The organism is Methylobacterium sp. Gmos1, from assembly GCF_053764715.1.
In genome coordinates, this window is record NZ_JBSNCC010000019.1 from 1 (window position 1) to 54,225 (window position 54,225).

52 protein-coding genes, 2 tRNA genes and 1 CRISPR repeat array (1 of these 55 only partly in view) are annotated in these 54,225 nt (G+C 71.2%); of the genes, 24 read left to right on the forward strand and 30 right to left on the reverse strand.

Going from position 1 to position 54,225, the window contains the following annotated elements; all coding sequences use genetic code 11:
- Positions 1–640 precede the first annotated feature (640 nt).
- Positions 641–714, reverse strand: a tRNA-Cys gene (locus ACS5PV_RS26240).
- Between the two features lie 251 nt (positions 715–965).
- Here ACS5PV_RS26240 and ACS5PV_RS26245 point away from each other — a divergent pair.
- Positions 966–1,041: transfer RNA gene (locus ACS5PV_RS26245), tRNA-Asn, on the forward strand.
- A gap of 216 nt (positions 1,042–1,257) precedes the next feature.
- Positions 1,258–1,434 (forward strand): DUF1328 domain-containing protein, encoded by a 177-nt coding sequence (locus ACS5PV_RS26250; RefSeq protein WP_048431004.1) that lies wholly within the window; start codon positions 1,258–1,260, stop codon positions 1,432–1,434.
- A gap of 103 nt (positions 1,435–1,537) precedes the next feature.
- Here the strand turns inward: ACS5PV_RS26250 and ACS5PV_RS26255 are convergent, their stop codons facing one another.
- Positions 1,538–1,756, reverse strand: a complete 219-nt coding sequence (locus ACS5PV_RS26255; protein ID WP_455398281.1) for a hypothetical protein — start codon at positions 1,754–1,756, stop codon at positions 1,538–1,540.
- Between the two features lie 477 nt (positions 1,757–2,233).
- On the opposite strand from ACS5PV_RS26255, the gene sseA reads away from it, so the two are divergent.
- Positions 2,234–3,076 (forward strand): 3-mercaptopyruvate sulfurtransferase, encoded by an 843-nt coding sequence (gene sseA / locus ACS5PV_RS26260; RefSeq protein ID WP_455398282.1) that lies wholly within the window; start codon positions 2,234–2,236, stop codon positions 3,074–3,076.
- Between the two features lie 51 nt (positions 3,077–3,127).
- Here the strand turns inward: sseA and ACS5PV_RS26265 are convergent, their stop codons facing one another.
- From ACS5PV_RS26265 to ACS5PV_RS26280, 4 genes are all read right to left on the reverse strand, one after another.
- Complete coding sequence (locus tag ACS5PV_RS26265; protein WP_455398283.1) at positions 3,128–3,958, reverse strand: amino acid ABC transporter ATP-binding protein; 831 nt, start codon at positions 3,956–3,958, stop codon at positions 3,128–3,130.
- 8 nt (positions 3,959–3,966) lie between these two features.
- The gene (locus ACS5PV_RS26270; RefSeq protein WP_455398284.1) at positions 3,967–5,124 is read right to left on the reverse strand and encodes an amino acid ABC transporter permease; all 1,158 of its coding nucleotides are present in this window, start codon (positions 5,122–5,124) and stop codon (positions 3,967–3,969) included.
- Positions 5,125–5,134: 10 nt separating this feature from the next.
- Positions 5,135–6,346 (reverse strand): amino acid ABC transporter permease, encoded by a 1,212-nt coding sequence (locus ACS5PV_RS26275; RefSeq protein WP_455398285.1) that lies wholly within the window; start codon positions 6,344–6,346, stop codon positions 5,135–5,137.
- A 69-nt stretch (positions 6,347–6,415) separates the two neighbouring features.
- On the reverse strand, positions 6,416–7,438 hold the full coding sequence (locus ACS5PV_RS26280) for an amino acid ABC transporter substrate-binding protein (RefSeq protein WP_455398286.1): 1,023 nt from the start codon (positions 7,436–7,438) through the stop codon (positions 6,416–6,418).
- A gap of 229 nt (positions 7,439–7,667) precedes the next feature.
- Between ACS5PV_RS26280 and metC the strand changes: the two genes are divergently transcribed.
- Entirely contained in the window at positions 7,668–8,855 is a 1,188-nt protein-coding gene (gene metC / locus ACS5PV_RS26285; protein WP_455398287.1) for a cystathionine beta-lyase, read from the forward strand.
- A 277-nt stretch (positions 8,856–9,132) separates the two neighbouring features.
- Here metC and ACS5PV_RS26290 read toward each other — a convergent pair whose 3' ends face one another.
- Complete coding sequence (locus ACS5PV_RS26290; RefSeq protein ID WP_455398288.1) at positions 9,133–9,726, reverse strand: pyridoxamine 5'-phosphate oxidase family protein; 594 nt, start codon at positions 9,724–9,726, stop codon at positions 9,133–9,135.
- A 124-nt stretch (positions 9,727–9,850) separates the two neighbouring features.
- On the opposite strand from ACS5PV_RS26290, the gene ACS5PV_RS26295 reads away from it, so the two are divergent.
- Positions 9,851–10,159, forward strand: a complete 309-nt coding sequence (locus ACS5PV_RS26295) for a hypothetical protein (protein ID WP_455398289.1) — start codon at positions 9,851–9,853, stop codon at positions 10,157–10,159.
- Here ACS5PV_RS26295 and ACS5PV_RS26300 read toward each other — a convergent pair.
- A complete protein-coding gene (locus ACS5PV_RS26300; RefSeq protein ID WP_455398290.1) occupies positions 10,129–10,854 on the reverse strand; it encodes a gamma-glutamylcyclotransferase in 726 nt (241 codons plus the stop codon). The two genes, ACS5PV_RS26295 and ACS5PV_RS26300, sit on opposite strands and share 31 nt — an antisense overlap.
- A gap of 159 nt (positions 10,855–11,013) precedes the next feature.
- Between ACS5PV_RS26300 and ACS5PV_RS26305 the strand changes: the two genes are divergently transcribed.
- Positions 11,014–11,325: a hypothetical protein gene (locus ACS5PV_RS26305; RefSeq protein WP_455398291.1), complete on the forward strand. Its 312-nt coding sequence runs from the start codon at positions 11,014–11,016 to the stop codon at positions 11,323–11,325.
- Between the two features lie 179 nt (positions 11,326–11,504).
- The gene (locus ACS5PV_RS26310; RefSeq protein WP_455398292.1) at positions 11,505–11,789 is read left to right on the forward strand and encodes a hypothetical protein; all 285 of its coding nucleotides are present in this window, start codon (positions 11,505–11,507) and stop codon (positions 11,787–11,789) included.
- 4 nt (positions 11,790–11,793) lie between these two features.
- Here ACS5PV_RS26310 and ACS5PV_RS26315 read toward each other — a convergent pair whose 3' ends face one another.
- On the reverse strand, positions 11,794–12,519 hold the full coding sequence (locus tag ACS5PV_RS26315) for an alpha/beta fold hydrolase (RefSeq protein WP_455398293.1): 726 nt from the start codon (positions 12,517–12,519) through the stop codon (positions 11,794–11,796).
- 106 nt (positions 12,520–12,625) lie between these two features.
- Entirely contained in the window at positions 12,626–13,102 is a 477-nt protein-coding gene (locus tag ACS5PV_RS26320; RefSeq protein WP_455398294.1) for a hypothetical protein, read from the reverse strand.
- 296 nt (positions 13,103–13,398) lie between these two features.
- On the opposite strand from ACS5PV_RS26320, the gene ACS5PV_RS26325 reads away from it, so the two are divergent.
- Positions 13,399–14,778, forward strand: coding sequence for a GDSL-type esterase/lipase family protein (locus ACS5PV_RS26325; protein ID WP_455398295.1), 1,380 nt, complete (start codon positions 13,399–13,401; stop codon positions 14,776–14,778).
- A gap of 156 nt (positions 14,779–14,934) precedes the next feature.
- Here the strand turns inward: ACS5PV_RS26325 and ACS5PV_RS26330 are convergent, their stop codons facing one another.
- The 4 genes from ACS5PV_RS26330 to ACS5PV_RS26345 form a co-directional block, all read right to left on the reverse strand.
- Positions 14,935–16,545: a hypothetical protein gene (locus ACS5PV_RS26330; protein WP_455398296.1), complete on the reverse strand. Its 1,611-nt coding sequence runs from the start codon at positions 16,543–16,545 to the stop codon at positions 14,935–14,937.
- Positions 16,546–16,656: 111 nt separating this feature from the next.
- Complete coding sequence (locus ACS5PV_RS26335) at positions 16,657–17,112, reverse strand: type II toxin-antitoxin system RatA family toxin (protein WP_455398297.1); 456 nt, start codon at positions 17,110–17,112, stop codon at positions 16,657–16,659.
- A gap of 4 nt (positions 17,113–17,116) precedes the next feature.
- Positions 17,117–18,079, reverse strand: a complete 963-nt coding sequence (gene lipA / locus ACS5PV_RS26340) for a lipoyl synthase (protein WP_455398298.1) — start codon at positions 18,077–18,079, stop codon at positions 17,117–17,119.
- A gap of 229 nt (positions 18,080–18,308) precedes the next feature.
- Positions 18,309–18,596 (reverse strand): GlsB/YeaQ/YmgE family stress response membrane protein, encoded by a 288-nt coding sequence (locus tag ACS5PV_RS26345; protein ID WP_455398299.1) that lies wholly within the window; start codon positions 18,594–18,596, stop codon positions 18,309–18,311.
- A 184-nt stretch (positions 18,597–18,780) separates the two neighbouring features.
- On the opposite strand from ACS5PV_RS26345, the gene ACS5PV_RS26350 reads away from it, so the two are divergent.
- Entirely contained in the window at positions 18,781–19,206 is a 426-nt protein-coding gene (locus ACS5PV_RS26350; RefSeq protein WP_455398300.1) for a PRC-barrel domain-containing protein, read from the forward strand.
- Positions 19,207–19,345: 139 nt separating this feature from the next.
- Here the strand turns inward: ACS5PV_RS26350 and ACS5PV_RS26355 are convergent, their stop codons facing one another.
- The 4 genes from ACS5PV_RS26355 to ACS5PV_RS26370 form a co-directional block, all read right to left on the reverse strand.
- Positions 19,346–19,672 carry a lipid-A-disaccharide synthase N-terminal domain-containing protein gene (locus ACS5PV_RS26355; protein ID WP_455398301.1) on the reverse strand — a complete coding sequence of 109 codons (327 nt, stop codon included), beginning with the start codon at positions 19,670–19,672 and terminating at the stop codon, positions 19,346–19,348.
- A gap of 4 nt (positions 19,673–19,676) precedes the next feature.
- On the reverse strand, positions 19,677–20,420 hold the full coding sequence (locus ACS5PV_RS26360) for a glycosyltransferase (protein ID WP_455398373.1): 744 nt from the start codon (positions 20,418–20,420) through the stop codon (positions 19,677–19,679).
- A gap of 29 nt (positions 20,421–20,449) precedes the next feature.
- Positions 20,450–22,168, reverse strand: a complete 1,719-nt coding sequence (locus tag ACS5PV_RS26365) for an ArnT family glycosyltransferase (RefSeq protein WP_455398302.1) — start codon at positions 22,166–22,168, stop codon at positions 20,450–20,452.
- Between the two features lie 136 nt (positions 22,169–22,304).
- Entirely contained in the window at positions 22,305–22,721 is a 417-nt protein-coding gene (locus ACS5PV_RS26370; protein WP_455398303.1) for a hypothetical protein, read from the reverse strand.
- A gap of 337 nt (positions 22,722–23,058) precedes the next feature.
- Between ACS5PV_RS26370 and ACS5PV_RS26375 the strand changes: the two genes are divergently transcribed.
- The 3 genes from ACS5PV_RS26375 (at position 23,059) to ACS5PV_RS26385 (ending at position 27,161) form a co-directional block, all read left to right on the forward strand.
- Positions 23,059–24,129 (forward strand): ABC transporter ATP-binding protein, encoded by a 1,071-nt coding sequence (locus ACS5PV_RS26375; protein WP_455398304.1) that lies wholly within the window; start codon positions 23,059–23,061, stop codon positions 24,127–24,129.
- 104 nt (positions 24,130–24,233) lie between these two features.
- Complete coding sequence (locus ACS5PV_RS26380; protein WP_455398305.1) at positions 24,234–25,271, forward strand: extracellular solute-binding protein; 1,038 nt, start codon at positions 24,234–24,236, stop codon at positions 25,269–25,271.
- A gap of 288 nt (positions 25,272–25,559) precedes the next feature.
- Positions 25,560–27,161 (forward strand): ABC transporter permease, encoded by a 1,602-nt coding sequence (locus ACS5PV_RS26385; protein ID WP_455398374.1) that lies wholly within the window; start codon positions 25,560–25,562, stop codon positions 27,159–27,161.
- A gap of 3 nt (positions 27,162–27,164) precedes the next feature.
- Here ACS5PV_RS26385 and ACS5PV_RS26390 read toward each other — a convergent pair whose 3' ends face one another.
- Both ACS5PV_RS26390 and ACS5PV_RS26395 read right to left on the reverse strand, forming a co-directional pair.
- The gene (locus tag ACS5PV_RS26390; protein WP_455398306.1) at positions 27,165–28,538 is read right to left on the reverse strand and encodes an extracellular catalytic domain type 1 short-chain-length polyhydroxyalkanoate depolymerase; all 1,374 of its coding nucleotides are present in this window, start codon (positions 28,536–28,538) and stop codon (positions 27,165–27,167) included.
- A gap of 27 nt (positions 28,539–28,565) precedes the next feature.
- Entirely contained in the window at positions 28,566–29,000 is a 435-nt protein-coding gene (locus tag ACS5PV_RS26395; RefSeq protein ID WP_455398307.1) for a CopG family transcriptional regulator, read from the reverse strand.
- A 223-nt stretch (positions 29,001–29,223) separates the two neighbouring features.
- Between ACS5PV_RS26395 and ACS5PV_RS26400 the strand changes: the two genes are divergently transcribed.
- From ACS5PV_RS26400 to ACS5PV_RS26410, 3 genes are all read left to right on the forward strand, one after another.
- Positions 29,224–30,498, forward strand: a complete 1,275-nt coding sequence (locus ACS5PV_RS26400; protein WP_455398308.1) for an adenylate/guanylate cyclase domain-containing protein — start codon at positions 29,224–29,226, stop codon at positions 30,496–30,498.
- A gap of 11 nt (positions 30,499–30,509) precedes the next feature.
- Positions 30,510–31,433 carry an amidoligase family protein gene (locus ACS5PV_RS26405; protein ID WP_455398309.1) on the forward strand — a complete coding sequence of 308 codons (924 nt, stop codon included), beginning with the start codon at positions 30,510–30,512 and terminating at the stop codon, positions 31,431–31,433.
- Between the two features lie 319 nt (positions 31,434–31,752).
- The gene (locus ACS5PV_RS26410) at positions 31,753–32,778 is read left to right on the forward strand and encodes an LLM class flavin-dependent oxidoreductase (RefSeq protein WP_455398375.1); all 1,026 of its coding nucleotides are present in this window, start codon (positions 31,753–31,755) and stop codon (positions 32,776–32,778) included.
- Between the two features lie 58 nt (positions 32,779–32,836).
- Here the strand turns inward: ACS5PV_RS26410 and ggt are convergent, their stop codons facing one another.
- Complete coding sequence (gene ggt / locus ACS5PV_RS26415; RefSeq protein ID WP_455398310.1) at positions 32,837–34,573, reverse strand: gamma-glutamyltransferase; 1,737 nt, start codon at positions 34,571–34,573, stop codon at positions 32,837–32,839.
- Between the two features lie 146 nt (positions 34,574–34,719).
- Between ggt and ACS5PV_RS26420 the strand changes: the two genes are divergently transcribed.
- The 4 genes from ACS5PV_RS26420 (at position 34,720) to ACS5PV_RS26435 (ending at position 40,443) form a co-directional block, all read left to right on the forward strand.
- A complete protein-coding gene (locus ACS5PV_RS26420) occupies positions 34,720–35,688 on the forward strand; it encodes an MBL fold metallo-hydrolase (RefSeq protein WP_455398311.1) in 969 nt (322 codons plus the stop codon).
- 135 nt (positions 35,689–35,823) lie between these two features.
- The gene (locus tag ACS5PV_RS26425; protein WP_455398312.1) at positions 35,824–36,594 is read left to right on the forward strand and encodes an NAD kinase; all 771 of its coding nucleotides are present in this window, start codon (positions 35,824–35,826) and stop codon (positions 36,592–36,594) included.
- A gap of 166 nt (positions 36,595–36,760) precedes the next feature.
- Positions 36,761–39,133, forward strand: a complete 2,373-nt coding sequence (locus tag ACS5PV_RS26430) for a response regulator (protein WP_455398313.1) — start codon at positions 36,761–36,763, stop codon at positions 39,131–39,133.
- Positions 39,134–39,528: 395 nt separating this feature from the next.
- Positions 39,529–40,443: a calcium-binding protein gene (locus tag ACS5PV_RS26435; RefSeq protein WP_455398314.1), complete on the forward strand. Its 915-nt coding sequence runs from the start codon at positions 39,529–39,531 to the stop codon at positions 40,441–40,443.
- Positions 40,444–40,623: 180 nt separating this feature from the next.
- Here ACS5PV_RS26435 and ACS5PV_RS26440 read toward each other — a convergent pair whose 3' ends face one another.
- The 3 genes from ACS5PV_RS26440 to ACS5PV_RS26450 form a co-directional block, all read right to left on the reverse strand.
- On the reverse strand, positions 40,624–40,863 hold the full coding sequence (locus ACS5PV_RS26440; RefSeq protein ID WP_455398376.1) for a hypothetical protein: 240 nt from the start codon (positions 40,861–40,863) through the stop codon (positions 40,624–40,626).
- A 79-nt stretch (positions 40,864–40,942) separates the two neighbouring features.
- Positions 40,943–41,497, reverse strand: a complete 555-nt coding sequence (gene speG, locus ACS5PV_RS26445; RefSeq protein WP_455398315.1) for a spermidine N1-acetyltransferase — start codon at positions 41,495–41,497, stop codon at positions 40,943–40,945.
- 34 nt (positions 41,498–41,531) lie between these two features.
- Positions 41,532–41,846, reverse strand: coding sequence for a hypothetical protein (locus ACS5PV_RS26450; protein WP_455398316.1), 315 nt, complete (start codon positions 41,844–41,846; stop codon positions 41,532–41,534).
- Between the two features lie 248 nt (positions 41,847–42,094).
- Between ACS5PV_RS26450 and ACS5PV_RS26455 the strand changes: the two genes are divergently transcribed.
- A complete protein-coding gene (locus ACS5PV_RS26455; RefSeq protein WP_455398317.1) occupies positions 42,095–43,336 on the forward strand; it encodes a L,D-transpeptidase family protein in 1,242 nt (413 codons plus the stop codon).
- A gap of 56 nt (positions 43,337–43,392) precedes the next feature.
- Here the strand turns inward: ACS5PV_RS26455 and ACS5PV_RS26460 are convergent, their stop codons facing one another.
- A complete protein-coding gene (locus ACS5PV_RS26460) occupies positions 43,393–44,679 on the reverse strand; it encodes an OprO/OprP family phosphate-selective porin (protein ID WP_455398318.1) in 1,287 nt (428 codons plus the stop codon).
- 176 nt (positions 44,680–44,855) lie between these two features.
- Between ACS5PV_RS26460 and ACS5PV_RS26465 the strand changes: the two genes are divergently transcribed.
- Positions 44,856–45,884, forward strand: coding sequence for a YncE family protein (locus ACS5PV_RS26465; RefSeq protein WP_455398319.1), 1,029 nt, complete (start codon positions 44,856–44,858; stop codon positions 45,882–45,884).
- A gap of 161 nt (positions 45,885–46,045) precedes the next feature.
- On the opposite strand, the gene ACS5PV_RS26470 is transcribed toward ACS5PV_RS26465, so the two are convergent.
- From ACS5PV_RS26470 to ACS5PV_RS26490, 5 genes are all read right to left on the reverse strand, one after another.
- Complete coding sequence (locus ACS5PV_RS26470) at positions 46,046–47,101, reverse strand: hypothetical protein (protein WP_455398320.1); 1,056 nt, start codon at positions 47,099–47,101, stop codon at positions 46,046–46,048.
- A 137-nt stretch (positions 47,102–47,238) separates the two neighbouring features.
- Positions 47,239–48,492, reverse strand: coding sequence for a DUF3095 domain-containing protein (locus ACS5PV_RS26475; RefSeq protein ID WP_455398321.1), 1,254 nt, complete (start codon positions 48,490–48,492; stop codon positions 47,239–47,241).
- 199 nt (positions 48,493–48,691) lie between these two features.
- Positions 48,692–48,949: a DUF2312 domain-containing protein gene (locus ACS5PV_RS26480; protein WP_455398377.1), complete on the reverse strand. Its 258-nt coding sequence runs from the start codon at positions 48,947–48,949 to the stop codon at positions 48,692–48,694.
- A 229-nt stretch (positions 48,950–49,178) separates the two neighbouring features.
- Entirely contained in the window at positions 49,179–49,484 is a 306-nt protein-coding gene (locus tag ACS5PV_RS26485) for a DUF1244 domain-containing protein (RefSeq protein ID WP_455398322.1), read from the reverse strand.
- 159 nt (positions 49,485–49,643) lie between these two features.
- Positions 49,644–50,405, reverse strand: coding sequence for an N-formylglutamate amidohydrolase (locus tag ACS5PV_RS26490; RefSeq protein WP_455398323.1), 762 nt, complete (start codon positions 50,403–50,405; stop codon positions 49,644–49,646).
- A 139-nt stretch (positions 50,406–50,544) separates the two neighbouring features.
- Here ACS5PV_RS26490 and ACS5PV_RS26495 point away from each other — a divergent pair, with 139 nt between their 5' ends.
- From ACS5PV_RS26495 to ACS5PV_RS26505, 3 genes are all read left to right on the forward strand, one after another.
- Positions 50,545–51,501 (forward strand): DMT family transporter, encoded by a 957-nt coding sequence (locus ACS5PV_RS26495; protein WP_455398324.1) that lies wholly within the window; start codon positions 50,545–50,547, stop codon positions 51,499–51,501.
- A 67-nt stretch (positions 51,502–51,568) separates the two neighbouring features.
- Positions 51,569–52,879, forward strand: coding sequence for a glycerate kinase type-2 family protein (locus tag ACS5PV_RS26500; RefSeq protein WP_455398325.1), 1,311 nt, complete (start codon positions 51,569–51,571; stop codon positions 52,877–52,879).
- Complete coding sequence (locus ACS5PV_RS26505; RefSeq protein WP_455398326.1) at positions 52,851–53,309, forward strand: DUF1036 domain-containing protein; 459 nt, start codon at positions 52,851–52,853, stop codon at positions 53,307–53,309. Before ACS5PV_RS26500 ends, ACS5PV_RS26505 begins: the two co-directional genes overlap by 29 nt.
- 115 nt (positions 53,310–53,424) lie before the next feature.
- Positions 53,425–54,225: a CRISPR direct-repeat array (repeat unit 29 nt; unit sequence GTGTTCCCCGCAGGCGCGGGGATGAACCG); it runs 143 nt beyond the window's last position.

Here is a 54,225-nt window from a genome sequence, read left to right on the forward strand (position 1 = left end):
CCAGGTACGGCGCCACCAGCGCCCATTCTTCATCGGACACGTCGGACGGGTAGGCGGGGCGATCGGCGCTCATACCCCTCAACGCCCACGCTACGTCATAAGTTCATAACACGCTCTAGCTCTCTGTAGGTAACAAACAGTTCGGGGTCTTTCAGTCAAGTTCGTGCTTCGCGCCTATGCGGAGCGGGATGGCAGTAACAAGGGATCGTGATGGGCATGCGAACGACATTCGCGATGCGGACGTTCGAGATCCACCGGAAGCGGCTACAGCCAGGCAACTGGGATGTAATACCTCGTTCCAGCCGGTAGATCCGGAACGCAGAAGTCAGTCTGCGCCCTGAACCGAGACATGCTGCACTGCTGCTCTCCTTCGCGCTCGTCGCCTTCGATGGCGGTGAAGGCACCGCCGATAGGGCGGAGCGAGCCCGATTCCGAGCACAAGTCGCTGCAGGAGGTGGAGCGCTACACGAAGGCGACCAGCCAGATCCGGCCGCGGCTCTCGGGCATCGCCAAGCTATCGCCGGGCTGCAGCCGGAGACCTTGAGTGGGCAGCTGCCATGTCCCTATCGGCTTCGAAATCCGAAAATCCGGGACATTTCGGACTGAAACCACATGATTTCAGTCGCTTGGGAGAGAAGGGTGGAGGCCTCGCCCGGAATCGAACCGGGGTGCAAGGATTTGCAGTCCTCTGCGTAACCACTCCGCCACGAGGCCATCCGGGCCGGCGCTGGAAGCCGGCGATCGGGCGCGTCGGGCTCGTGAGCACCGGCTGCGCCGCCTCCCCGGCGTCGGGCGGACGACCCGGGGACGAGGGGTCATTAGCAGAGCCCGGCCCGGCTCCGCAACAGGGATCCGGCGGCAAAACCGCGGTCGGGGCCGCGAAATGAGCCGGCTCCCGAAAATCTCCCGGCCATCCAGAAATGCCTTGCGCGCCCTGCCCGCCTTGGGTAGAGGTCCCGCCGCGATCCCCGATAGCTCAGTTGGTAGAGCAGGCGACTGTTAATCGCCTTGTCGCAGGTTCGAGTCCTGCTCGGGGAGCCATCCGCTCCCGCCCGTCGCGAGACCGCCGCTGCGCCCGTCACGACCGGCGCGGCAAGCCCTGCACGGTCGTCCGCCGGCTTTCATCCGAAAAAACCGCATCCGAAAAAATCGGCGGAACCTGTCGCCCGGTCCGATGGTTTCTCGTTCAACTTGCTGCAACGCTTCTCTGCACGGCGCCGCGAAGCAATCCAGCAGCCTTCGATACGGGAGTTACCAATGATCGGCTGGGCTATCACCTTCCTCGTCGTCGCCCTCGTCGCGGCTCTGCTGGGCTTCGGCGGCATCGCCGGCACCGCCATGGAGGCGGCCAAGATCGTGTTCTTCGTGGCGATCGTGCTGTTCGCCGTCTCGGCGATCTTCGGCCTGATGCGCGGCCGTTCGCCCAGGATCTGACGCGTACCGGCGAGCGGGCCCAGGCAGGCCCGCCTCCCCGGACCAGGGCGGCCCCGCGGGGCCGCCTTTTTTGTTGGCCGGGGGCCGCACACGTGCCGTCGCTTCAGCCCTCGGCGGCGCGCCGCAGCCCGTCGGACGGCGCCGGGCGGGTCCGCCGGCGCGGCACCAGCCGGTGCACCGTCGCCGAGGGCAGCGGTCGCGCCGCCGCCGCACGGGCGGCGCGCAGGTCGGCGCAGAGGATCGCGGCGGCGAGATAGCCGCGGGCGGAGACCTCGATCCTGTCGGGACGGATCGGCCATTCGAAGCGGGCCGTGGCCTTCATCGCAACCCTCCCTGTCGCAGATCTTGTCGCGTCACAACGCTCGAGGCCCGCACGCGCCGGGCGCGGCCCCGTTCGATCTCCCGCCGCGGACGGGCGGGCCAGGCAGCCCTCGGAGTCTCGCTGCCTGGCCCGTCGACCACGCCCGGCCGTGCAAGGGAGAGTGGACACGGCGGGTGCAGTGCGGTGAGCGCAGCAAGCGTCGTGCCAGATGCGGCTCGGGTTGCCGGAAACGCGACGGGGCATCGGCCGGGCCTCTCGCGGGAGAGCGGATGCCCTCGTTCTAGGCAGGCCGTGCCGCCCCCTCGCTAACATTCGATAGGGAATCTCCCCGGTCCGGTCCGGGCCCGCGCAGGAAACGCCGCTTTCGCGCCCGGACGGGTGGCGGCCCCGCCCGGAATTCGGGCACAATGCGCCCGACGGGCCGTCACGGCCCCCCTTTTTTTCGGGCCGTCACGGCCCGCTCGGAGACACACAGGCATGTCGATCGGCCCCTTCGTCACGGCGGACTGGCTCGCAGAGCGGCTCGCGGCCCCCGACATCGTCGTGGTCGACGGCTCCTGGTACCTGCCGGCGATGGGCCGGGACGCCGAGGCCGAGTTCCGCGAGGGCCACATCCCGGGGGCGATCCGCTTCGACATCGACGCGGTGCGCGACGAGGGCAGCGCCCTGCCCCACATGCTGCCCTCGCCGGAGGTCTTCGCCTCGCGGATGCGCCAGATGGGCATCGGCGACGGCATGACGGTGGTGGTCTATGACGGGATGGGCCTGTTCTCGGCCCCGCGGGTGCGCTGGACCCTGAAGGCGTTCGGCGCCCGCGACGTCGCGATCCTGGAGGGCGGCTTCCCGGCCTGGGTCGCGGGCGGGCACCCGGTCGAGGGGGGCGAGGCGCGGCCCCGCGACCGGCGCCACTTCACCGCCCGCCTCGACCACTCGGCGGTGGCGAATGTCGGCGACGTGCAGCGCGCGCTCGCCGGCCAGGCGCAGGTGGTCGATGCCCGCTCGCCGGCGCGCTTCGCCGGCGAGGAGCCCGAGCCGCGGCCCGGCGTGCGCCCCGGCCACATGCCCGGCGCCCTGAACCTGCACTACGCGGCGCTCCAGGAGAACGGCCGGCTCAAGGACGCGGCCGCCTTGCGGGCGGCGGTGGCGCAGGCCGGCATCGACCTCGACCGCCCGGTCGTCACCACCTGCGGCTCCGGCGTCACCGCGGCGATCGTCGCGGTCGCCCTCGAGACCCTCGGTCGTCCGCCGCGTGCCCTCTACGACGGCTCGTGGTCGGAATGGGGCGGCCGGGCGGACCTGCCGGTCGCGACGGGGCGATAGGATTCGGGCCTACGGCCTTTTCGCCCGGCCGCGAGGCCGGGCGGCATCCCCTCAATGCAGGATCTGGCTCAGGAACAGCCGGGTCCGCTCGTGCTCCGGCGCGCGGAAGAACGCCTCGGGGGTGTTCGACTCGACGATCTGGCCCTCGTCCATGAAGATCACCCGGTCGGCGACCTGGCGGGCAAAGCCCATCTCGTGGGTGACGCAGAGCATGGTCATGCCCTCGTCGGCGAGCCCCACCATCGTGTCGAGCACCTCCTTGACCATCTCGGGGTCGAGCGCCGAGGTCGGCTCGTCGAACAGCATGATCTTGGGCGCCATGCACAGGGAGCGGGCGATCGCCACGCGCTGCTGCTGGCCGCCGGAGAGCTGGCCCGGATACTTGTGCGCTTGGTTCGGGATCTTCACCCGGGTCAGGTACTTCATCGCGACCGCCTCGGCCTCTGCCTTCGGCATCTTCTTCACCCAGATCGGCGCGAGGGTGCAGTTCTCGAGCACGGTCAGGTGCGGAAAAAGGTTGAAGTGCTGGAACACCATGCCGACCTCGCGGCGGATCTCGTCGATCCGCTTGAGGTCGTTGGTGAGCTCGATCCCGTCGACGACGATGCGCCCGGCCTGGTGCTCCTCCAGGCGGTTGATGCAGCGGATCAGCGTCGACTTGCCGGAACCCGAAGGGCCGCAGATCACGATCCGCTCGCCCCTGCGCACGCTGAGGTCGACGTCGCGCAGGACGTGGAAGGCGCCGTACCACTTGTTGACGCGGTCGAGCGACACCGCCGTCGGCGCGCTGGCGAGCCGCGCCGCCGAGGTGTTGCGGGGCGCGAGGTCTGGATCGGTCTCGGGCAGGAGGACGGGAGAGGTGGGAGCGGGGGAGGAAGCCATCGGGAATCTCACCGTGTCTGGCCGGCCGCGAGCCGCCGCTCGACGAAGCGGGCGTAGCGCGACATGCCGAAGCAGAAGACGAAGTAGAACAAAGCCGCGAAGGCGTAGCCGGTCATCACCACCGTCGGCGCCGCCCAGGCGGGATCGACCCGGGCCGACTCGATCGTGCGGATGAAGTCGAAGATGCCGACGATCGAGACGAGGCTCGTATCCTTGAACAGCGCGATGAAGCTGTTGACGATGCCCGGGATCACGATGCGCAAAGCCTGGGGCAGGATGACGAGGCGCATCCGGTGCCAGGGGCTCAGGCCCAAGGACATCGCGCCCTCGGTCTGGCCGCGCGGGATCGCCTGCAACCCGCCGCGCACCGTCTCGGCCATGTAGGCGGCGGAGAACAGCGCGATGCCGACGAGCGGCCGCGCCAGCCGGTCGACCGTGACGTCGCCGGGCAGGAACAGCGGCAGCATCACGTTGGCCATGAACAGCACGGTGATCAGCGGCACGCCGCGCCAGAACTCGATGAAGATGACGCAGAACAGCCGCACGATCGGCAGGCGCGAGCGCCGCCCGAGCGCCAGGAGGATCCCGAGCGGCAACGAGGCGACGATGCCGACGAGCGACACGATCAAGGTCACCAGCATGCCGCCCCAGAGCGCCGTCGGCACGGCGGGCAGCCCTAAGCTCGGCACCCCGGTGAGCAGCAGGTAGGAGGCGACCGGGAACACGACGAAGAAGTAGAGCGCGCCCCACGCGCGCTTGGGCGCGTCGAGCCACAGCATCCAGCCCACGCCGACCGCCATCAGGGCGAAGAAAACGTTCGGCCGCCAGCGCTCCTCGATCGGGTAGGAGCCGTAGATGAAGTAGTTGATCTTGGCTCCGACGAAGGCCCAGCAGGCGCCGACCGGGCGGCCGATCACCTCGGCCCGGCAGGCGTCGCGGTTCTCGCCGGTCCAGACCGCGTCGAAGACGAGGAAGCGCAGGAGCGGCGGCAGGGCGAGCGCGATGACGGCGAGCGCCGCCAGCGTCATCACGGCGTTGGCGGGGCTGGAAAAGAGGTTCTGGCGCAGCCAGGCCAGCGGCCCGGCGACCATCGAGGGCGGGGCCGAGGCGGGCACCGCCTCGCGGCGGACGAAGGTGAGCGGCAGGGGCTGGGAGCCGGCAGTCATTCTCTGGGCCTCACCGCTCGATCAGCGCGACGCGCCGGTTGTAGAGGTTCATCGCGAAGGCCGTGACGAGGCTGATCGTCAGGTAGACCGCCATGGTGATCGCCACCACCTCGACCGCCTGGCCGGTCTGGTTCAAGACGGTGCCCATGAAGACCTGGACGAGGTCCGGGTAGCCGATGGCGACGGCCAGCGACGAGTTCTTGGTGAGATTGAGGAACTGGCTCGTCAGCGGCGGGACGATCACCCGCATCGCCTGCGGGATCACCACCAGCCGCATCGTCGGGCCGGGCTGGAGGCCGAGCGCGCGCGCCGCCTCGGTCTGGCCGCGGTTGACCGCCTGGATGCCCGCCCGCACCACCTCGGCGATGAAGGCGGCGGTGTAGACCGTGAGCCCGAGGACCAGGGCGACGAATTCCGGGTAGAGCTGCATCCCGCCGCGCAGGTTGAACGTGCCCTTGACCGGAAAGTCGAGCGCCACCGGGGCGATCCCGACGAGCGCCAGCACCCCGTAGGCGAGGAGCGGCAGGCCGAGGATGAGGGCGGCGCCCACCGCCATGACCGGCAGGCGCCGGCCGGTCCGCGCCTGCTCGCGCTTCGCGTGGGCGCGGAACGCCAGGGTCCCGACGATGCCGAGGGCGAGGGCGAGGGGCAGCGCCCAGGCATCCGCCGCGAGCAGGGGCTTCGGCAGGTAGAGGCCGCGCTGGTTGAGGAAGACGGAGGTGCCGAGCGCGTAGGAATCGCGCGCCGCCGGCAGGCTCGCCAGCACCGCGACGTACCAGAACAGGAGTTGCAGCAGCAGCGGGATGTTGCGCAGGACCTCGACGTACACGGTCGCCAGCGTGCGCACGATCCAGTTCGGCGACAGCCGCGCCACGCCGACCGTGAAGCCCAGCAGCGTCGAGAGCACGATGCCGATGCCCGCGACGATCAGGGTGTTGGTGAGCCCGACGAGGAAGGCGGTGCCGTAGGTCGAGGTCGCGGCGGTGAAGGGGATCACCGTCTGGTTGACGTCGAAGCCCGCGGTGTTGCCGAGGAAGCCGAAGCCCGAGGCGACGCGGGCGTTGCGCAGGTTCTCGGCGGCGTTGCCGATCGCGATCCACGCCACCACGCCCACCGCCAGGAGCAGCAGGATCTGGTAGGCCGCCCCGCGGATGCGGGGATCGTAGAGGGGCGAGACCCGGGGCGGACCGGGCGGCGCATCGGCCGGGAGCTGCGTCGGCAAGGCGGTGTGCTCTGTTCTCGTGGCTCACGGGGGGAGCGGCGCCCGGGGGATCCGGGCGCCGCTGCGTCTTCAGCGGATCGGCGGGCCGTATTGCAGGCCGCCCTTCGACCACAGGGCGTTGAGGCCGCGCTGGATCTTCAAGGGCGAGCCCTGGCCGACGTTCTTCTCGAACACCTCGCCGTAATTGCCCACCAGCTTGATGATCCGGTAGGCCCAGTCGTTGGTGAGCCCGAGATCGGTGCCGTACTTGCCCTCGGTGCCGAGGATGCGCTTGACGTCCGGGTTGTCGGACGACTTCACCATCTGGTCGACGTTGGCTTGCGTGATGCCGGCCTCTTCCGAGTTGATCATCGCGTAGTGGGTCCAGCGGACGATGTCGGCCCACTGGGCGTCGCCCTGGCGCACCGCCGGTCCGAGCGGCTCCTTCGAGATGATCTCCGGCAGGACGATGTTGTCGTCCGGCGCCGAGGCGCGCAGGCGCTCGGCGTAGAGGCCCGAGGCGTCGGTGGTGAAGGCGTCGCAGCGGCCGGAATCGTAGGCCTTGAAGGTCTCGTCGGCGCTGGCGAAGGCCACGACCTCGTACTTGAGCTTGTTGGCCCGGAAGTAGTCGGCCAGGTTCAGCTCGGTCGTGGTGCCCTGCTGGGTGCAGACCGAGGCACCGTCGAGCTGCTTGGCCGACGTCACGCCGAGCTTCTTCTTCACCATGAAGCCCTGGCCGTCGTAGAAGTTGACGGCCGGGAAGTCGAGCCCGAGGGTCGTGTCGCGCGACATCGACCAGGTGGTGTTGCGCGACAGGATGTCGACCTCGCCCGACTGGAGCGCGGTGAAGCGGTCCTTGGCCGAGAGCGGGATGAAGCGGACCTTGGTGACGTCGTTGAAGATCGCCGCGGCGAGCGCGCGGCAGAAATCGACGTCGAGCCCGGTCCAGCGGCCCTGCGCGTCCGGCACGCCGAAGCCGGCCAGCCCCGGATTCGAGCCGCAGGAGAGGTAGCCCTTCTGCTTGATGCTGTTCAGCGTCCCCTGAGCCTGGGCGGCGCCCGCCAGCAGGGTGGCACCGAGCCCGAAGGCCAGGGCCGCAACGATTCTCTTCATGCGGTGTGCGTCTCCCGTTCCGGTCGCGGCCCCTGTCGGCCGCCGCCCGTTTGCCCAAGCACGATCGCTGCCTAAGCAAGAGGCATTCCAAGCGAAGCGGATTGCCCGGTCAAGGGGTTGGCCCGTGCGACGAACAGCCTAGACGTAGGCCAGGCTCTCACGGCCCGGCTTGACGGGAGCGCCCGGCCCGGGATGTGCTCCGGCGCGACAGTCACGCACCAGGGTTCCGATGAGCATTACCCCGCCCCGCGACAAGAGCCGCCTCGGCACCCGCACCCGCCTGGTCCATGCCGGCCGCGACCCGTCGCAGCAGCACGGCTTCGTCAACACTCCGATTTATCGCGGCTCGACGGTGCTCTACGAGAGCTACGACGCGCTCAAGCACCGGCGCTCGGAATACACCTACGGCACGGTCGGCACGCCGACGATCCGGTCGCTCGAGACCGCCTGGACCGAGCTCGCGGGGGCGGCCGGCACGGTGCTGACGCCGTCGGGCCTCGCCGCCGTCACGGTCGGGCTGCTCTCCTGCCTCAAGGCCGGCGACCACCTGCTGGTGACCGATTCCGCCTACCGCCCGACCCGGATCTTCTGCGACGGGTTCCTCGCCCGCTTCGGGGTCGAGACCACCTACTACGACCCGATCGTCGGCGCCGGCATCGCCGCGCTGATGCGCGAGAACACGAAAGCCGTGCTCACCGAGGCGCCGGGCTCGCAGAGCTTCGAGATGCAGGACATCCCGGCGATCGCCGAGGTGGCGCATGCCCGCGGCGCCTGCGTGCTGATGGACAACACCTGGGCGACGCCGCTGCTGTTTCCCCCGCACGAGCGCGGCGTCGACATCGCGATCGAGGCCGGCACCAAGTACCTGTCGGGCGGCTCCGACCTGCTGCTCGGCCTCACCTCGGCCAACGCCCGATACTGGCCGGCCCTGCGGCGCACCTTCGACGAGCTCGCGATCTGCGCAGGCGCCGAGGACGTGTTCCTGGCGCTGCGGGGCCTGCGCACCCTGCCCCTGCGCCTGCGCGAGCACGGCGAGCAGGCGCTCGCGCTCGCGCGCTGGTTCCAGGGCCGGCCGGAGGTCGCCCGGGTGCTGCACCCGGCCCTGCCGGAGGATCCCGGCCACGCGATCTGGTCGCGCGACTTCCTGGGCTCCTCGGGCCTGTTCTCGATCATCCTCAAGCCCTGCCCCGAGGCGGCGGTGGCGGCGATGCTCGACGGGCTCGAGCTGTTCGGGATGGGCTTCTCCTGGGGCGGGTTCGAGAGCCTGGTGATCCCGTTCGACTGCGCCCCCTACCGCACCGCCAATCCGTGGGCGCCCGGTGGGCCGGGCCTGCGGTTCCAGGTGGGATTGGAGGACATGGAGGATTTGACGCGGGACCTGGACGCGGGGTTCGCGCGGTTGCGGGCGGCGTCGTAAGTCCCTGTCGGGACATGAGATCCGGCGCTCAGGGACCAGCCTTGCCGCATCCTTTCGGGGCTCGCGGCAAGGCGAGGACTCGAGATGACGGCGGGCGTTGTCGATCTGCCGGTGCAATACCAACGGTCGTTGAAAACGACCTTTGGTTCCGTTCTCGAATTTTCGCCAAGCCTTTGGCTTGGTGTCGAAAACTCGAGATGGATCAATGGCCCGATGCGTCAGCATCTTGGGCCATTGGTATAAGCCTGCCTCTGAACTTCGATGGGCGCCGGATCGTCTACGGCGCCAGCCACGTCGCCGCCGGCTCCGTCCCGTCGAAGGTGAACAGCGCCCGCCGGTGCCCCGCCCGGGCGAGATATAGGAACTCGAGCCGGGCCGCCGTGAGCACCACCACGCGGAACTCCGAAAAACCCGCCTCCACCGCGGCGTCGTCCCGCGGCTGCAGGTAGGCGCCGCCCTCTCGCAGGGGCGTGCCGGGGCCGGGATCGGTGCCGTAGCAGACCCGGCTCATCGGCCGCGACGCCGCCCAGGCGGCCCGGGCCACCTCGTCCTCACCGTGAAGGCGGGCGGTGCCCTCGATCCGGACCTGGATCTTGGCCTTGGCGTCGTAGGCGTGGAGCGCCGCCCGGGGATCGGCGGCGATCTCGGCCGCCTTGGCGGAGCGGGCGTCGCAATGGATGCGCAAGGCGCGGGAGGCCCGGTCGACCCCGCGCAGGACCACCGTGCGCAGGCGCGGCGCGCCGTCGCGACCGAGCGTGGCGAGAGCCGGCGCGTGGAAGCCGCTCTGATGCGCCGCCCCCTCCTCCAGCCGGCGCCAGGCCTCGGCGAGGCAGGCCGCGAGGTCGTCGTAGAAGGGGGGCAGCTCGGTCATGCGGGGCTCGCACCCTCCGGTTCGTTCACCAATCTAGGGCACGATCCGGGGAACCGGGATGCCCCGGTAAAGCTTGTCTCAGCAAAGCTTGTCCGTACGATCGCTCGTCCCGAGGTTGCCCACCATGACGCTCCGCACGACGCTGGCCTGGCTGCCCTTGACGGCCGCGCTCACGGCCCTGCCGGCGATGGCGGCCGACATGCCCGCCGGCTATGCGGCGCGCGGCGGGGCCGAATTCTCCGCCGGCTGGCGGGCGCCGCCGCCCCCGCCGCCCGCCGTCGCGCTCGAGGCGGACGTGGTCGTGGCCGTCCCCCCGCCCCGCCGGCTCCTCGGCTTCGGCTACGCGCCGGTCCTGCCCTATTACGGCGTCTCGACCGGGCCCTACGGCTACCCGCCGCGGCCTCAGCCCGGCGTCGGGGTCGGGCTGTTCTGAGGCTCGCAGGCGGCGAGCCACTCGGCCACCAGCGCCTGCATGGCGAAGAGGTGGCGGTCGCGGATGCCCATCGCCTCGCAGGCCGCCACCGTGTTGAGCAGGTACTCGGCGCTCGGGCCGATCGGGCCGCAGGCCGCGGCGATGTGCGCGGCGATTGCGTCGTCGGTGAGCCGGCCGGCGTAGCGCTCCCCGGTCCGGTCGGCCACGAAGGCCAGTGCCGGCACCGGGCCGTCCGCGGTCTCGGCGGCGACCCAGCGCGCCGCATAGCCGCGCCCGCGCATCTCCCGGCGCCAGACCGGCCGCACGGATTGCCGCAGGTCGTCTCCGGCGATCCGGTAGGCGAGGCCGCGGCACTGCCCGCCCCGGTCGAGGGCGAGCATCACCCCGGGCCGCTCCGGCGTGCCGCGAAAGCCCCGCTGCCACAGGCAGAACCGGCGGTGCCAGCCCCGCACCCGCGCCTCGCGCGCCTCCGTGAACGGGAATTCCGGCCGCCACATCAGGGCGCCGTAGGCGAACAGCCACAGGGTGTTCGCATCGCCGGGCTTGGCGGCGAGCGTCGCGTCGAGGCGCGCATCGGCCTCCGCCTCGCCCATCAGCGCCATGCCGTAGCCGGGGCCGCGCCCGTCCTCGGCCACCGGGTGGGGATGGGCCCGGGCGATCAGCGCGGCGTCGAGCGCGAGGGAGCGTTTCAGCATCGTGGCCGTTAGTCGTGGAGGGTGCGGCAGCGCGGCTGTGGGCCAAATCGTGCCGATCGGCTTTTCCGCCAAGCGTGGCCGCCCCATGTTAGTGCCGTGCTAAACAGCACGGGTCCAGGGTGTTCGGGACCGGGTCGTCCCGGAAATGGAGGACGCGTCATGGCCATCACGGGTCGCTTCAATTTCCGCAAGACCCTCACCGGCAAGCTCGTCCTGCAGGTCGAGACCGAGCGTCGCTCCTGGTGGCCCTTCGCCCGCAAGGCCTCGCCGGGCCACGTCTGGCGCGACGCCGCGCCGAAGGACCTGACCGCGGTGGAATTGCAGCAGCTGCTCAACCTGCGCCGCAACCCCGGCTACATGCCGCGCAACCCGGTGATCTTCATGATGGGCCAGGGCCAGAAGGACGCCCCCTCCGCCGAGGTGGTGACCCTGGCCGCCCACCGCGCCGCCGGCCAGCAGCAGGCGGTGTGATACGGCTCTACAGGCTTGAGCGAAGCCGACTTCCGCATTGCGAAAGCGACCCGGCCGGATCGCCTGAAGCAATCGGTCGGGGGTCGTAGGATCGCGGCACCGCTCGCGCCCGGCCGCGTTGTCCCGGTCCAAGAGGCCGGGTCGACGAATGACGGCCCTCGCGAACGGGAGAGCGCAGCATGGGCATGACCTCCGTGAACCAGGCCGTGATCGAGGCCCTGTCGGAGCAGATCGTCACGACCTATTGCGACGCCGCCGGATCCGCCGAGGCGCCGGCCCGCGCCCGGCTGATGGGCGAGATCATGCACGCCATCGAGGAGCCGGTGGGCACCCGCACCCTGGCCGAGCAGGGGCCTGAGCGGGTCAACGCCGTGCTCGCCGACTGGGAGGCGCAGGAGGGCCGCAGCTTCGGCCTGAGGCTGATCGAGATCGATCCCGGCCGCACCCTGGTGACGATGGGCTGACGGATCAGCCCCTGCCGAGCGCGACCAGGAGCTCAGCCAGCGGCCCGGGGGCGCTCACCATCGCGTCGTGGCCGGTGGCCAGATCCCGCCAGCCCCAGCCGGGCTGGCGCCGGACCCAGTCCTTGACCCGGTCGAGGGTGGCGTAGGACGGCGCGGTGCAATCGACGTAGGTGCGCGGCAACCCGTTGCCGACCGGGCCGCGGATCGGCAGCGGGCTCTCGTAGGTGCTCAAGGGATGCGGGGTCAGGCGCCGCTCCACCCAGGCGGCGTCCGCGGGGTCGAGCACCCCGAAGGCGGCGGCCGGGGGCGGCGGCAGGCTCAGGCCCCCGCTCGACTCGTCCGCCGCGCGGCGGCGGGCGGCCACCACCTCGGGCGGCAGCCCGTCGAAGGGGGCGCGGCCGGCTTCCGCGATGAGCGCGTCGAGGTAGACGAGGTGGCGCAGCCGCTCGGGCATCGCCTCGGCGACGCCGCTGATCGCCAGTCCCCCGAAGGAATGCCCGACCAGCACGACGTCGTCGAGCTCCTCGGCCGCGATCACGCCGGCGACGTCGCGCACGAAGGTGTCGAGGGTGATGTCCTTCGCGAGGAGGTGCGCGCGCTCGCCGAGGCCGGTGCAGGTCGGGGTGAAGACCCGGTGGCCTTGCGCCCGCAAGGCATCGGCGACGCGCACCCAGCACCAGCCGCCGTGCCAGGCGCCGTGCACCAGCACGAAGGTCAGACCATCCGGCATCCCGCCCCTCCCGTCGTCATGTTTCGGGAGAGCCAAGCGCGAACGGCGGCGGCGCGCAAGGTCCTCAGCGCAAGGTCCTCAGCGCAAGCCCCTCAGCGAACGTCCGTCACTCGTCCGCCTCGTCCCGGTCCTGCCGGTTCGCGTCGAAGCCGGCGATCATCCGCTCCAGCGACTGGAAGCTGCGCACCGCCTCCTGGGTGCGGCCGGCGGCACACTTGCCCTCCGCCGAGCGGTACCACAGCAGCATGCTGTTGAAGGCGTGCTGGTGGGGCGCCTCGGCGACGCGGGCGCGCCGGGCGGTCTCGGCGTCGAACCAGATCCGCACGGCGTGGCCGGCATTGGTGCAGACGTCGGCCGAGGGCGGCAGGGCGGCGCGGGAGACGGTGGGATCGCACAGCATGGCGAACCAGATCGCCCCGGCGGCGAGGCCGGAGGCGCCGACCATGCCGGCGGCGCCGCGCAGGCGCCGGCGCCAGTCGGGCCGTGTCGGCTCGGAGGCCGGCAGGGCCTCCACGGCCTCGGGCCAGCAATGGGTGTAGTGCACCGAACCGTCGGTGTGATGGTGGGGCCACGGATGGGTCATCGAGCACCCCCTTCGGGCAGGGTGGGACTCCGGAGCCTCGCGTGGGCGATCAAGGTGGCCGGGTCGCAGAAGGTCGGCAGGAGGGTCGCGGCAGACCGAAAAGCCGCGGCCGATCGCCGGACGATCTTGCGGCGGCATCGGGACCTCGCGAGGTGAACGGATCTTAAGCCTTGGACCCCCCGGCCCGGCGTGTTCCAGCGCACATTCCGCGCGCAGGGGTGGATGATTTTCCGGTCTCCCTGCCGTTCCTGTCGGCAGAGGGGCGCGGCGACAGCGCCCGCGACAGGGAGGACGACATGCATCGGTACCCGGCGGCCGTGACGGCCGCGGTGTTTCTCAGACATGCAGCGGCCGCGATGGCCGCGATCTGCCTCGGGACCCTGTGGGCCGCCCCGGCGAGGGCGCAGGACGGGCCGACCTCCGGGGTCCGGACCTGGGCGACCGCCTGGGCCGGCTCGGTCCAGGGTCCCTACCCGGTCGGCAACCCCTCGGCCCAGCCCGACCTGTCCTTCGCCTTCCCCGACCCGGCCGAGGGCGCCCGCGACCAGACCCTGCGCCTGGTGCTGCGGCCGGACGTCTGGGGCCGCGAGGCGCGCCTGCGGATCTCCAACGCCTTCGGCACCCGTCCCCTCACCCTCGACGGCGTCCATGCCGGGTTGCAGCTCGGCGGAGCGGCCCTGGTGCCGGGCACCAACCGCCCGGTGCGGTTCTCCGGCCAGGACCGGGTGACGGTTCCGCCCGGGGGCGAGGCGTGGTCCGATCCGGTCGCCCTGCCCTTCGCGGCCGATCCCGACGCCCCGCTGCTCGCCGGGCGCAAGCTCGCGGTCTCGCTCCACGTCGTGGGCTCGAGCGGGCCGATGACCTGGCACGCCAAGGCGCTCCAGACCTCCTACGCCACCGCGCCGGGTGCCGGGGCGCACGGCACCGAGGAGGGCGAGGCCGCCTTCCCCTACTCCACCGCGTCGTGGTTCTTCGTCGACGCCGTCGACATGGCGGTGAGCGCGCCGATTCCGGTGGTGGTCGCCTTCGGCGATTCGATCACCGACGGCACCGCCTCGACGATGAACGGCGACGATCGCTGGCCCGACGTGCTGTCGCGCCGCCTGCACGCGCAGCTCGGCAACCGGGTCGCGGTGGTCAATGCCGGCATCGGCGGCAACCAGGTGGTCGGGCCGGCAGAGTACAGCGCGCAAAAACCCTTTCCGGGCGGTCCCTCTTCCCTGTCCCGGCTCGACCGCGACGTGATCGGGCTCTCGGGCGTCGCCAGCGTGATCTGGCTCGAGGGCATCAACGACTTCAGCCGCAACGGCGAGGCCTCGCTTCCCGCCGTCGAGGCCGGGATGCGCGAGGGTGTCGCGCGCCTGCGCGCCCGCATTCCCGGCGTTCGGGTGATCGGCGCCACCCTGACCTCGGCCAAGGGCAGCTCCAGCCCCGCCCATCCCGAGCAGGACGAGAAGCGCCGCGGCCTCAACGCCTTCATCCGGGATTCCGGCGTGTTCGACGGGGTGGTCGATTTCGACGCGGCCACCCTCGATCCCGCGACGGGGGCTTTACGCCCCGAGATGGTCCCGGAGAGCACCACCGGCGGCAAGGGCGACCGGCTGCATCCGAACCGGGCGGGCTACGTCGCGATGGGCAGCGGGATCGATCCCGGAGTGGTGCTGTCGAGACAGTAACTATAATGATCTACTGTAGATTGTAGTATCCGCAGACGGACCATATTTCTGGTGATTTAACAAGGGCTCACCTCGATACTTGATTAATTTATAATATCTGAAGTGCTGTCAGTCATTTATTGAACAGATAGCACTACAATATTTTTCAATATATATTTAGTTAGTCAGATTATTATCGAGGTGAGTTGGCATATGTCCTATTATGACGACCTCATCGGTAGTGTGCCAATGAAAATAAATTCGGAACATCGAGCGTGGATCAGTGCCGCCACCACGTTTCAGGTGCATATCACACCAAATCTTCTCCCCTTTGTATATAACGGAATAGGCGGGAAATCGTTTAATGTCGTCCTGATTGGAAAAACAGCTTGAAATCAACATGCCTAATATTTCAAGCCTTTCATTCATTTTTTCGTGTATGCCTACTTCGCTATCAACTTTCATACGAGCATAAAGCTCATCTAATAAATACAGAGCGTCACCAATCTCGGCATGATTCCTGTATTGTGTATTTTTCTCTGCTTCTTTGATTGCTTTCGGCGCAATCCACACGCGATCACTCGAATTTGCATCAGCCCATTCTTGAATATTCTCAAGAGTATCAAGCGAAATCTTAGTCACCGCAGTACTATTTTCGGCTATATTTTTTCTGAGAGCCTCATTTTGGAGTTTATATTTGTAAGCATCTGATTTCAATTCTTCAATTTTTCTTTCAAGATCGGCTCTTACAACTTCACTATCTGCAAGCCATTGATTTTGCTCATCCCTCAAGGATTCAAGTTGCTTCCTAAGAGCGTCGTTTTCCTGTTCGTATAAAATTAGCATTTCAGCATCATTGCTACCCGCACGCTTGATGCTCAATGCTTCCGCAGCTGCAGCTTGCCTAACCGCTTGAAAGCGCGGATAATCTGTTGTGCCTTTGCTAACACTTAAGGCGAGTACCCGCGAAATAATCGCATTTTGCGACTGGATAGATGTTTGCTTTGGCGTGGGAATCCACAGGGGGTGAGAATATCTATCCGCCTCTTCTATGTTAAAACCACTATTAAAGATCCGTACTGAGCCATCGAAAACGGCAAAATCTCTACCCGTATATTTTCGGAAATTCGTTTGCTGATTTGACCCAATGCCAACAACGTGTGCCGTTCCGCACACCCTTTTGCTAAGCTCCTCGAGATGAAGCAATGGAGGTCTTTTTACGGCTTCAGCCATCGCAATGATCGGTAATCTGCGCGATGGATTTCCCAGTAGTGCAATCAACCAGTCAAGATCATTGTCGTCATTAATATAGGTCGGCCTTGAAAATAGTCTAACTCCACCTTTTGTGCAGTTTAAACTGTTTATTATGGTTCGTACGATATTCGGAACGCTTGGAACAAATACTTCATCAATCTTTCTTGTTAGATTAAGTAAACGTGCGCCAAAATGGGTTCCTGATTGATGGTTTGCAATTGTTATTTCTGTAATCCAAGTTCTTCCGATCGTGTGATTATCTGGATTGTCGATTGTTGCAGACCATACCTTTCCCTCTGGATAATCAAGAGTTACCGCTCTCGCAGGGTGATCGCCTCCTCCCCCAACTTCGAATTCAACCCCCTTTAAAGCCTCTCGTGGAATAACAGAATTTACTCTACGCATCCACCGGGCAGAAAAAGAAACCGCTTTTTCGAACGCATCGTCACCGTTTATCGAGAACTCAACACTGGAAACCGATCTTATTCTATTCTTATTTTCCATCTGAGGGGCAAGTATATTTACCGAGCTCATCCCTCAAGTCCTCCAAATGATTTTCGATGGCGCGGATAGCTTTGCTATCCTGGGTTGGGCAGAGTATTTCCTTGGATAAAATAAAAATATGTTAATCAGTAAAAATTATTTTCAAGTTCGCGCGTACAACCGGTCCGCCCGGCTTTCGAACGCGTCGGTGAACTTTCGGAAGGCGCGATCGAACATCTTGCCCATGAGGAGGCCCAGCGCCAGGCTCTTGAACTCGTAGGTGATGAAGAACTCGACGGTGCAGCCGCCGTTCGGGGCCTCCCGAAACGTCCAGCGGTTCTCGAGGTGCCGGAACGGGCCGTCGATGTACTCGGCCAGGATCTTGTGGTTCGGCCGATCGAGGCGGACGCGGGTGGTGAAGTGCTCGGAGATCGCCTTGTAGCCGACGCCCATGTCGGCGACCAGCGTCTCGGTGCCGTCCTCGCCCTCCTGCCGGCGCAGCACCCGCAGGGACTCGCAGAGCGGCAGGAACTCGGGGTAGCGCTCGACGTCGGCGACGAGGTCGAACATCTCCGTCGGGCTGTGGCGGACGGTGCGGGTGGTGCGGAAGCTCGGCATCGGGTCAGACGGTCCCCAGCCGGTCGAGCCGGGCCTGCTTGAGCCGGGCGAAATCCTCGCCGGCATGGTGGGAGGAGCGGGTGAGCGGCGTCGCCGAGACGAGCAGGAAGCCCTTGGCGTAGGCCGTGGTCTCGTAGGCCTTGAACGCGTCCGGCGTCACGAAGGACAGGACCGGGTGGTGCTTCTTCGTCGGCTGGAGGTATTGCCCGATCGTCAGGAAGTCGACCTCGGCCGAGCGCAGGTCGTCCATCAGCTGGAGCACCTCGTTGCGCTCTTCCCCTAAGCCCACCATGATCCCGGACTTGGTGAAGATGGTCGGATCGAGTTCCTTGACCTGCTGCAGCAGGCGGATCGAGTGGAAGTAGCGGGCGCCCGGGCGCACCGTCAGGTACTTCGACGGCACAGTCTCGAGGTTGTGGTTGAACACGTCGGGGCGGGCCGCCACCACGATCTCCAGGGCGCCGTCCTTGCGCAGGAAGTCGGGGGTCAGGATCTCGACCGTCGTGGCGGGGCTGAGCCGCCGGATCGCGCCGATCACTGCGGCGAAGTGGGCCGCTCCCCCGTCCTTCAGGTCGTCGCGGTCGACCGAGGTGATGACGACGTGGTGCAGGCCGAGCTTGGCCACGGCCTCCGCCACCCGCTCGGGCTCGGCGGCGTCGAGGGCGTCCGGCATGCCGGTGCGCACGTTGCAGAACGCGCAGGCCCGGGTGCAGGTGTCCCCCATGATCATGAAGGTGGCGTGCTTCTTCTCCCAGCACTCGCCGATGTTGGGGCAGCCCGCCTCCTCGCACACCGTCACGAGCTTGTTCTCGCGCACGATGGCGTTGGTCTCGGCCCATTTCGGCGAGCCCGGCGCCTTGACGCGGATCCAGTCCGGCTTGCGCAGGATCGGCTGGTCGGGCCGGTGCGCCTTCTCCGGGTGACGGGGGCGCTGGTCGTTGCGCAGGAGATCGAGGACGACGGCCATGGGATCCGGGACGGCAAGGGGTTTCGAGACGGGGAGGCGCCCGCGAACCCCTCGCGGCGCGGTCCTGACTTAAGATGTCCGGAGCCCCGGGGCAAATGGGGCGTGACGCGCCGCCGCGCGGTGCGTCCTCCTTCGGGCGCCTTCGCCTGTCCGCGAAGGCGCCCGGCACAGGCGTGCCGGCGCCCGTTCGGGCTTGGCCGTCGCGCAGGCGCGCGACGGGTTCTGCGGGTCAGTAGCGCCGCTCGCCCCGGACCGCCCGCACCACCGCGATGACGATGACCGCGCCGATCGTGGCCGAGAACAGGTTGCGCCAGAACCCGAAGATCGGGATGTGGAGCTGCGCCGCCAGGAAGTTGCCGACCACGCCGCCGATGATGCCGAGCACGATGTTGCCGAGCAGGCCCATGTTGGAATTCATGAACCGCTCGGCGAGCCAGCCCGCCAGCGCCCCGATGACGATGGCCATCAGGAAGCCGACGCCCGGCTGACCGAGCGCTCCGTACACGTGACCGTCCATGGTGTTCCCCTGTCTCGCCGCCTCGCGGCCGGAAAGCCCTAGATGGGGCCGGCGTGGCCGTGTTGCACCGGGTGCCTGCGCCGATCGCCGCGAAACCTGACGATGCGGAACCCGGCCGGCGCGGAGCCGTTCTGCGCATGGCCCGCGCCACCCCACGCGCGGGCCTCCCCGGAGAGTTTGTCCCATGACGCTGAAGACCGCCCTCGCGACGGCCGCCCTCCTGCTCGCCTGCGGGCCTGCGCTCGCCCAGACCGCGACGCAGCCGGAGACCGGCGCGATGACGACCCAGCAGGTCAAGACCGCGACGGTGCAGTTCATCACCCTCGAGCCCGCCGCGGCGGTGACCTCGCGCATCCTCGGCACCAAGGTCACCAACGCCCAGAACGAGTCCATCGGCGACATCGCCGACCTCGTGATCGTCGACGGCAAGACCGTGCAGGCGGTGATCCTCGGCGTCGGCGGCTTCCTCGGCATCGGCGAGCGCTACGTCGCGGTCAGCCCCGACAGCGTGACGCTCGTCCGCGACGGCGACGGCTGGAAGGCGAGCGTCGCCGCCACCAAGGACGAGCTGAACAAGGCCCCGGCCTTCGAGTACAAGAAGAAGGGCTGACAGAGCATTTTCCGACGAAGTGGGTACCGGTTCGTCGCAGAAAATGCGGCACAATCAAAGACCAAGAGAGCTTCGCGATCGCAGCGCGATCGTGAAGTGCTCTGGTAGCCCGCGGCGCCCCGGCCCGCCGGGGCGCCCCTCACACGCGCGCGTTGCGCCGCTCGCGGAACACCAGGGCGAGGTTGCGCAGGTAGATCACCGTGCCGAGGCTCTGGCCGAGGATGAAGACCGGGTCGCGCCGGTAGAGCGCGTAGCCGAGCAGCACCGCCGAGCCGCCGAGCGACAGGAACCAGAACGAGAGCGGGATCACGCTGCGCCCCGCCTTCTCGCTGGCGATCCACTGCACGAGGAAGCGGGCGGTGAACAGCCCCTGCCCCACGAGGCCGACCATCAGCACGAGGTCGATCGGTCCGGTGAACAGCGACCAGAAATAGGCGCTGAGCCCGTGCATGATGTCGGCGACCATCGGGCTACTCCGTCTCCGCCGCGACGACCTCGGGCGTCCGGCGCCGGCGGCGGATCAGCCACCACACCCCGGCGAGGTCGAGGATGCCGACCCAGAGCCGGTCGAACAGGCCGTAATTCGAGTGCCCGGTGAGCCGCGGCCGGTCGACCACGTCGGCGTGGACGACCGAGAAACCCTCGCGGGCGACGAGGGCCGGCATGAAGCGGTGGAGCGCGTCGAAGTACGGCAGGCGCAGGTACACCGCCCGGCGAAAGACCTTGAGGCCGCAGCCGGTGTCCCGCGTCGCGTCCTTGAGGATGCGGCCGCGCACCCCGTTGGCGATGCGCGACTGGATCGTCTTCAGCCGCCCGTCCTTGCGGCCGACCCGCTGGCCCTGGGCGAGCCCCGCCGCCGGCCCGGCCGCGGTGAGCGCGCCGGCGAGCGCCGGGATGAAGGCCGGGTCGTTCTGGCCGTCGCCGTCGAGGGTCGCGATGAGCTCGCCGCGCGCCGCCAGTACCCCGGTGCGCACCGCCGCGCTCTGGCCGCAGCTCGCGCGGTGGCGCAGCACCCGCAGTTCCGGATGGCGCGCCCGCGCCTCGGCCAGCATCGCCGGCGTGGCGTCGGTCGAGCCGTCGTCGACGTAGAGGATCTCGAACGGGCTCAAGGGTGCGCAGGCCGCCGCGATCTCGGCGAGAAGGGGCGCGATGTTGCCGGCCTCGTTCTTCACCGGCACCACGACGCTGAGGCGGATCGCCTCCCGATCCGGCATGGCGTTCGGGCTTTCCTGTTGGGGCTGGATCACGGCGTCACCGCATAGGCCGACAGGCCGACCGGCTTGCCGCCGTTGATGTTGAAGCCCGTCACGCGGCCGACCGGCCGGGACGGAGCGTCCGTCGCCTGCGCCGCCGCGAACGCCCTGGCGAAGCGGTCCTCGACGTAGACGAGGCGGCAGCCGCCCTTCGCCAGGAAGGCGGCGGCCTCCTCGGCGGAATCGAGCATCGCGAGGTCGGTGCCGATGAGGAAGACCAGGCTCGGCTCGCGGTAGCCGAGCGTGCCGACCTTCGGGTTCGGGCAGGGCAGCGCGTCGCGCAACGCGGCGAGGCGCGGCGAGACCTTGAGGGCGGGCAGAGCCGGCTGGATGAGCCCGAACACCGCAGGACCCAGCAGCGCGCCGGCGAGCACCGCGACGGCGAGCGCGCGCTCGGGGTAACCGTCGACGAAGGCACGCCAGGCGAGGAACGCCACCGCGCTCGCGGCGAGCAGGAGCGGCAGCCCCGCCCATGGGATCGTCCCGTCGAGGCGCCAGGCGGCGACGCACAGGCCCAGGGTCAGGCCGGCGGGGATGAACGGCACCAGGAGCGCCACGAGCCGCGCCCCCGGCCGGTCGCGGTGGACCGCCCCGCGGGCCACCGCCGTCACCGCCAGGATCGCGAGCGCGGTGCAGAGCGGCAGCACGTAGTGCGGCAGCTTGGTCGGCACCGCCTCGAACACCAGCCAGGACGGCAGCACCCAGGCGATCAGGAAGGCGATCCCGTCCTCGCGGCGTCGCGCCCAGGCGAAGGGGAGCGCCATCGCCGCGAAGGCCGCCGCGGGCCAGAAGGTGGCGAAGATCACCAGCAGGTAGGTGCCGGGCGGGGCCCAGTGCTGGGTCTGCGCGGTGCCGACCTTGCCGAGCATGTCGTGGCCCACCGCCTCGCCGTAGAAGGCGCCGCCGCTCTTCAGCGTGATCGCGACGAACCACGGGGCGACGAGGACCAGCACCAGGGCGAGGCCGAGGCCGGGCCGGAGGCGTTTGAGCCAGGCGCCGGAGCGCGCGAAGACCGAGAGGCCGAGCGCCGCGAGGCCGGCGAACATCGGCACCATCGGCCCCTTGACCAGGATGCCGAGGGCGACCGCGAGCCAGAAGGTCAGGACCGTGGCGTTCGGGAGCCGGACGGTCGTCGCGCGGGTGAGCCAGGCCCGGGCGAGCGCCCCCATGGCGGCGACCGCGCAGGCGGTGAGCAGCGCGTCGGTCTTGGCGAGCCGCGCCTCGGCCGAGAGCATGACCGAGGTGCCGACGAGGGCGGCGGCCAGGAAGGCCCCGCGCCGCGGCAGGAAGGCGAGCGCGGCCCAGTAGCTGAGGAGCACGGTCGCGATCGCGCCGATCAGCGAGGGGATGCGGTAGAGCCAGATGGCGGTACGGGCGCCCGGCACGCCGAGCGCCTCGCCGGCGGCGACGACCGCGCTCTGGGCCCAGTAGATGCCGACCGGCTTCTTGTGCCGGGCCTCGCCCTGGAAGCGGATGTCGACGAGGTCGCCCGATTCGAGCATCTGCTTCGAGGCCTGCGCGAAGCGCGGCTCGTCCCGGTCCATCGGCTGGAGCGAGGCAAAGCCCGGCAGGAAGCAGATCAGCGACAGCACGACGAGCAGCGCGCAGGCCGCCCCGTGGCTGCGCGCCCCGAGAGCGAGGAGGCGCTCCGCGAGGAGGCCCGCGGAGGCGGCGCGGCCGGGGCGGCGCCCGGCGGCAAGGCTCGTCAATGCACTGCTCCGAACCAAGGAACCCGACGCAAGCGGCCTTGGCCGGGCCGCCCGACCGGCGCCGGTCGCGGCGGGCGCCCGTGTCGGTGATCCGGTTCGGAATGTCAATTTTTGCGGGCGGGGCGGCCCGGCGCCCTCACGCCCGCTCGAACAGGAACCCGTCGAGCGCCGGGATCGGCACCGACAGGCTCACCCCGCGCGAGGCGCGCGACAGGCGCCAGGGGCGCTCGCGGCCGGCGCGGACCGCCTCGGAGGGGCGCAAGCGGCGGGTGGCGCCGTCCTCGCCGACCTCGTCGATGGTGAGGAAGCCGTAGACGAGCAGGCGCGAGGCCACCAGCTTGGTCTCCCGGTCGCCCGCCGCCACCGGCAGGGTGCCGGCCTCGTAGACCGTGTCCATCAGGCTGCGCTGGTCGCGCCGCGCCGCGGCGACCCGGGGGCTGGGGGCGAGCTCGTGGTCCAGGCCGTGATCCGTGCGGGCCGGCCGCTCCTTGCGCCGGAACGCCACCACGGTGCCGCCCTCGACGGCGCTCCTCTCGCCCGACAGGTTACGCATACGCCCGATACCCTTCGCGGCCAAGCAGATCTCGCAAAAGTGGTTGCCGGTTTTGCGACGAAAATCTGCGACATAACAAAAGCTTGAGCGGATCGGCGTTGGCGAGCCAACGGCAATCCGCTGAGCCGCCGGCTTCGGTCGATGCCGCGGCGATGCGGAGGATTCGACGAATCGGCTTAACGCCCGATTGACCCTCCGGCGGCGCGGCGCGTGCCGGATCGGTGCATCTCCCTCTCTCGCCCTCACCCTCACCCTCGCCCTCACCCTTGCCCTCGCCCGTCCCGGCCGGCCCGTGTATGAGCGCGACGCCCCGACACGCCCGCCGAGGAAACCCGCGATGACCGAACCGGCCCCGTCCCGCCCGGCGCCCGCCCTCGCGGTGGAGGACCTGGCCTGCCGCTTCGGCCGGGTGCAGGCCCTGGCGGGGGTCTCGCTCACCGTGCGCCCGGGCGAGGTGATGGCGCTGCTCGGCGATTCGGGCTGCGGCAAGAGCACGCTCCTGCGGGTGGTGGCCGGGCTCGAGGCGCCGGATGCCGGCACGGTGCGGCTCGACGGGCGCCTCGTCGCCGGCGACGGCGCGGCGGTGCCGCCGGAGGCGCGCGGCGTCGGCCTGATGTTCCAGGACTACGCCCTGTTTCCCCATCTGACCGTGCGGGAGAACATCCGCTTCGGCCTCAAGGGCCAGCCGGCCGCCACCCGCGAGGCTGCCGACGAGCTTCTGGAGCAGGTCGGCCTCGCCGGCCATGCCGGCGCCTATCCCCAGACCCTGTCGGGGGGCGAGCAGCAGCGCGTGGCGCTGGTGCGGGCGCTGGCGCCGGGCCCGCGGCTGCTGCTCCTCGACGAGCCGTTCTCCAACCTCGACCGGCGCATGCGCGACCGGGTACGGGAGGACACGGTCGCGCTCCTGCGCCGCACCGGCACCACCGCCCTGATGGTGACGCACGATCCCGAGGAGGCGCTGGCGGTGGCGAGCCGCATCGCCCTGATGCGCCGCGGCCGCATCGTCCAGGTCGCCACCGGCGAGGCCCTGTACCGCCGGCCCGAGAGCCTGTTCGCCGCCCGCTTCCTCGCCGACGCCGTCGAGATCCCGGCCCGGGTCGAGGCCGGCCGGGCCGGGACGCCGCTCGGATCGGTGCCCGCCCCCCACCTGCCCGACGGCGTGGCGGTGCGGGTCTGCCTGCGGCCCGAGGCCCTGCGGGTCGGGAGCCCCGGCGAGGGCACGCCCGCGCAGGTGACGCGCCGCACCTTCCTGGGGGCGGGCAGCGTGCTGCATCTCGGGGTGGCGGGCGTCGAGGGAGCGCTGCGGGCCCGCCTGCCGGGTCCCGGTCCCTACGGCCCGGGCGACGCCGTCGGGGTGACGCTGGTGCCGGACGCGGTGCTGGTGCTGCCCGAGGAGGACGCGGCGTGACCGACAGATCTGGTCCGCTTTACATTGAAACAACTAAAATCTAACACGCTTGCTTTTGTTTCGGGTTTGCTTCTCAAGAGGGCGCCATTCCCGGGAGACGCCCCTTGTCCCTGTCACGCACCGCGCTCGCCTTCCTCGGTCTCGCCGCCCTCGCGGCCCCGGCCCATGCCCAAGGCGCCCCGGAGGGCGCCCGCGAGGTGAACCTCTACACCACCCGCGAGCCCGGCCTGATCCGTCCGCTCCTCGACGCCTTCACCGCGGCGAGCGGCGTGAAGGTCAACACGGTGTTCGTCGACAAGGGCCTGGCCGAGCGCGTCGCCGCCGAGGGCGCCCGCTCCGCCGCCGACGTGGTGATGACGGTCGATATCGGCAACCTGATCGAGCTCGTCGACCGCGACCTCGCCCAGCCGGTGCGCTCCCCCGCCCTCGAGGCGGCGATCCCGGCGAACCTGCGCGATGCGGAAGGCCGCTGGTTCGCCCTCTCGACCCGCGCCCGGGTGGCCTATGCCGACCCCGACCTGCGCGACCTCGCCGGGCTGACCTACGAGGACCTCGCCGACCCGAAGTGGAAGGGCAAGGTCTGCCTGCGCTCGGGCCAGCACCCCTACAACACGGCGCTGATCGCCGCCTACCTCGTCAAGCACGGCGAAGCGAAGACCGAGGCCTGGCTGCGCGGGGTGAAGGACAACCTCGCCCGCAAGGCCGGCGGCGGCGACCGGGATGTGGCCCGCGACATCGTCGCCGACCTCTGCGACATCGGCCTGGGCAATTCCTACTACGTCGGCCTGATGCGCAGCGGCCGGGGCGGCCCGGATCAGAAGAAGTGGGGCGAGGGCATCCAGGTGGTGCTCCCGACCTTCCAGGGCGGCGGCACCCACGTCAACGTCTCGGGCGCGGTGGTGGCGAAGTCCGCCCCGAACCGCGACAACGCCGTCAAGCTGCTCGAATACCTCGCCTCGGACGAGGCGCAGGCGCTCTACGCCAAGGCCGATTACGAGTACCCGGTGAAGCCCGGCGTCGCGGTCGACCCGCTGCTCTCAGGCCTGGGCCCGCTCAAGGTCGACACCACCTCGCTCGTCGAGATCGCCCGCAACCGCAAGGCGGCGAGCCTGCTCGTCGACAAGGTCGGGTTCGACCGCTGAGCCCGAAATCCGCGTGCTCCGGCCCGATAGAGAGAAGTAGCGCGGGTCTGCCCCTCTCCCCGCCCCGCGGGGAGAGGGGAAAGCTCGCGCTTCAGCCCGACATGACGGATCGGGCAGAAAGCCCATCGATCACCACGCAGCCGACCGGAGCGAACGACCACCGTGGAGGGAAGAGCCTTCGTGCCGTCGGGCCCGCCCGCGGCCGTGCGCCAGACGACGCGGCCTCCCCGGCCGCGTCCCGCCGCGGCCGGGCGGTCGCACGGCCCCTGGCCCCGGGCCTGGACGCTGGTGGCCGGCCTCACCGCCCTCCTGGTCCTCGCCCCGGTCGCGGCCCTCGGCGTCGAGGCGCTGCAGGGCTCCGGCGGGCTCTGGCCCCACCTCCTCGCCCACGTCCTGCCCCCCGCCCTCGCCGAGACCGGGCTTCTGCTCGCCGGCGTCGGGATCGTCGTCGTGACGGTCGGCACCGGGGCGGCCTGGCTCGTCGCGGCCTACGAGTTTCCGGGAAGGCGCCTGCTCGACTGGGCGCTGCTGCTGCCGCTGGCCGTGCCGACCTACATCGCGGCTTACGCCTATCTCGACCTCTTGCACCCGGTCGGCCCGGTGCAGACCGCGATCCGCGCCCTCCTCGGCTATGCCCGCCCGCGCGACCTGATCCTGCCGGACCTGCGCTCGCTGCCGGGCTGCATCCTGTTGCTGGGCTTCGTGCTCTACCCCTACGTCTACCTGCCGACCCGGGCGCTGTTCCTGATGCAGTCGGCGACCCTGGTCGAGGCCGGGCGCAGCCTCGGGGCCGGGCCGGCCTCGGTGTTTCTCCGGGTCGCCCTGCCGCTGGCCCGCCCCGCCATCGCGCTGGGCGCCAGCCTCGCCCTGCTCGAGGCGCTCAACGACATCGGGGCAGCGGAATTCCTGGGCGTTCGCACCCTCACGGTCTCGATCTACGACACCTGGGTCAACCGCTCCGACCTGCCCGGCGCCGCGGGCCTCGCGCTCGTGATGCTCGCCGCCTGCCTCGGCCTGATCGCGGTCGAGCGCCGGGCCCGGCGCGGGCGCGGCTATGCCGGAGCGGCGCAGCGCCCGCGGCGGATGGCGCGCAAATGGCTCGCCGGCCCGGCGGCGCTGACGGCCCTCGCCCTCGGCCTCGTGCCGGTCGCCCTCGGCTTCCTGGCGCCGGCGGGCTACCTCGCCGTCGAGGCGGCCAGGCGCCTGCATTTCGCCGGCCTGTCCGGGGCGATCCTGTCGGAGAGCCTGAACACCCTGCTCTATGCCGGGCTCGCAACACTCATCGCCACCGGCCTCGGCCTCGTGGTCGCGGCGGGCCCGCGGCTGCTGGGCGGGCGCTGGCGCGAAGCGCTGCTGCGCTGCGCCACCTTCGGCTACGCGGTGCCGGGCGCGATCCTGGCGATCGGCCTCCTGCCGCCGCTCGCCGCCCTCGACGGCCTGCTCGATACCGTGAGCCGGGCGCTCGTCGGGGCTCCGCTCGCCGCGATGGGCCTCGGCACCGGGGCGGCCCTCGTCTACGCCTACGTCGTGCGCTTCCTCGCGGTCACCGCCGGCAGCAGCGAGGCGGGCCTCGCCCGCGTGCCGCGCTCGCTGGGCGACGCCGCCCGGGTGCTCGGCCGCAATCCCGCTGGCGCCCTGGCGCAGGTCCACCTGCCGCTGACCTGGCCGGCGATCCTGGGCGGCGCCCTCCTGGTCTTCGTCGACTGCGTCAAGGAGCTGCCCGCGACCCTGATCCTGCGCCCGCTCAACGTCGAGACCCTGGCGACCCACCTCTACGGCGAGGCGGCGAGAGGCACCTACGAGGACGGCGCGGTCGCCGCCCTCCTGATCGTCGCGGTCGGGCTCCTGCCGGTCGCGCTGCTGCTGCGGGTCTCGACCCCGAAGGCGTGAGGCTCAAGCGGGCGCGGTGCGGCGGTGCTCCAGGAAGAACCGCAGCATCTCGGCGCTGGCATCGGGCCCGCGCGGCTCGGTGTAGGAGCCGTCCGGGCTGCCGCCGGACCAGGCGTGGCCGGCCCCGTGCAGCACCCACGATTCGACGGCTCCTCGCCCCTCGGCGTCCGTGTGGACCCGTCGCGTATAGGCGATCCCGCCGGGTGAACGTCCTTTCGTCACCGTCTCCCGCAGCGGCGCCCCCGGCAGCGCCTGAGCCACGACCCGCTCGCCGTTGATCGGGTTCACGGTCCGGTCGCCGTCGCCGTGGAAGACGATGGTCGGCACGAATGATCCCTGCCGCGGCGGGGCGCCGCCGCCCTGCCCCATCGCCGCGAAGGCCGAGGGCATGTCGCGGGCCGCGCCGCAGGCCAGGCCCGAATGGATGCCGGCCGCCGCGAACACGTCCGGATAGGTCGCGGCCAGGATCGCCGCCGCCGCGCCGCCGGCCGACAGCCCGGCGACGTAGACCCGGGCCGGATCGGCTCCGAACTCCTCGACCACGGCCTTCGCGATCCCGGCGATCAGCGCCGGCTCGCCAGCGCCGCGGCCCTGGTCGCCGGGCTGGAACCAGTTCCAGCATTTCTGCGCGTTGGCCGAGCGCTCCTGGCGCGGATAGACGGCGATGACCCCTTGCGCCTCCGCGAGATCGTTCATCCGGGTGCCGAGGGCGAAGTCGTCCGGGTCCTGGGTGCAGCCGTGCAGCATCACCACGACCGGCAAGCTTTGCCCCTCCCGGCCGCTCGGCACGTAGACCTTGTAGGTCCGGTTGCCCGCGGGGCTGGAGAAGCTGCGCTCCTCGAACCGCGCGCCCTCCGGCACCGGCACCGGCCGGCGCGGCTTCAGGCCCTCGCCGAGGCCGTTCGCCAGATTGCCAGCCAGACTGCCGCTCAACCCGTCGAGGGCACCCTCGCGCAGCAGGCCGCCCAGCCCGGCCGGCGGGCGGAAGGTCCTCAGGGCCTCCGGCAGGTCCCGCAGGGCCTCGGACATGCCCCGCAAGGTCTCCGACACGTCCCGCAGGGCCTCGGGCCTGGCCCGCGGCGGATCGGACGGCTCTCCCGCGCCGGCCTCGCCCGCGACCGTCCAGGCGCCGCCCGGCTCGGCCGGGGCCACGAGGTCGATGGCGGGCTCCGTGCCCCGGGGGGCAGGCGCGCGGGCGGGCTCCGCCGCCTTGGGCTCGGCCGCCGTCTTCTCCTGGACGTGCCGGCCCTGGATCAGCGCCACGGCCTCGGTCAGCCGGCCGGCGCGGGTAAGGCGGGTCACCTCGGCCATGTCGACGCTCGCGCCGAGGCCGCCCGCGAAGGGTCCGCCCGGGGGAAAATTCCTGAATTCGCTCATCATCGTGGTCCTGTGCGGAATGGGGGGTCAGGCGATGCGGTCGGCGAGCGCCGCCTTGACGGCGGCGCTGGCGTGGAAGGCGCCGAGCACGTGGATCGCCGCGATCGCCGCGCGGGCGAGCTCCGGCGTCACGTCGTCGGCGATGCTGGCGAGCCCGAGGACCTGGATGCTGAGCGGGGTGCCCGCATCCCGCGCCGCCTCCAGCTCGGCCTTCGTGATGTGCGTGAGCCCGAGGCTGAGCTGGCGGCGCGCCACCGACTGGCGCAGCGCCTCGTCCTGCCGGTCGAGCTGGTTGCGCACCGCCGTGCGGATGAAGTCGGCCCGGTTGGCGTAGAACCCGTCCCGCACCATCAGGTCGATGCGGCCGAGATCGACGAAGCCGAGATTGACCGTCAGCTTCTCGCTGTCGGGCAGCTTCGGCGCCGACCCCCTGGGCCGCAGCTCGCGCACGTTCTCGGTCATCGCCATCTCCTGACCATCCAAATGGATGGTCAGGAGATGGCGTGCGACGCTAGTCACCGCAAGGGGCACCGTCCACGCGGAACGATGGGCCGTTCGGCCCGTTCGGCCCCGGGCAGCGGCGGCGTCCCCCGATCCGGGACCTCGCCGGAGGCGGGCCCGTCCCTTCCGGCCTCGACGCGTCCGCCTGCCGCGCGTAAGGCTTGGACCCGATGATGGCCCCCGCATGAGCAGACCACCTCCGAGCCCGCCGCACCGGGGCGCGGCGCCCCGCCCCGCCGGGGACGAGAGCGGCTTGGCCGCCGGTCTCGCGGCGGGCACGGCCACCCGCGTCCTGGCGATGCGGCTGGTGATGCTGGGGGTGCTGGCGATCTCGGCCTATCTCAGCGACGGCGTGCTGCATGCCGGCAGCCACTGGTTCATCCTTGCCGGCTACGCCGCGTCCTCGCTCTGGCTCGCCTTCACCGCGGGTCGGCGCTACAGCGAGCGCCTGGCCTGGATCACGACCCTGCTCGACGCGGCGCTCGCCGCCTACATCGTGCTCGAATACATGATGGCGGCGGCGGACGGCGCCGACGAGCCCGGCACCCTGGCGAGCCGGCTGCCGGCCTTCCTGCTGCTGCTCGAATCCGGCCTCACCCTGCGCCCGCGCCACACCGCGGTGTTCGTCGCGCTCGTCGCCGGGGTGTGGTCCGGGGCGCTCGGCCTCGGCCTCGTCGATCCCCGCCTCGGCCTGCCGCCGGCGGGGCCGCACGTCTTCGGGCTCCTGTCCTTCCTGGTGGCGGGGGCCTTCGTGATCGAGGGGGCCTTGCGCCTGCGCCGCGGCGTGGCGGCGATGCTGCGCCTCGAGCACGAGCGGGCGACGCTCGCGCGTTTCGTGCCCGCCGGCATCGATCTCGTGCGCCGCGACGGGCCGACGGCGCTCCAGCCCCGCCACGCCTGCCTGCTCGCCCTCGACATCCGCGGCTTCTCCGCCCTGACCCGGCGCTGGGGCGAGGCCCGGGTGCTGGACTGGCTGCTGGCGGTCCGGGCGCTCGCCCACGCCGCGGTCACCGAGCATGGCGGCCTCGTCGACAAGTATGTCGGCGACGGGGTGCTGGCCCAGTTCGTCGACGGCGCGCCGGCCGCGCAAGCCGCGGCGGCGCTCGCCTGCGTGCGCGAGATCGAGGCGCGGATGCGGGCGATGAACGAGACCCGCCGGCGCCAGGACCTGCCGCCGCTGGCGCTGACCGCCTCGCTGCACGCCGGCGAGGTGCTGGTCGGCGTGCTCGACGACGGCCTGCGGGCCGAGTTCACCGTGCTCGGCCCGGCGATGAACGCGCTCGCCCGGATCGAGGCCCGGGCCAAGCGCGAGAACCTGTCCGTCGCGGTCTCGAAGCGGGTGATGCGGATCCTCGGCCCCGCCGCGCCGCCTGCCCGCCGCCTGCCGCGCCGCCCGGGCGAGGAGGATTGTCCGGACCTGTTCGGCCTCGAACCCGTTTCCTTGACCGTGGCGTCGTGAGCGGGTTTCGCATGACGGAGTATCCGATGGCCGAGTTCCGCCTGCCGCCCCGGCCCCTGCGGGCCGACGGGGCGCCGCGCCGCGTCGGCGTCGAGATCGAGTTCATGGGGCCCCCGGCCCGGGTCGCCGCCGCGGCGCTCGCCGCCGGCCTCGGCGGGCGCATCGCCGAGGAGGATCCGCACGCCTTCCGGGTCGAGGGCACGGCGCTCGGCGACATCCGGGTCGAGCTCGACCTGCGCGCCGCCCATCCGCAGCGTCGGATGCCGGTGCAGGGGACCGTCCCCCGTCTGCCGGTGCGCGCCGCCGGGCGCACGCTCGCGGCCTTCCTCGCGCCGGTGGTGCCACGGGAAGTGATCACCGGCCCCCTCGCCTTCGACCGCCTGCCCGAGATCGACCGCCTCGCCGCCCTGCTGCACGGCGCCGGCGGGCGGGGGCGCGGGGCGGTGCTGCTCGGCTCGCTCGGGCTCCACTTCAACGTCGAGCCGCCGGACCTCGACGCCGCGACCCTCACGGGCCTGCTGCGGGCCTACCTGCGGCAGGAGGCGAGCTTGCGCCGGGCCACCGCGATGGGCGGGTTCCTCGCCGCCCGCGGCCTGCCGCCGCCCTTCCCCGCGGCGTACGCTGCGCGGGTGCTCGATCCGGGCTACCGGCCCGACCTCGACGCGCTCGCCCGCGACTACCTCGCCGCCAACCCGACCCGCCACCGCGGCCTCGACCTGCTGCCGATCCTCGCCCACCGCGACGAGGCCGGGGTGCGGGCGGCCCTGCCGCCGGACGAGAAGGTGAGCCCGCGCCCGGTGCTGCACTACCGGATGCCGCAGGCCCATGTGGGGCTGGCGGGCTGGAGCCTGGCGCCGGCCTGGAACCTGTGGGTGGGGGTGGAGGAGCTGGCGGAGGCGGACGCGCCGCAGGCCGCAGGTCTCGATCCCGCTTGAGCGGGACGCGACCGTCCCGTAGAGCGTGACGGTGATGACCGACCGCCGCTCCCCCCGCGCGACCACTTGGTGGCACTTCCGTTAAGGAAGCGGCCGTCGTCACCTGTCACGACCGATGCCGCCGTCTGGTGGGCACGGTCGTTCGTTCTTCGGCACCCTTTCAGCGCGGCGCGGTCAAGGCCGTCACCGCCGCGACGAGGGATGCGTTGCAGGACGCCCTCGGGCTGTTCCGGCTCTGATCCTCCCATGCGCGGCTGCAAGCCTATCCTTGCGTCCTTGCGCATTTCAAACGCGAGCGCCCGCGTCCATCTTGGCGCTCATGACACACGCCCTGCAATTCGGCCTCGACACGTTCGGGGATGTCACCGCCCGGAACGGCGAGCCCGTGCCCCACGGCCAGGTCATCCGCGACGTCGTCGCGGAAGCGGTCCTGGCCGATCAGGTCGGGCTCGACTTCTTCGGCATCGGCGAGCACCACCGCGAGGATTTCGCTGTGTCCTCGCCCGAGATGGTGCTCGCGGCGATCGCCTCGCGCACGGAGCGCATCCGGCTCGGCTCGGCCGTGACGGTGCTCAGCTCCGACGATCCGGTCCGGGTCTACCAGCGCTTCTCGACCTTGCAGGGGCTCTCGAACGGCCGCGCCGAGGTGATCCTCGGCCGCGGCTCGTTCACCGAGTCGTTCCCGCTCTTCGGCTACCCGCTCGACCAGTACGAGACCCTGTTCGAGGAGAAGCTGGAGCTGTTCGCCGCGCTGCTCGCCGGCGGGCCGGTGACCTGGCAGGGCACCACCCGGGCGCCGCTCGAGAACCAGTCGGTCTTCCCGACGCCGGAGACGCCGCCCAAGACCTGGATCGGCGTCGGCGGCAGCCCGAACTCGGTGGTGCGGGCGGTGCATCACGACCTGCCCCTGATGCTCGCGATCATCGGCGGCGAGCCGCAGCGCTTCCGCCCCTACGTCGACCTCTACCACCGGGCCTGCGCGCAGCTCGGGCGGACCGTGCGGCCGATCGGCGTCCACTCCCCGGGCTATGTCGGCGAGACCGATGCCGGCGCGCGGGACGAGTTCTTCGCCGATTACAAGCGCATGCGCGACCGCATCGGCGCCGAGCGCGGCTGGCCGCCGATGACGCGCCAGGAATTCGACCGCGAGGCCGACCACGGCTCGCTCTACATCGGCAGCCCCGAGACGGTGGCGCGCAAGATCGCCGCGACCGTGAAGGGGCTCGGCCTCGGCCGGTTCCAGCTCAAGTACAGCGCCGGCCCGCTGTCGCACGACCGGTCGATGCGCTCGATCGAGCGCTACGGCACCAAGGTGGCGCCGCTGGTGCGCGAGATGCTGGGATAGCGCTCCGATGCGCCCGGAGGGAGCCTCGAACGAGGCTCCCCGAACGCTCGGCGCCTCCTCAATACCCTTGCGCGCTGCCCGTGTTCCGCCGCGGGTCGTTGGCCCCGTAGTACCGGAACGCCCCCACCGGCTGCCCGCCGAGCGTCGGCGCGCCGATCAGGATCGCCGCGAGGTGGTTGGCCGGCTGGGCCGGCCCGAACTTGTGGCCCATCCCCTCCAGGATCGCGCGGGTGTCCGGCGACAGGGCGAAGCGCTCGACGTTGGTCACGTCGGGCATCCATTGGTTGTGCAGGCGCGGCGCGTCGGTCGCCTCCTGGATGTTCATGCCGTAATCGATCACGTTGAGGATGCTGTGCAGCACCACCGTGATGATCCGGCTGCCGCCGGGCGTGCCGGTCACCAGGACGGGCTTGCCGTCCTTCGTCACGATGGTCGGGCTCATCGAGCTCAGCGGCGTCTTGCCGGGGGCTACGGCGTTGGCCTCGCCCTGGAGCAGGCCGTAGATGTTCGGCACGCCGACCTTGGCGGTGAAGTCGTCCATCTCGTTGTTGAGGAGGACGCCCGTGCCCTCGGCGGTGATCCGCACGCCGAACCAGTCGTTGAGGGTGTAGGTCACCGAGACCGCGTTGCCCTGGGCGTCGACGATCGAGTAGTGCGTGGTGTTGCTGCCCTCGTGCGGGGCCGTACCGGGCTTCAGCTCGGCCGACACGCCGGCCTTGCGCGGGTCGATCGCCGCCCGGATCCTCGCCGCGTAGGCCTTGTCGGTCAGCCGGTCGACCGGGTTCTTCACGAAGTCCGGATCGCCCAGGTAGGTGTTGCGGTCGATATAGGCGTGGCGCATCGCCTCGATCTCGTAGTGGACGGCCTGCGCCGAGCCCCAGCCGAGCTTGGCGAGGTCGTAGCCCTCGAGGATGTTCAGCATCTCGCAGATCACCACCCCGCCCGAGCTCGGCGGCGGGGCCGAGATCACCCGGTAGCCGCGGTAGTCGCACTCGACCGGCGGCAATTCGCGGGTCCTGTAGCGGTCGAGGTCGGCCTGGACGATGAGGCCGCCCTGCGTCCGGCTCGACGCCGTCACCGCGTCGGCGACCGCGCCCTTGTAGAACCCGTCCCGGCCCCGCTCGGCGATCGTCCGCAGCGTCCGGGCGAGGTCCGGCTGCACGAGCCTCTCGCCGACCGCGAAGGGACGGCCCTGGTTGAGGAAGATCTTCGCCGAGGCCGGATCCTTGCCGAAATCCTCGGTCGCGGTCGCCAGCATGTCGACGTCGCCCTGCTCGAGGGTGAAGCCCTCTTCCGCCAGCCTGATCGCCGGGGCGATCAATTCGGCGCGGGGGCGCGTGCCGTACTTCGCCAGCGCGTCCTCGAGGCCCGCGACGGTGCCGGGCACGCCGACGGCCAGAAAGCTCTTGGTGCTCGCGCCCTTGACGACGTTGCCGTCCTTGTCGAGGAACATGTCGCGGCTCGCGGCGAGCGGCGCCTTCTCGCGGAAATCCAGGAAGGTCCGGCTGCCGTCGGCGCGCTGGATGGTCATGAAGCCGCCGCCGCCGAGGTTGCCGGCCGCCGGATAGACCACCGCCAGGGCGTAGCCGACCGCGACCGCCGCATCGATGGCGTTGCCGCCCCGCTTCAGCACGTCGACGCCGACCTGCGTCGCCTCGTGCTGCGCCGTCACCACCATGCCGTGCGCGGCGGCGACCGGTGCCCGCGAGGCGGCGAGCGCGGCCTCCCGCGGGACCGCCATGACGAGGAGCGCGGTGACGAGAGTGGTGCCGAGCGAGGCGATCCTGTGGCGCATGGCGGCGAGGCCCTTCGTTGATTCGCCGCCACGGTACACGACCGCGGCGCGCCGCCCTATCGTGCGTGACTTAATGCGTGCGGGACCCATCCCCTTCCGCGGACCGCGCTCTAGCTGCGCAGGGCAGACGCACAGGGAGGCCCAGCATGTCGATGAACCGCCGCACCCTCATGGCCGGAGGCGTCCTCGCGGGCCCGGTCCTCGCCAGCGCGCCGGGCCTTGCCGGCGGCGGATCCGCCCCTGCCGGCGACCTGCCGGGGGTCTACCGCTACGGCGTCGGCGAGGCGACGGTGACGGCCCTGCACGAGGGCGGGGTGAAGCGCCCGCTCGACGCGGGCTTCGTGCGCAACGCTCCCCTCCCCGAGGTGCAGGGCGCCCTGGCCCAGGCCTTCCTGCCGACCGAAACCCTGCCGATCACCTTCACGCCGCTCCTCCTCACCCTCGGGGGCAAGCGGGTGCTGGTCGATGCGGGCTTCGCCGACCAGGGCCCGCCCGGCACCGGCGGGGTTCTGCGCGGCCTGGCGCTGGCCGGGATCGATCCGGGCGCGGTCGACGTGGTGGTGATCAGCCACTTCCACCCCGACCACATCGTCGGCCTCAAGCGCAAGGACGGCTCCGCCACCTTCCCGAACGCCCAGGTGCTGGTGCCGGAGCCCGAGTGGCGCTTCTGGATGGATGACGGCCGGATGGCGAACCCGCCCGAGGCGCTGAAGGCCAATCTCGGCGCGGTGCAGAAGACCTTCGGCTCCGGCCTCAAGGTCGAGCGCTACCCTTGGGACAAGGAGGTGCTGCCGGGCCTGACCGCGCTCGGCACGCCCGGCCACACCCCGGGCCACACCTCGTTCCGGCTCGAATCCGGGGGGAAGCGGCTCCTGATCGCCTCCGACATCACCAACCACCCGGCCCTCTTCGTGCGCCACCCCGACTGGTCGGCCCTGTTCGACATGGATGCCGACCAGGCCCGCGCCACCCGCCACCGGATGCTGGGGCTGATCGCCGACGAGCGGCTGCCGGTGGCCTTCTACCACGCCCCCTTCCCGGCCGCCGGGCACATCGCGAAGGCCGGCGCCGCTTACGAGTTCGTGCCGCTGCAATGGGGGCTGGATCTCGCCTGAGAGCCGCCGACCGCTGGACGAGACGCCGCCCCCGCGTGCTATGCCTCTCCCGACGCGGCCGGCGACGGCCCGGCGGCCGTTCGCGCCACGGGAGGCGCTAAGGGACCGTCTCTCACGGTGGTCGGGACACCCCTCATGGCGCGGCGCTTCAACCAGATCGCCTTCATCGCGAGCCCGACGCCTGACGCCCGCGAGGCGGCCGAGCTCCTGATGCAGCGCTACGACCACGTGCCGCCCGAGGAGGCGGACGTGGTGGTGGGATTGGGCGGCGACGGGCTGATGCTCCAGGCGCTGCACCGCTTCATGGGCACGGGCAAGCCGATCTACGGCATGAACCGCGGCACCGTCGGCTTCCTGATGAACGAGTTCCACCTCGACGACCTGATCGAGCGGCTGGAGGTGGCCCAGCGCAGCATCGTCCACCCGCTCCTGATGATCGCCACCGACGTCGGCGGCCTCACCCACACGGCGCGGGCGGTCAACGAGGTCTACATGCTGCGCCAGACCCACCAGACCGCCAAGCTGAGGATCTCGATCGACGGCCAGGTGCGCCTGCCGGAGCTCATCGCCGACGGCGTGCTGGCGGCGACCCCGGTGGGCTCCACCGCCTACAACCTCTCGGTCGGCGGGCCGATCCTGCCGATCTCCTCGCAGCTCATCGCGCTCACCCCGATCTCGGCCTTCCGGCCGCGGCGCCAGGGCAGCGTGCTCCTGGCCAACCACGCCCGCATCCGCATCGAGGTCAAGGACCCGGAATACCGGCCGGTCGCCGCGGTGGCCGACCACACCGAGTTCCGCCGCGTCGCCCGGGTCGAGACCCAGCTCGACCGCTCGACCGACCTCGTGATGCTGCACGATCCCGGCCAGGGTATGGACGAGCGCATCCTGCGCGAGCAGTTCGGCTGAGGCCCGCGCGGCAAGATCTCGCCGCGAGACCCTACGGCAAGGCGGCGCACTGGAAGCCGGCGCCTCCCCGCATAGATCCGTCGCCGGGGCCGGCCGTGACGCCCCGTGACGGAGCGCCCCGGATGCCCGACCGCCTGCCCCTGCCCATCCACCCGGCCGCCTCCCGATGAGCGAGGGCGCCCTGCGGGAGGACGATTACCGCAACCTCGCCGAGTCGCTGCCGCAGCTCGCCTGGATCGCCGAGGCCGACGGCGCCATCGTCTGGTACAATCAACGCTGGTACGACTACACCGGCACCACCCTCGCATCGATGCAGGGCTGGGGCTGGCGCGCCGTCCACCACCCGGACCACCTCGAGCGGGTCGAGGCGCGCTTCCGCCGCGCCTTCGCCACCGGCGAGCCGTGGGAGGACACCTTTCCGCTGAAAGGCGCCGACGGGGTCTTCCGCTGGTTCCTGTCCCGGGCCCAGCCGTTCCGCGATGCCTCCGGACGCATCGTGCGCTGGTACGGCACCAACACCGACATCACCCGCAGGCGCGCCACCGAGGAGCGCCTGCGCCACGCCCAGGATCGCTTCCGCGCCCTCGTCGACAGCGCCGCGGCGATCATCTGGTCGGCGGATGCCAACGGCGAGCTCTCGATCGGGCAGTGGCGCTGGACCGCCTATACCGGGCAGAGCGACGAGGAGTGCCAGGGCTGGGGCTGGGTCGAGGCGGTGCACCCCGACGACCGCGGCCGCGCCGCCGACGCCTGGGCCCGCGCCGTCGAGGCGCGCACGCCGTTCGAGATCGAGTACCGGATGCGCCGGCGCGACGGCGCCTGGCGCCACATGGAGGTGCGGGCCGCCCCCGTCCTCGCCGAGGACGGGGCAGTGCGCGAGTGGGTCGGCATGCATGTCGACATCACCGACCGCAAGGAGGCCGAGGCCGAGATCGACCGCGCCCGCCACGCCGCGGAGGCTGCCAACCGCGCCAAGAGCCAGTTCATCGCCAACATGAGCCACGAGCTGCGCACCCCGCTCTCGGCGGTGATCGGCTACTCGGAGATGCTGGCCGAAGAGCTGGAGGATCTGGGCCAGGCCGAGCTGCTGCCGGACCTGCGCAAGATCGAGGCGTCGGCGCGCCACCTGCTGGGCCTCATCAACGACGTCCTCGACATCTCGAAGATCGAGGCCGGCCGGATGACCGTGGCGGCAGAGGATTTTGCCGTCCGCGAGATGATCGGCGACGTGGTGGCGGCGACCGAGTCGCTGGTGGGCAAGAAGCGCAACCGCCTCGTCCTCGACGTGCCCGACGAGATCGGCGCCATGCGCCAGGACCAGGGCAAGGTGCGCCAGTGCCTCGTCAACCTGCTCGGCAACGCGGCGAAGTTCACCGAAGGGGGCACCATCACCCTCTCGGCCCGGCGCGACGAGGACCAGGGTGCCGACTGGCTGACCTTCGCGGTGACCGACACCGGCATCGGGCTCACGCCGGAGCAGTGCGGGCGCCTGTTCGAGCGCTTCGCCCAGGCCGACGAATCGACCACCCGGCAGTTCGGCGGCACGGGCTTGGGCCTCGCCATCACCCGCGCCTTCTGCCGGCGCATGGGCGGCGACATCACCGTGACCTCGACCCACGGCGAGGGCGCGACCTTCACCATCCGGCTGCCGGCCTTGCTGACGGCGCAGGACGACGAGCCGACGCCGGAGGAAGAGCGGGCGCTCGCCGAGGCCAAGGCCGAGGCCGCGCGCCACGACGTGGTGCTCCTCGTCGACGACGACCCGGCGGCGCGCGACCTTCTCTCGCGCTTCCTCGAGCGCGAGGGGTTTCGCGTCCGCACGGCGAGCGACGGCAGGGCCGGCCTGGCGCTTGCCCGGGCGCTGAAACCCCGGGCGATCCTGCTCGACATCGAGATGCCGCGGATGGACGGCTGGTCGGTGCTGCACGCCATCCGCAGCGACGCGGACCTCGCCGCGACCCCGGTGATCATGACCTCGGTGGTCGCCGAGCAGGGCCTCGGCCGAGCGCTCGGCGCCACCGACTACCTGGTCAAGCCGATCGACTGGGACCACCTCAAGGGCCTGATGGAGCGCTACCGCCCGGCCGATTCCCCCGGCACGGTGCTGCTCGTCGACGACGACGCGGATGCCCGCGAGCGCCTGCGCCGCAGCCTGTCCCGGGACGGCTGGACCGTGCGCGAGGCGGAGAACGGCGCCGTCGCGCTCCAGCGCCTCGACGAGGGCCGGCCCTCCCTGATCCTCCTCGACCTGATGATGCCGGTGATGGACGGCTTCGCCTTCCTGACGCGGCTGCGCGCCCGGCCCGACGGCGCCGAGGTGCCGGTGGTGGTGCTCACCGCCAAGGACATCACCCCGGCCGAGAAGGAGCGGCTGGGCCGCGACACCGAGCGGGTGATCGTCAAGGGCAGCGTGTCGCTGAACGAGATCGGCCGCCTCCTGCGCAACATGTACGCCGACCGGGTCAACGACGCGGTGCCGGCCTCGCTCCAGGGGCTGATCGACGAACTGGCGGCGCGGACCGGGCCGGGGAGCGGGTGATACGGGATCCGGAAATTCCTTTCGGATCCCGTATCACGAGCCCGCGCGGTGAAGCCGTGGGCTTCACGCGCTTGAGCGAAGCCGACTTCCGCATTGCGAATGCGATCCGGCAGGATCGCCTGAAGCAATCGGTCGGAAGTCGTATGAGGCCTGCCCCCTCCGGGCGGCGGCAGTTCTTCGAGGCGTGAGACCGCCCGTTACCTGTCCGGATCCACCGTGCCGGCGCCGCGCGCAAGATCACGCTGATCTGTGGCAATCCAGCCACTTCTATCGGGCATTTAATCCTGCTCATAATTTTGTCGTAATCCGATCTTCATTGGCCCTCCTCCATAAAATCAAGAATGGAGTGGGGGATGTCCAATTATCAATATGTGACCGGAAGTGATCTCGACACCGTGACCGGAACGGACCAGGACGACGTCTTCGACTTCGTCCGTGCGCCGTACCGCGTGGTGCTGCGGGCCGAGGCCGGCAACGACGTGATCTACGGCGGCGCCGGCAACGACGAGCTCTATGGCGGCGCGGGACGCGACACGCTGCTGGGCGGCCTCGGTAACGATCTCGTCGATGGCGGGGCCGACGACGACCTCATCACGGATGGCGGCGCCTCGCCGATCCATACCGGGAACGATACGGTCTATGGCGGCCTCGGCAACGACACCGTCTGGTACGGCAACGATCTCGACGCCTCGACGATCTACGGCAATGCCGGCAACGACCTCCTGACCGGCGGCGTCGGCAACGACGTGATCTACGGCGACGACGACAAGGCGACCGGCGCGAACGACGGCAACGACTCGATCCGGGGCGGCAAGGGCAACGACACGATCTACGGCGGCGGCGGCAACGACACCATCCGGGGCAGCCTCGGCGAGGGGTCGGACTGGGTCTACGGCGGCGACGGCGACGACGTGATCGGCTACGACAGCGACACCTCGACGGTCGTGCTGTTCGGCGATGCCGGCAACGACCAGATCACCGGTGGCCTGGCCAGCGACCTCCTCTACGGCGGCTACGGCAACGACACCATCGTGGGCGGCTACGGCAACGACACGCTGACCGGCAATGCCGGCAACGACGTGCTGACCGGCGGCGCCGGGGCCGACCGGTTCGTGTTCGGAGGCGGCGAGGGCCAGGACCTGATCAAGGACTTCTCCTACGCCCAGGGCGACCGCATCGCCCTGAACGGCCAGTCCTACGACTGGGCGGTGAGCAACAACGGCTACGCGATGATCGACCTCGGCGGCGGCAACACGATCGAGCTGCAGGGCATCGCGGCCGGGCAGGGCAAGGACAGCTTCATCGTCTGAGCGGCGTCGTCCGGGGGCGTCCGGGGTAGGTCCCCGGACGCTCACCGGGCGCGCAGCGATGCAATCGGGGTCGCGGCCACCGGCCGCGGCCCCACGAGACCGGCTATCCCTCGCGGGCCCTGCGCACCGATCGGGTGCCGGGCGCATCCCCGGGGATCGATCGACGAGCCGACGGTTGCCCTACCCTCGCCCGCGGCCCATCCCCTCGTCCCACACGCTCCAGCGAAACACCTCGGTGCCGGCGCCGTCGACGATGCGCACCGCCTCGGCCGAGGGCCCCGAGCGTTGCGGCACCCGGGCGCGGCGGAACAGGCGCAACGCCCGCTCGCGGGCGGCGTCGAGGCCCGTGGTGCGGATCGAGGCGCGCTGGACCGGCGCGTCCTCGGGGCCGACGATCTCGATGTGGTAGGTTTCGCGCAGCAAGGCTCTGGGGGCTCCGGTCGGCCCCCTCAATAGGGGAGCCGGGCCGGCCTGCGCCAGGGGTGGCATGCGGCGATCGTCAGGTCTTCAGCACCGGCTCGTTGACGTCGCCGCCGCCGCGCCGCGCCAGGTAGGCCGGCTGGAACATGCACATCCGCACCGCGTCGCGGTACTTGCCGTTGACGAAGAACTCGTCGCGCAGGATGCCTTCGGGCTCGAAGCCGCAGGCCTCGTAGATGCCGATGGCGCGGCGGTTGTCCTTGTCGACGTGCAGGTAGAGCTTGTGGATGTTGAGCACCTTGAAGGCGTAGTCCATCGCGATCTGGGTCGCCCGCAGGGCGTAGCCGCGGCCCTGGAACGACGGGTGGATCGCGATCTGGAACTCGCAGGAGCGGTGCAGGTGGTTGATCTCGACGAGCTCGACCAGGCCGGCGCGCTCGTTCTCCGGGGTGGCGATGATGAAGCGCCGCTCGGTCTGGTTGTGGATGTTGCGCTCGTAGAGCTGCGCCAGCTCGGCGAAGGACTCGTAGGCCTCCTCGAACCAGTAGCGCATGATGCTGTCGTTGTTGTTGAGCTGGTGCACGAAGAGCAGGTCCTCGCGTTCCAGCGGTCGCAGCTTGATGGTCGGGGCCATGGTGGTTCGAAGCATCCCGGTGGGAAGCCCGATCCTACTCCTCCGGGGCTTCCCCGTCACCCGCCGACAGGGCGGCGACGGCCGCCGCGAGGCGGTCCCAGCCTTCCGCCAGGCGCGTGACCTCGACGATCAGCCGGTCGAGGGAGGCCGCCGCGGCGGCGCCCTTCGGGGTCGCCCGCGCCTCGGCGGAGACCGGGTTCTCCCGCAGGGCCGCGAGCTGGTTGCGCAACTGGCCCTGCAGGGCGGCGAGGCGCCGCCGGCCGGCCTCCCCGGGCAGGGGCCCGTCCGCGGCCTCCCCCGGCCCGTCCTCATCCACCAGCCGCAGCCAGGATCGTCCGGTCTCGGGCATCGCCGCCTCCGTCCATCCGGGGCCCCGTCGCGGGGCGTGACGGCCGATGCTGCGCGCCAGGAGCGAACACGACATTAAAGAAACCTTGAGAATGCTGTGCGGACGGGTGTGCCCGGCCGAGAAAACCCTCGTGCCGGTCGCGATTCGCGCGGTCTTTCGTGGCAGGCTCGCCGCCGCGGCGGGCTCGCGCGCGAAAACCGCCACATTGCGGTGGCAGGCCACGCGCCGGCGAGGATGGAGCGACGGGGATGGCCTTGCGGGGACGGACGATCCTGTACGCGGCCGGCGTCTCGGCGGCGCTCATCGCGGGCGCCCTCCCCGCGCGGGCGGTCCCGAAGCACCTAGCCCCGGTGCCGGCCGCGACGCTCGCCCTGATGACGGCGCGCGGCATCGCCCCCTCGGCGCCGGTGCTGCTGCGGGCCTACAAGCAGGAATCCGAGATCGAGGTGTGGAAGCAGGCGGCGGATGGCCGCTTCGTCCACCTCAAGACCTTTCCGATCTGCCGCTGGTCGGGCCAGCTCGGCCCCAAGACCCGGGCCGGCGACCGCCAGGCGCCGGAGGGCTTCTATCCGGTCGCCGCGCGGCAGCTGAACCCGAACTCGGCCTACTACCTCTCCTTCGACGTCGGCTATCCCAACGCCTACGACCGGGCGCATGGCGGCACCGGCTCGGCCCTGATGGTGCACGGCACCTGCTCGTCGGCCGGCTGCTTCGCCATGACCGACCGGCAGGTCGGCGAGATCTACGCGCTGGTGCGCGACGCGCTCGCCGGCGGGCAGGCGGCGTTCCAGTTCCAGGCCTTCCCGTTCCGGATGACCGCCCGCGCCATGGCGCGCCACCGCACCGACCGGCACATCGCCTTCTGGCGCCAGCTCAAGGAAGGCTCGGACCGGTTCGAGGCGACCGGGCGCGAGCCGCTGGTGAACGTCGCGGGCGGGGCTTACGTGTTCGCCCCCTATCCCGACCCGGCGGTCGAGGCCCTGGCGGCGGCGCGGCGCACGGAAGAGGAGGCCCGCATCCAGGCCCTGGTCGAGGGCGGGGTCGAGGCGGTGCGCACCACCTACGCCGATGGCGGCCAGCATCCGAGCTTCACCGCGATGCTGAAGCGCGCCTCGGCCTTCGGGGCGGCCACCACCGCCGCCGCGGCTCCCGTGACGAACGCCGTCGCCTACGCCCCGGAGGCCGCCCCGGCGGCGAGCCCCTTCTCGGCCTTCATCGTGCCGGCCGGCCTCGGCGAGGTCAGCCGGCCCGAGGCCCTGGCGATGGCCGGGCGCGAGGTGGTGGTGATCCCCGCCCGCCGGCGCCCGCCCGCCCCGCTCCACCCGATCCAGGTCGCGGCGGCCTTCGTGCCGCTGCCGGTGATCGAGACTGAGCCGTCGCCGTTCTCGCGCCTGCGCCTGGCGGAGGAGCCCTCCCGCCTCACCCTCGCGGCCTCGCCCGAGCCGGCGCGGCCGCGCTTCCTGACGGCGCGGTTCGCGGCGGTGCCGTAGGTCTCGCCCGGAGGATGTCGGGCGCGTTCACCCCCATTGCGAAAGAAAAAAATATCTCACCAATACAACTGCGCCCGCCCGATGAACACGTCCGCGTCGATGGTCCGACGGTTGAAGTTCAGGTTCGCCGGCGACGGTGAGGTGTGCGAGCGGACATAGTCGAACACGAAGCGGATGTTGCGGTCCGGATACCAGTTGATGCCGGCGGTGAAGTCCTGCTCGATGCCGCCGCGGATGGTGCGGTCCTCCAGGTCGATGGCGCTGTAGCGCAACCCGAGCTCGAACACGCCGGTGCCGCCGCGGCTGACGCGCTGCGCCTCCTCGACCTCCACGCCGCCGAACACCGCGTACTCGGTGGCGTATTTCGGCGCGATCGCGTAGCGCCGGCCCTTGCCGTTGAGGAGCAGGCCGGCCTGGATGTAGCCGCCCTGGAACGTGAAGGACGGCGCCCCGCTAGAGCGGCCGATCTCCGTCAGGATGTACTCGGCCTGGAGCCGGAACGGCCCGGTCTGCCAAGCGGCCTCCAGTCCGACGCGACCGATGCTCGTCGCGTCGCGGATGCTCCCGGTATTCACGAATTGCCGCGCGAACAGGAACGCCTCGGAGCGGCTCGACAGGGTCAGCGCGCTGCCGTCGTTCGGCAGCGAGCGGTAGCTGCCGGCGAGCCCGAAATGCAGGACGTCGTAGCCGTCCTTGCTCAGCCACGGCGCGTAGGTGACGCGGCTCGTCGAGGCGATGCCCTGGTCGCCGATGGCCGCGTTGTTGATGTTGCCGCCGAACACGCTCGTCACCGCGGTCCAGCGCTCGCCGTGGGTGCCGATGGCGAAGCCGAAGTTGCGGGCCGGCGCGAAGGCGTCGGCGAGCGAGCGCTCGGTGAACAGGGTGTTGTTGTCGGAGATCAACTGGTTGAGGCTGAACGGCTCCTTCATGTTGCCGATCGCCACGATCACGTCCTTGAAGCCCTTGTAGGCGACGACCGCGTCGTTGATCGGCCGGTTCGGCTCGGCGAAATCGTACTGGAAGGCGAGCTCCAGCTCCTTGCCCAGCGTCAGGTAGCTCTCGATCCAGGAGCGGCGCACCGCGACCGGGGTGTCGAACACCGTGCCGAAGCCGCGCTGCTGCACCCGCCCGGTGCCGAAATCGAGCTGGAGCCGCCCGCCGATCCGCAGGGTCGCGGCGTCGTCGGGGAATTTGAGCGCGATCCCCTTGTCGTCGATGGTCAGGCGCTCGCCGAAGGGGCCCGGCACGCCCTCGACGGCGGCGGCGGGCAGGGTCGCGCAGGCGAGGAGCAGGGCGGCGAGCGGCCAGGACGAGCGCGAGGGCGTGCAGGGGCGGTGCGGCATGTCCGGATCCTCGCGGCGAGTACGCGGGACGCTGCCCGTTATTCCGTGACGATGCTGCGACCTTCGATGCGTCCGGCGACGTTCGTCGGTCGCTGTGGCGTGGCTGCCACGCTTGATGTCGGGGGCGAACCGTTGCGTCACCTCCGGGTTGTGTCGGGGACGATCGAGGACCCCGCATGCCCCCCGCCATCGACCGCCGCACCTGCCTGGCCGGCCTTACCGCCCTCGCCCTGACGACGGGCCATGCCCGGGCCCAGACCGACCGCACCCAGGCCGGCCGCTCCGACACCCTCCTGGTGATGGAGAAGGGCGACCACGCCTTGAGCTTCTACGAGCTTGCCAGCGGCCGGCGCACCGGCCGGGTCGAGCTGCCCGGGGAATACCCGCACGAATTCGCCGTCGACCGGGCCGGCGCCCGCGCCTATGTCGGCCTCTACGGCGCCAAGTCCTCGACCACGCCGGGGCCGGGGGGCGACGCGGTCTACGTCGTCGATCTCGGCACCCGGAGCCTCGCCCGCACCATCGCTTGCGCGCCGTTCCGGCGCCTGCACGGGCTGCGCCTCGATGCGAAGGACCGGTTGTTCGTGCTGAGCGAGGACCGCGACGTGCTGCTCGGCTTCGACGCGCCGGAGCGGGCCGAGCGGCCGGACCGGGCGGTGGCGACCGGCGGCCTCAAGGGCCACCTGTTCTCGCTGTCGCGCGACGGCGAGACGGCCTACGTCGCCAACATCCTGTCGAACACCGTGAGCCGGGTCCGGCCGTTCGCGCCGGCCGACGCCCCGCGCCTCGCCGCGACCGGGCTGTGGCCGGAGGGGAACGCGCTCTCCCCCGACGAGGCGACGCTCTACGTCGCCAACCGCCGCAGCGCGACGCTCACCGCGCTCGCCACCGAGGCGATGACGGTGACCCGCACGCTGCCGACCAGGGGCGACGTGGTGCGGGTCGATTGCGGGCCGGAGGGCGACCTGATCCTGGCGAACTACGCCGAGAAGAGCCTGTCGCTCCTCGATCCCGCGCTGAAGGAGATGGCGGTCGTGATGCTCGGCGCCGCGCCGGTGGCGCTCGCCCGCCACCCGTCGAGCCCGCTCGCCTTCGCGGCCCTGGAGGACGACCGCATCGCGGTCGTCGATCTCGAGGGGCGGCGCGTCCAGGGATACCTCGCCACCGGGCGCGAGCCGGACGTGATGGTTCTGCTGCCCGGCTGAGCGTCGTCGGCGAGGTAGCCAGCCTCGCGCGAATATAAAATCTCCGCGTCATCCCGGGTTCTCGCTTGCAGCGAGACCTGAGATGACGCGGAGCATGATCCGTCTGTCGAGCCCATCGATCGGGCCTCGCGATCGAGGGCCTGTCCGGCCCCCGGTCGGGATCAGGCCGCCCGCATCGGCCGCTTCGGCGGCTCGAACACCGTGGCGTAGTGGGTGTGGCACCAGCGCTTGCCGGTGAGCACCCGGCAGCCGCACACGCGCTTCGACTCGATCGCCGTGCCGTCGCCGTCGGACCAGAGTGGGAAGGTGCAGTCGAGCAGGCCGGCCTTGAGGAACAGCACCCCGTCGCCGCCATCGGCCGCGACCGCCGGCACCCGGCGGGACACCGGCAGCGCGACGACGCTGCCGCCCTCGGCCGGCTCGGCCAGCACGGGGGCGGCCATCACCGGCGCCGGGGCGATCTCGGGAGCCTTCCGGGGCGCCTCCTGGACGACCGGGCGGGCGGGCGCCTCGACGGCGCGCGGCTGCGGCGTCGCCGGCGGGACGGCCGCCGGCCGGGCGACCGGAGCCGCCTTCGCGGCGGGCGCCGCCTTGCGGGACGGCGCCGTGTTGGCGGCGAGGAAAGCCCGGGTGGCCTCCTCGAGCGCGCGCGCGCTCATCACCGGCGCCTCGACGCGCGGCGCCGGCGGCGCGACCACCGGCTTGGGAGCGGGCTTCTCGGCGACCGACTCCGCGCTCCTGGCGACCGGCGCGGTCTCGGGCTTGGCCGCCACCGGCTTGACCGGGGCCGCCTTCGCGACCTTCACCGGGGCAGGCTTCACCGGGGCAGGCTTGGCGACATCAGGCTTGGCGAGGACGGGCGCGTCCGCGGTCAGGATCCGGGATGGCAGGATCCTGGGGCCCGCCTTCGCAGGCTCCGCCTTGGCCGGTTCGACCTCGGCGACGGCCTGCGCCGGCTCGGCCTTGGCAGGCTCGGGCTTGACGGGCTCGATCCGGGCGACCGGCTCGACCTTGGCGACAACCGCCGGCTTCGCGGCCGCCGCGGCCTTCTCCGCGGCCTTGGCCTGCTGCCGCGCCAGGGCGGCCTGCGCCACGCGGCCGATCACGTCGGCGACCGTCGTGCCGATCTCTCCGGCGATCTCCGCCGGGTCACGTCCCTCGATCCACAGCGCGACCGCCTTCTCGGTCGCCTCCGCCGTCCACACCGCGTCGTTCATTTCCAAAGGGGCTCTGTTCCAGTTCGAATCGGAAAGGCGGGATATACGGCGAGTCTGGTCACCAAGTCCCTTCTCCTGACGCAAGGGTGGACTGCGACCGATCGCCAGCCCGCGCCCGGCAAGGCCACGCTCCCGCCTCAAACCGGCGCGCGGGCCGACTCGGTGCCCGGATTCACGTCACTCGCGCGGCGTGCCGCATCTTTGGCCTTCGGGTCCTTAGCTTTCGGGTCCTTGGCCTTCAGCGCCTGCGCCGCCCGGGCGTAGCCCCCGTCCTCGCCGTCGACGAAGTGGACGTGGTCGCGCAACGCCGCGACCGGGGTGATGCAGGTGGTGAGCGCCGCGGCCTGGCGGTGCAGGCCGAACCGCACCAGCCCCGCGCCCTCCGCCGCCTCCAGCTTCGCCTCGATCCGCGCCGCGAGGTCGGGCCCGCAATCGACGGTCATACGCAAGCCATCGTCGTATTTGCGGAAATCGGCGTTCGCCACCAGCTCGTCGAGGTAGCGCGGGGCCGAGAACCCGCCGACCTTCAGCCCGAGCCGGAAGATCAGGTGGGCGACGAGCGTCGCCCCCAGCACGTGGAGGCCGCGCAAGGCGCGCGAGCCCCACAGGGGGCCGCGCGCCCGCACCTCGAGGGCGAAGCCGGCGGGCGGCCAGCGCAAGGCGGGCGCACCGGGCGGCAGGGGATGGCCGCGGGCCGGCGCCTCGGCGGCGAGCCGCACCACGTCGGCGATCGTCGCCCGTGCCGCGTTCCGGTCGGCGCCCTCGGCGGCGACCACCAGGATCGACAGGATCAGGCCGTGGCGGGCTTTCGCCGGCTCGAACCGGCAGGTCAGCCCGGTGAGGTCTGGCTGCGCGCCCGCAGGCGCCGGCGTCACGGCGTAGAGCCCCTGCTTGAGCGCGCGCTCGGCGAAGGCGAGGCCGCCGCCCATGAACATCGCGTAGGCGACGTCCGGCGAGGGGGCGTAGCGCGCGACCTCGACCGCGTGGCCGGCCGCGCGGATCGCCGCCACCGGCACCAGGGCGGCGCGCAAGGCGAGCCCCATCGCGTCGCGCGACCACGCCGCGGTCGCCGCGAGCGCGGCGCGCGCCGCCTCTTCCTCGTCGGGGGCGACCAGCACGCTCGCCCCGTCGCCCCCGAACACGAACGGCAATTCGCGCCGCCCGAGCGCGTTGCGCAGGGCCGCGATCACCGCGGCGCCGACGAAGTTCACCGCCCGGTAGCGCCCCGCCGCGATGGCGCCGGTCGAATCGACCACGTCGGTGACCGCCACCCACCAGCCTTCCGGCACGGCGCGGTAGTGCGCGTCGTCGAGGATGCTGAGGAAGTCGGTCGCCGGGGTGAGGTCGGCGTAGCGGAAGCCGGCGGGCGTCGAGGGGGTGATCGTCTCCATCCGTCCCAAACGTTCGACGACGTGGCGCCGGTTCCTCGGAGCGCGGGCGTGGCGGGGTTAGGCAGTGTGGGTGAAGAGGACGCCGATCGTCGTTCGCACGGGGCAACGCGATCAAAGACGTAGCGCCGGATCCCCTCTCCCGTTGGGAACAGGGGATCCCGCGCTACGCCTTCATTCGGTGAGGGGAAACGGAGCGGTCCTACGCCATCCCCAGCGCCTGCATGTACAGCTCCAGGATCGCCTCTTCCTCCTGGCGCTCCGAGTGGTCCTTCTTGCGCAGGCGCAGGATGGTGCGCACCGCCTTGACGTCGAAGCCGCGGCCCTTGAGCTCCAGCATCACGTCCTTGATGTCGCCCTGGAGGCCGGCCTTCTCCTCCTCCAGGCGCTCGATGCGCTCGATGAACTGCTTGAGCTCCTCGGCGGCGACGCCCGTCGAGGCGACGTCGGCGTCCGGCATGCTGTGCGCGTTCATTCACGGTCTCCTGGCCGATGGGTGGTCGTGCCGCCGCGGGCGGACGCGGCCATCAGGCACCCCAACCCACTGACGGATGGCGGCCTTCCGCGGCGCGCCTTCCCGGATCTTGATAGATGCGCAACCTTACCGAGTTCTTGCCTTGCCGGGTTCTTGCGCCTCCGGATCCGGGGCGGACCGACCCCGTCGGTGCCGGAGCCCCGCGGGCGGACCTTCAGTGCTTCTCCGCCCGCGCCGCGAAGGCCGCCGCCTGCTCGGGCGTCGCCTCGCTCTGGTGGCGCGCCTTCCACGCGTCGTAGGGCATGCCGTAGACGTGTTCGCGGCTCTGGTCCTTGGTGATGTCCAGGCCGCGCTCGTCGGCGGCGTCCTTGAGCCAGTTCGACAGGCAGTTGCGGCAGAAGCCCGCGAGATTCATCAGGTCGATGTTCTGCACGTCGGTGCGCCCCTGGAGGTGCGACACCAGCCGGCGGAAGACCGCGGCCTCGAGCTCGGTGCGGGTGGTCTCGTCGATGCCGTCCATCGTAAAAATTCCTCTCGTCCGGATTCCAGAGCATTTTCCGACGAAGTGGATACCGGTTCGTCGAAGGTATGCGGCACAATCAAAGACCTGGAGAGCTTCGCGATCGCAGCGCGATCGCGAAGCTCTTCAGATGGGAAGTCGGGGCGGGCGCCCGCTCGGTCAAGCGCGGGCGACCAACGGCCCCAGCAGGGCGGCGAATCGCGCGGCCCATTCCTCCGCCCCGGCCTCGTCGCCGATCAGGTCCTGACGGATCTCGATCAGGGCGTTGGGCAGGCCGCGGGCCATGGCGTGGCGGTCGATCGTGTCGCCGGGCAGGCCGCCGCCATAGGGCTGGTTGTCGCCGACGGTGAACCCGGCCGGATCGGCCCGCAGGCCCTCGATCAGCGGGGCGGCGAGGCGGTCGTCGCGGTCCCACAGGATCCCGACCTGCCAGGGCCGCGCCACCCCGCGCCAGGCCGGGGTGAAGCTGTGCACGGTGACGATGGCGGGCGGCGCGCCCGCGGCGAGCGCGGCCTCGACGCTCGCGTCGATCGCCCGGTCGTAGGGATCGTAGAAGCGCGCGAGCCGCTCGGCGACCCCGTCGGGCCCGATGCGCGCGTTGCCCGGCACGATCGCCCCGTCCGAGAGGCGCATCACCAGGGTCGGGTCGCTGCGGCCGCGGTTGGGATCGATGATGAGGCGCGAGAAGGTGGTGAGCAGCGCCGGCGCCCCGAGGCGGCGGGCGAGCGAGCGCGTCACCGCCGCCGCCCCGATGTCGTAGGCGATGTGGCGCTCGAAATGCGGCCGCGCGACACCGAGATCGGCGAGATCCGGCGGCACCGCGTTCGAGGCGTGGTCGCAGAGAAGAAGGAGACCGCAGGCCGGATCGCCGGGTATCGTCTCGACGGGCTGGGGCGGATGGGGCGTGGCAGGGGCTGTCATCGGGGATCGCGGTCGCGTCGGGTCCCTCCCCCATACCCAAATGGCGGGGCCGGCTCCATCCGCTCCGCACCGTGACGCCGGCCGCGACTTGCCATAGTGGGTCTGTTCGGACGTGCCCCGCCCCCAAAAGGCCCCCTCGATGTCCCGCACCCCCAGGCCCGACCTCGCTGCCGGCCTCGCCGCCCGCGCGGCCGATCTCGGCCCCTCGAGCCTCGGTCCCGCCTTCGCCGCCCTCGTCGCGGGCGCGCTGGCGATGGGGCTCTCCCCGGTCCTGGTGCGGTTCGTCAGCCCCGAGATCGGGCCCTTCGCCAGCGCGTTCTGGCGCGTCGCCCTGGCGCTGCCGGCGCTCTACGCCTGGATGCGGTGGGAGGAGGCGCGGGCGCCGCACCTGCGCCGCATCCTCACCCCCTCGGTGCTGCTGGCCGGCCTCGTCTTCTCGGGCGACCTCCTGTTCTGGCACCTCGCCATCCTGGGCACCACGGTCGCCAACGCCACCTTCTTCGCCACCACCGCGCCGGTCTTCGTGGTGCTGTTCGCCTGGATCGGCCTGCGCCGCCGGCCGGCCGGGCGCACGCTTCTCGGCCTCGTCATCTGCCTCCTCGGCGGCGCCAGCCTCGTCGGGCAGTCGGTCCAGGTCGATCCCGCGCGGCTTGCCGGCGACCGCGACGGGGTGATCACCGCGATCTTCTTCGCCCTCTACTTCCTCACCGTGGAGCGCGCCCGGGCGCTGGGGCTGGGGGCCGCCCGCGTCACCTTCGTCGCCTCCTGCATCACCGCTCTCGTCCTGCTCGGTGCGGTCGCCCTGCTCGAGACCCGCCCGGTGCTGCCGCACTCGGCCAGCGCCGCCCTCGGGCTCCTGGCGCTCGCCCTCGTCAGCCATGCCGGCGGCCAGGGCCTGCTCGCGGTGGCGCTCGGGCGCCTGCCCGCCGGCTTCTCCTCCCTGGTGATCTTCCTGGAGGCGGTGGCCGCCGCGATCCTCGCCTGGATCCTCCTCGGCGAGGCCCTCGGAATCCTCCAGGTGCTCGGCGGCGGCCTGATCCTGGCCGGCATCGCGGTCGCGCGGCCCCGGCGGTCCTCCCGGACGGCCCAGCTCTGACAGACTCGAACGAGACCGGCACGAAGCCGGTCCGACGCGTGACCATACCCGCCAGAGGAGCCGCCCCGTGACCGACGCCCCTTCGCCTAAGACCTCCGCCTCGGAGACCCGCGCCCTGCTGCTGCGCCTGCTCGATGCGGGCGTCACGGCCGCCCATCCGCGCGGCTGCCTGGTGCCGCACCTGCCCCCGGTGCCGGCCGGGCGGCTGGTGATCCTCGGCGCCGGCAAGGCCGGGGCGAGCATGGCGGCGCTGGCCGAGCGGCACTACCGGTCGCAAGGGGTCGATCCGGCCCGCATCGCAGGCCTCGCGGTCGCCCGCCACGGCTACGGCGAGCCGGCCGGCGTGATCGAAGTGGTGGAGGCCGGCCACCCGGTGCCGGACGAGGCCGGCATCGCGGCGACGCAGCGCGCCCTCGATCTCGCCGCCTCGGCCGGCCCGGACGACCTCGTGCTGGTGCTCCTCTCCGGCGGCGGCTCGGCGAACTGGATCGCCCCGGCCGGCGCCCTGACGTTGCCCGAGAAGCAGGGCATCACCCGGGCGCTGCTGCGCTCGGGCGCGGCGATCGACGAGATCAACTGCGTGCGCAAGCACCTCTCGCGCATCAAGGGCGGGCGCCTGGCCCAGGCCGCCCGCCACGCCGGCCGGATCCTCACGCTCGCGATCTCCGACGTGCCCCGGGACGACCCGGCGGTGATCGCCTCGGGCCCGACGGTGCCGGACCCGACGACCCTCGCCGACGCGAGGGCGATCTGCGCCCGCCGCGGCATCCCGCTGCCGCCCTCCGCCGCGGCGCTGCTGGCCGACCCCGCCAACGAGAGCCCGAAGCCCGGCGACCCCGCCTTCGCCCACAGCGAGTTCCGCATCGTCGCCCGCCCGGTCGACGCCCTGAACGCCGCGGCGGCGGCGGCGCAAGGAGCCGGCTACGAGCCGGTGCTGCTCGGGGCCGATCTCGAGGGCGAGGCCCGCGAGGTGGCGGCCGCCCACGCCGCGCTCGCCCGCGAGATGGCCGCCGCCGGGCGCAAAGGCGCACTGATCTCCGGCGGCGAGCTCACCGTGACCATCCGCGGCGAGGGCCAGGGCGGGCCGAACCAGGAATACGCGCTGGCGCTCGCGATCGCCCTCGACGGCGCCCCCGGCATCTCGGCCCTCTCGGCCGATACCGACGGCACCGACGGCGGCCGCGGCGAGGCCACCGACCCGGCCGGCGCGCTGATCGACCCCACCACGCTCGCCCGTGCGGCAGCGGCGGGGCTCGACGCGCGGGCAAGCTTGGGAGAGAACGACTCGACCCCGTTCTTCGACCGGCTCGGCGACCTCGTCCGGCCCGGGCCCACCCGCACCAACGTCAATGACCTCCGCATCATCCTGGTTGGCTGACCTCCCGTCCCTCCGCCGCGCCGCCCTCCTCCTGGCCCTGCCCGTCGCGCTTCTCGGCGCCGGGCCGGCGCGGGCGGACCTGCGGATGTGCAACATGACCGGCAGCCGCATCGGCATCGCGCTGGGCTACCGGGATTCCGGCGGCTGGGTGACGGAGGGCTGGTGGAACCTCTCGGCCAAGGGCTGCGAGACCCTGCTCAAGGGCGCGCTCGCCGCCCGCTACTACTACGTCTTCGCGGTCGACTACGACCGCGGCGGCGAGTGGAGCGGCCGCTCGCTGATGTGCACCCGCGACCGCGAGTTCACCATCCGGGGCGTCGAGGACTGCCTGGCGCGCGGCTACGACCGCAACGGCTTCTTCGAGGTCGATACGGGCGAGCAGAAGAGCTGGACGATCCAGCTGACGGATCCGGGAAGGGCGGGGCCGTGAGGCGCCTGGAGCGCCGGATTTAGGATTTGGCTGCGGCGCCCTGGAACGGGTGCGGACCGTCGGTGCGCTGTTTGACATCGTGAAATGCCAAGTGCATCAAACACTTCCAGAAGGAGTGTTCCCCGCAGGCGCGGGGATGAACCGTCGCCGACATGTATTCATTGACGGCTTTCGCGGTGTTCCCCGCAGGCGCGGGGATGAACCGGAGCAGGTTGACCCGGAAACCGGCCTGCCGGCGTGTTCCCCGCAGGCGCGGGGATGAACCGTTATTGGCGAGTTCCCGTCGGACCATGCCGGTGTGTTCCCCGCAGGCGCGGGGATGAACCGCGCGTGACGTTCAGCGCCGGTTGGTCGGCGCAGTGTTCCCCGCAGGCGCGGGGATGAACCGGTCATGAACCCGGTCTTGACCTCGACCTCAGTGTGTTCCCCGCAGGCGCGGGGATGAACCGCGGAACGCGGTGAGGACGGCGATCCTGCTGGCGTGTTCCCCGCAGGCGCGGGGATGAACCGTCGCGACCTGGACCATGGATGATCGCGGCGTGGTGTTCCCCGCAGGCGCGGGGATGAACCGGATCGCGGCAATCGCCAACACCAGGAGCGCGCGTGTTCCCCGCAGGCGCGGGGATGAACCGGCCCTGCCGCCGGTCCGCCCGAAGCCCGAGTCGTGTTCCCCGCAGGCGCGGGGATGAACCGGTCGTTGCGGAGCGCCGCATCGAACTCCGGCCGTGTTCCCCGCAGGCGCGGGGATGAACCGCGGCCACGGGTGGCCGTGTTTCCGGGCCGGGCGTGTTCCCCGCAGGCGCGGGGATGAACCGAGGACCCGGCCGGCGAGGCGGGGGATCAGCAAGTGTTCCCCGCAGGCGCGGGGATGAACCGCGGTTCAGCGACCACTGCCGGAACGCCTCAAGGTGTTCCC

Excerpts from the sequence above, each read along its gene's own strand:
- ACS5PV_RS26250 (WP_048431004.1), top strand. The coding sequence starts at position 1,258 with ATGATCGGCTGGGCTATCACCTTCCTCGTCGTCGCCCTCGTCGCGGCT.
- ACS5PV_RS26255 (WP_455398281.1), bottom strand. The coding sequence starts at position 1,756 with ATGAAGGCCACGGCCCGCTTCGAATGGCCGATCCGTCCCGACAGGATC.
- sseA (WP_455398282.1), top strand. The coding sequence starts at position 2,234 with ATGTCGATCGGCCCCTTCGTCACGGCGGACTGGCTCGCAGAGCGGCTC.
- ACS5PV_RS26265 (WP_455398283.1), bottom strand. The coding sequence starts at position 3,958 with ATGGCTTCCTCCCCCGCTCCCACCTCTCCCGTCCTCCTGCCCGAGACC.
- ACS5PV_RS26270 (WP_455398284.1), bottom strand. The coding sequence starts at position 5,124 with ATGACTGCCGGCTCCCAGCCCCTGCCGCTCACCTTCGTCCGCCGCGAG.
- ACS5PV_RS26280 (WP_455398286.1), bottom strand. The coding sequence starts at position 7,438 with ATGAAGAGAATCGTTGCGGCCCTGGCCTTCGGGCTCGGTGCCACCCTG.
- metC (WP_455398287.1), top strand. The coding sequence starts at position 7,668 with ATGAGCATTACCCCGCCCCGCGACAAGAGCCGCCTCGGCACCCGCACC.
- ACS5PV_RS26290 (WP_455398288.1), bottom strand. The coding sequence starts at position 9,726 with ATGACCGAGCTGCCCCCCTTCTACGACGACCTCGCGGCCTGCCTCGCC.
- ACS5PV_RS26295 (WP_455398289.1), top strand. The coding sequence starts at position 9,851 with ATGACGCTCCGCACGACGCTGGCCTGGCTGCCCTTGACGGCCGCGCTC.
- ACS5PV_RS26300 (WP_455398290.1), bottom strand. The coding sequence starts at position 10,854 with ATGCTGAAACGCTCCCTCGCGCTCGACGCCGCGCTGATCGCCCGGGCC.
- ACS5PV_RS26305 (WP_455398291.1), top strand. The coding sequence starts at position 11,014 with ATGGCCATCACGGGTCGCTTCAATTTCCGCAAGACCCTCACCGGCAAG.
- ACS5PV_RS26310 (WP_455398292.1), top strand. The coding sequence starts at position 11,505 with ATGGGCATGACCTCCGTGAACCAGGCCGTGATCGAGGCCCTGTCGGAG.
- ACS5PV_RS26315 (WP_455398293.1), bottom strand. The coding sequence starts at position 12,519 with ATGCCGGATGGTCTGACCTTCGTGCTGGTGCACGGCGCCTGGCACGGC.
- ACS5PV_RS26320 (WP_455398294.1), bottom strand. The coding sequence starts at position 13,102 with ATGACCCATCCGTGGCCCCACCATCACACCGACGGTTCGGTGCACTAC.
- ACS5PV_RS26325 (WP_455398295.1), top strand. The coding sequence starts at position 13,399 with ATGCATCGGTACCCGGCGGCCGTGACGGCCGCGGTGTTTCTCAGACAT.
- ACS5PV_RS26330 (WP_455398296.1), bottom strand. The coding sequence starts at position 16,545 with ATGAGCTCGGTAAATATACTTGCCCCTCAGATGGAAAATAAGAATAGA.
- ACS5PV_RS26335 (WP_455398297.1), bottom strand. The coding sequence starts at position 17,112 with ATGCCGAGCTTCCGCACCACCCGCACCGTCCGCCACAGCCCGACGGAG.
- lipA (WP_455398298.1), bottom strand. The coding sequence starts at position 18,079 with ATGGCCGTCGTCCTCGATCTCCTGCGCAACGACCAGCGCCCCCGTCAC.
- ACS5PV_RS26345 (WP_455398299.1), bottom strand. The coding sequence starts at position 18,596 with ATGGACGGTCACGTGTACGGAGCGCTCGGTCAGCCGGGCGTCGGCTTC.
- ACS5PV_RS26350 (WP_455398300.1), top strand. The coding sequence starts at position 18,781 with ATGACGCTGAAGACCGCCCTCGCGACGGCCGCCCTCCTGCTCGCCTGC.
- ACS5PV_RS26355 (WP_455398301.1), bottom strand. The coding sequence starts at position 19,672 with ATGGTCGCCGACATCATGCACGGGCTCAGCGCCTATTTCTGGTCGCTG.
- ACS5PV_RS26360 (WP_455398373.1), bottom strand. The coding sequence starts at position 20,420 with ATGCCGGATCGGGAGGCGATCCGCCTCAGCGTCGTGGTGCCGGTGAAG.
- ACS5PV_RS26370 (WP_455398303.1), bottom strand. The coding sequence starts at position 22,721 with ATGCGTAACCTGTCGGGCGAGAGGAGCGCCGTCGAGGGCGGCACCGTG.
- ACS5PV_RS26375 (WP_455398304.1), top strand. The coding sequence starts at position 23,059 with ATGACCGAACCGGCCCCGTCCCGCCCGGCGCCCGCCCTCGCGGTGGAG.
- ACS5PV_RS26390 (WP_455398306.1), bottom strand. The coding sequence starts at position 28,538 with ATGAGCGAATTCAGGAATTTTCCCCCGGGCGGACCCTTCGCGGGCGGC.
- ACS5PV_RS26395 (WP_455398307.1), bottom strand. The coding sequence starts at position 29,000 with ATGACCGAGAACGTGCGCGAGCTGCGGCCCAGGGGGTCGGCGCCGAAG.
- ACS5PV_RS26400 (WP_455398308.1), top strand. The coding sequence starts at position 29,224 with ATGAGCAGACCACCTCCGAGCCCGCCGCACCGGGGCGCGGCGCCCCGC.
- ACS5PV_RS26405 (WP_455398309.1), top strand. The coding sequence starts at position 30,510 with ATGACGGAGTATCCGATGGCCGAGTTCCGCCTGCCGCCCCGGCCCCTG.
- ACS5PV_RS26410 (WP_455398375.1), top strand. The coding sequence starts at position 31,753 with ATGACACACGCCCTGCAATTCGGCCTCGACACGTTCGGGGATGTCACC.
- ggt (WP_455398310.1), bottom strand. The coding sequence starts at position 34,573 with ATGCGCCACAGGATCGCCTCGCTCGGCACCACTCTCGTCACCGCGCTC.
- ACS5PV_RS26420 (WP_455398311.1), top strand. The coding sequence starts at position 34,720 with ATGTCGATGAACCGCCGCACCCTCATGGCCGGAGGCGTCCTCGCGGGC.
- ACS5PV_RS26425 (WP_455398312.1), top strand. The coding sequence starts at position 35,824 with ATGGCGCGGCGCTTCAACCAGATCGCCTTCATCGCGAGCCCGACGCCT.
- ACS5PV_RS26430 (WP_455398313.1), top strand. The coding sequence starts at position 36,761 with ATGAGCGAGGGCGCCCTGCGGGAGGACGATTACCGCAACCTCGCCGAG.
- speG (WP_455398315.1), bottom strand. The coding sequence starts at position 41,497 with ATGGCCCCGACCATCAAGCTGCGACCGCTGGAACGCGAGGACCTGCTC.
- ACS5PV_RS26450 (WP_455398316.1), bottom strand. The coding sequence starts at position 41,846 with ATGCCCGAGACCGGACGATCCTGGCTGCGGCTGGTGGATGAGGACGGG.
- ACS5PV_RS26455 (WP_455398317.1), top strand. The coding sequence starts at position 42,095 with ATGGCCTTGCGGGGACGGACGATCCTGTACGCGGCCGGCGTCTCGGCG.
- ACS5PV_RS26460 (WP_455398318.1), bottom strand. The coding sequence starts at position 44,679 with ATGCCGCACCGCCCCTGCACGCCCTCGCGCTCGTCCTGGCCGCTCGCC.
- ACS5PV_RS26465 (WP_455398319.1), top strand. The coding sequence starts at position 44,856 with ATGCCCCCCGCCATCGACCGCCGCACCTGCCTGGCCGGCCTTACCGCC.
- ACS5PV_RS26470 (WP_455398320.1), bottom strand. The coding sequence starts at position 47,101 with ATGAACGACGCGGTGTGGACGGCGGAGGCGACCGAGAAGGCGGTCGCG.
- ACS5PV_RS26475 (WP_455398321.1), bottom strand. The coding sequence starts at position 48,492 with ATGGAGACGATCACCCCCTCGACGCCCGCCGGCTTCCGCTACGCCGAC.
- ACS5PV_RS26480 (WP_455398377.1), bottom strand. The coding sequence starts at position 48,949 with ATGCCGGACGCCGACGTCGCCTCGACGGGCGTCGCCGCCGAGGAGCTC.
- ACS5PV_RS26485 (WP_455398322.1), bottom strand. The coding sequence starts at position 49,484 with ATGGACGGCATCGACGAGACCACCCGCACCGAGCTCGAGGCCGCGGTC.
- ACS5PV_RS26490 (WP_455398323.1), bottom strand. The coding sequence starts at position 50,405 with ATGACAGCCCCTGCCACGCCCCATCCGCCCCAGCCCGTCGAGACGATA.
- ACS5PV_RS26495 (WP_455398324.1), top strand. The coding sequence starts at position 50,545 with ATGTCCCGCACCCCCAGGCCCGACCTCGCTGCCGGCCTCGCCGCCCGC.
- ACS5PV_RS26505 (WP_455398326.1), top strand. The coding sequence starts at position 52,851 with ATGACCTCCGCATCATCCTGGTTGGCTGACCTCCCGTCCCTCCGCCGC.